The sequence below is a fragment of the Algoriphagus sp. genome (assembly GCF_030694375.1).
Lineage (GTDB): Bacteria > Bacteroidota > Bacteroidia > Cytophagales > Cyclobacteriaceae > Algoriphagus.
This window is the reverse complement of sequence record NZ_JAUXYL010000038.1, coordinates 461,374-517,940: the sequence shown is the minus strand read 5'-3', so window position 1 is coordinate 517,940 and position 56,567 is coordinate 461,374. Positions and strand designations below refer to the sequence as shown.

Here is a 56,567-nt window from a genome sequence, read left to right as displayed (position 1 = left end):
TTCTTCCCAAGGCCCGGAACATCCGTCCGGAGGCTCCGGGATTTTGTTTCATGTTTTCTCCTACCACCGCTATCGTTGCCAATCCATGAAGCAGCGATACTTCATCCATCTCTCCGGACTTGATTTCGTAGAAAAACTCTTTTTCAATTGCCTCTTTACCCTGATAGGCTTCATGGGTTTTGATCGCCAGACAAATGCTATGTTCGGAAGAGGCCTGAGAAATCAATAAAATATTCACCTTGGCTTCCGCAAGAGCCTTAAACACCCGGCTGACTGTAGCTCCACCCTCCATCAATCCTGCCCCTTGGACTGTCACGATTGAAATATTGGACATGGAACTGATTCCTTTGATCAAGGCACCATGACTGACTTCGCCATTGATGAGCGTACCTGCATTCTCCGGCTCAAACGTATTTTTGATATAGATTGGGATGCTTTTTCGCATCGCAGGCTGCATAGTCGCAGGGAAAATAACTTTCGCTCCAAAGTGGGAAAGCTCCATCGCCTCATTATAACTCAATTGTGGAATAGTGAAGGCGGTGTAAACCAACTTTGGGTCGGCAGTCAATACACCTGAGACATCCGTCCAGATCTCCAGATCCTGCGCTTCCAAAGCCGCAGCAAAAATCGCTGCCGTGTAATCCGAGCCCGATCTTCCAAGTGTGGTAGTCTCACCTTTGGCTGTAGACGCAATGAATCCTGTAATGACCTTTACCCCGTCATTTTTTGAAAAATAATCTTTGATCTGAGCATAGGTCACCTCATAGTCGACTCTGGCCTGACCAAAACGATCATTTGTCCGGATGACATCCCTCGCATCTACAAACTGCGTCTTGATGCCTTTACCAGCCATAGCTTCCGCCAAAATAAATGAAGAAAGCCGCTCTCCAAAGCTCGCTACGTAGTCCAGCGTGCGTGCGGAATTTTCCTTGATGAGATAAATTCCGTGAAAAAGATCCTCCAACTCCTTAAAGCGCACTTTGACATACGTCATTACAGTAGATTGATTTTGGACTGCGATCAACTGTCGTACAATGTCGAGATGCTTCTCCTCCAGGGTTTGTAAAAGATCTCTATAAGCCTGATCCCCCTCTCTGGACAATCTTGCAATGGTGAGAAGGCTTTCTGTAACTCCGCCAAAAGCAGAAAAAACGACTGCAATCTCATGTTGTTTGAGCTTGTCTTGAAGGATTGCAAATACCTTTCGGATGTTTTCAGGGTTCGCTACGGATGAACCTCCAAACTTGATGATTTTCATAAAGTATAATGAAATTAATGCTGGAAATTAAAATTTGGCCAAGGAGGCCTCTGAGGGCGAGTAATTAAAGATGACGACGGGTCACCCCGTAATCATGGTGGTCATTCCGGTGTTCATTGTGAAAAAAACAGCAGCATGCATTTCCAAGGTTGGAAGCGCATTTGAATGTGAAAAATATTTTGCTGCAAGTACCATGACTGGAAGATTGACTGGACAATCTTACAGCGAAAAAACGGTTTGACCAAACAAACTCATAGAGATCTGAGATTTTTTTAAAATTTTCTCAGGATTAAATTCGAAATATTAACCATTTGATAATTCACCAAAGGATATTTTTGAATTTAAACTAACAGATTTGAGCCTATTCAATGGATCTGTGATTTGTATTTCAGAGGCAAAATAGTCTATCCCGGTCCTGTCTTCCTCAGGCAGCCTCGATTTCAGCGAGATTTTAGTACCTTAAAGGCAACTCCTACTTTAAGGTTTCATGAAACAAGTACGCATCTTTTCACTCAGTATTTTGATCCTGCTCTTCATTGGCTGTAGCGGATCTTCCAACCTGGCAAATCCCAATCTGCTCATCGGGAAAACATGGATATTATCCAGTTTTAAAGGAGACCTTGACATTAGCAAGTTCAGCCTGGGATCACCTTTAATTTCATTTTTGGAAGAAGGGAGGCTGGCAGGATTTGCAGGCTGCAACAATTTTTCGGGCACGTTCTCCCTGGAAGGGATGGGACTACTACTCGATCCCGGTGCAATTACAAAAAAAGCGTGCCGCGGCACTTCTGATACTGCGTTTATTTCGGCTATGGACAATGTCAAGAATTTCTCGGTAGAAAAGAGCAGACTCATCCTAATGGACGGCACCATTGAACTGATGAGCTTCATCCCCAAAAAAGACTAAATCTGATCAGACCAATTCCTCGATCGACATCATTTTCCCTCGAAAGTTTACCTGTTCTTTCTTTTTCTTTCCAATTAAAAGCTCACCAAGTGGTGAGTTTTTACTCATCAAAAAAACCTTAGTGTCGTCCACATTTACCTGTCCTATACTGATGGCCAGCAAAAACCAATCAGCTCCGAGTTTGATTAATGCTCCTTCCTGTACAGAAACAGGTGTGTCTTTGATTGCCTGGAGTCTGTAGAGCTCATCCAGGTCCATTTTGCTCTGCTTTATCTGCTTCTCAATTGTATTCAGATCCTGGGTGATCGTCTCACGGCTAGTCTCGTATTTATCTCCAGCGCTGTTTTTTTCTTCTTCCAGAATGCTCTCTATAATGTTTTTTCGCTCCTGACTTAGCAATGCTTCTTTTTGTTTCAGTTGAGACAGGGCTGTCTGATAGACTTTTGATTTGAATTCGTTCATAAAATTTAGCCTTCGCAGGATTCTTTTCTTCGGGTGTCGATAATGTAAACAATTTTCCAGCCACTGGCCATTTTCACGAGCTGGAAGGAATTTACGCCGCAATGGCTAAAATTCCCATTAACGTAAAAGTGGTAGGGAGTCCAAGCAGCGGCCATCTCCCCGTCAATTTTGATCTGATAGTCAAGTATTCGTTCGTCCAGTTGGGTTTCTGCCGGAGTGGTAGCGATTCGTTTCACAAAATCAGCCACGGCATTACTGCCCACTTCAGTTCCTTCGGGTTTAGAAATGACGGTCTGCATCAGCGCATCTTTGGAAAAAGAGGCAGCCACCTGATCCGCATTTTTTGATCTCATTCCGTCAAAAAGACTTTTTATCACAGCTTCAACCTGCTCCTCCTCTGTCTGGGAGAAAGCTTGGATACAGAAAAACAGACCAAAAAGGCCTGCAAGAAGAATTTTTTTGGTCATGGCATGTATACTTTAAACGCCTCCGTAAAGTTTGAAAGTCATATTTCTCAACGCTGAATTATTAACCGCGTAGTGCATCGCCTCAGCAATTTCTTTGGCACTCACCCACAGCGAAAAATCTGCATCAGGCATGGACTCACGATTGGCTTCGGTATCAATGATACTTGGAACAAAGACATGGCTACGGATTTGAGTGTCTTTCACTTCCTCAGCAAGAATTTCGGCAAGTGTCAATACCAGTTTTTTACTCAACGAATAGGCAATGGTATCTTTGGCACTTTGCAATTCCAAGGCCGGTCTTGCCCCGACAAAAAGGAAGGTGCCTCTTTGCTGTTTTTTCATAAAGGGAAGAAAACCCCTCACCATATTGTAGGCGCTGAAAAAATTCAACTGAAGCATAGCCTGAATGTCTTTTTCAGAAGTCGAATCAATAGCTCCCATTGAGAATCCTCCTACGATCATTGCCATCGCATCCAGATCGTTATACTGCATCTGAAACTCTTTCACAAACTCTGAAACTGCAGCTTCGTCAGTGACGTCCACTTCATAATTATCATCCGCTTCCTCTACAAACTCATCATGATCCGGTCTCAACAGTGCAATGACATGATACCCTTCCCGCTTGAATTTATCTACAACAGCCCTACCAAGACCTCCCGCTGCACCGGTAATTAATATATTTCTGCTCATGTTTGGTCTGATTTCATTCTGATAATTGCTAAAATTAGGCTTTATTTTTCGATTGAAACATGAATCATCTCAAAAGCAGCATCCAAGTCAAAGAGAATATCCGGAAAAGAAACTTTGCCATAAAGCTTCTTTTGCTGATTATTTTGGAAATTTTTTATGAAGGGGAGACCTTTTTGAGCCCTTTTCTTGAAAAATATGAAATTATTAACCGGATCATCCGTGCTCTAATTTTCCTCCTCAGTGCTAATTTGATCATTTCCCTGGGTCGAATTATTACTCTGAGAATTTATTTACGACAGCGGGAGGACAACAAAGTGCAGCCCAATTTCATGTTGGGAATCGACCGGATTGCCGGAATACTCACAAGTTTTGCACTGTTGATCTGTTTGATGTTGGTTTTCGGAATCAGGCCTTTGGAGTTTTTGACCAGCATTACAATCGTCGCGGCAGCGATTGCATTATTAACCAAAGAATACATTACCAATATCGTCAATGGGCTGATCATGATGTTTTCCGATCAGCTGGAGATCGGAGATAAAATCCAAATTGGACGCCATATTGGTTTCATAAGAGACATCACGCTGATAAATTTGGTTTTGAAAAATGATTCAGGAGAAATTATCCTAATTCCAAACACCATGGCTTTGACTACTGATGTGGTCAATTTTTCCAAAAACAATACGCACCAGGTGATTTTTGATATCGAGATCTCCTCGAAAAATGAAATCCATTTAAATGCACTGGAGGAAAGTCTTTCCGAACTGCTAAAAAAATATCCGGATATCGTCTTTGCCGAAGGAGCTCAATTGAATGTGATTGAAAGAAAGGCCGAAACCTTCTTGGTAAGATTTCAATTCCCGATCAAAACAGGGGAAAAACCCACAGAAATTCTTGTGAAAAAAGAAATCAATCAAGCTTTGATACAATGGAACCATGGGCACAGACAAGGTTAACTATTTCGATTTGGTCTATCAGGTAGTTCGGGAAATTCCCCGCGGACGAGTCACGAGTTATGGAGCGATCGCGCATTATTTGGGGTTAAAAAGTGGGGCGAGAATGGTGGGGTATGCCATGAATGCCGCACATACGATGACTGATGTGCCAGCACAGCGCGTAGTCAACCGACAGGGCTTACTCACGGGAAAACACCATTTCGCAACCTCCACCAGAATGCAGGAATTACTCGAGGCTGATGGGGTCAGCGTTGAAAACGACCAAGTCAAAAACTTCGAAACTGTTTTTTGGGATCCTGAAAAGGAACTTGGCCTTTAATCCTTTTTGCGCAGCAAAAAAAGTCCCAAAAACATCAAAGCTCCATTTAAGATCAGCGCCTCAAAACCAAACTTGTAGCCCCAAAGCCATTTTTCGGAATTTTGACTGATGATAAAAGTAATAATTGGAGCGGCCACTGCGATGTAGGGAACAAAGCGGTCTTTGACTTTCAGCTTGGTGAAAAGTCCAAAAGAGTACAGCCCGAGTAATGGCCCGTAAGTATATCCCGCAATGATAAATACCGAATTGATCACACTTTGATCATTTAGCCAGTAAAAGCCCAAAATCATAAAAAACATCAGTGCGGTAAAAAGAATATGGACTTTTTTGCGGATACTGACTCTTTTTTCAGGTGCATATTTTCTGTCGATCTGAAGAAAATCAATACAAAATGAAGTCGTCAAGGCGGTCAGTGTCGAATCGGCACTGGAATAGGCCGCCGCAGTAATCCCAAGTACAAATACGATTCCCGTGAAAGCCGAGAAATGCTGTGTTGCCAATAAGGGAAAAAGTCCGTCTGACTTTGAAGGAAGTGGAATTCCTTTAGTCTCTGCATAAATGTAGAGCATGACCCCCAGCGAAAGGAAAAGCAGGTTGACAATCACCAAAATGACAGTAAACCAAAGCATGTTTTTCTGGGCATCTCCGATATTCTTGCAAGTCAGATTTTTCTGCATCATATCCTGATCGAGTCCCGTCATCACGATGGTGATGAATGCACCGGAAATAAATTGCTTGAAGAAATTGGTGCCAGCTTTCCAGTCCCAGTTGAATATCTCCGAACGGCTATCCTTCGCTACTGAAGAGACATAGTCCCCAAGGCTTTTTATCCCCAATTCATTCCCGATATAAAAAATGGTAATGATCACAGCCGCAAGCATAAAAAAAGTCTGTAGTGTGTCAGTCCACACCACAGTCTTAATTCCTCCACGGTACGTGTAAAGCCAGATCAGTCCCACTGTAATCAAAACAGAAACCCAAAAAGGAATTCCAAGTGAATCGAAAAGTATTAACTGCAAGACGCTTGCAACCAAATAAAGGCGCAAAGAAGATCCTAATGCTCTGGATAGGATAAAGAAAAAGGCACCAGTCTTGTAAGACCAAAATCCGAATCGCTCTTCCAAATAGGAATAGATTGAGACTAGATTGAGTCGATAGTAAAGCGGAAGTAAAACTTTGGCTATGGTGAAATAGCCCAAGGTATATCCCAAAACAACCTGGAAGTAAAAGAAGTTAGTATTACCTACCTCCCCGGGAACTGATATAAAAGTGACCCCGGAAAGGGAGGCCCCAATCATGCCAAATGCGACCAAAAACCACGGAGACTGTCTGTCACCTGTAAAGAATGAATCAGCCGTGACTTGCCTCGATGTGTACCAAGAAATTAAAAAAAGTAAAAGGAAATAGGCCGAAATGACTGACAGGACAATTTGGGGATTCATAAAGGAATTCAGGTATCGCGCTAAGTTGTCTATTATTCTTAATTTTGCAAAATGAATCATTTAAGCAGCACCCTTCCCTACATCCAAGAGTCGGAAATTCTATTGGAGGAATTGCTGGATCAGGAGGAATTGGATCTGGTAGTTTTCAATGATGATGTCAATACATTTGAGCATGTCATCAATATTCTGATGAAAGTATGTAAACATTCTCATGAGCAAGCTGAGCAATGTACCCTTGTGATCCATTATAAAGGAAAGTGCGCTGTCAAAAAAGGGTCGAAAGAAGAATTGAAGCCCATGTGTGAGGCTATTCTTGATGCAGGGATTCAAGCAGCTATCTTATAAACTGAAATTCCTTGAACTTCCCCTCCAAATTAATTGAAGACGCGGTAACAGAGATCTCTCGCTTGCCCGGTATTGGCAAAAAAACAGCGCTTCGGCTTGCCTTACATCTTCTCAAGCAAAACGAAGTGGTGACAGAAGCTTTGGCACTCTCCATCACCAAAATGAGGTCGGAAATCCAATATTGCAAAACCTGCCATAACATCTCGGATGATGTAGAATGCAGCTTATGCAAAAGCCATCGAAGAGACCGGGCCATCATCTGCGTTGTGGAAGATATCCGAGACGTGTTAGCCATCGAAAATACCAACCAATATCAGGGACTTTATCATGTATTGGGAGGAGTGATCTCCCCAATTCAAGGAATCGGTCCGGAAGAACTTAAAATTGAAACCCTCATCAAGCGAGTCACGCTTGGAGATGTTTCAGAAATTATTTTGGCACTTTCGGCCACGATGGAGGGAGATACCACCTCATTTTACTTAGGTAAGCGGCTAAAAGAAACCGGTGTGAAAGTCAGTACCATCGCAAGAGGAATACCTGTTGGCGGGGAATTGGAGTTTACCGATGAAGTTACGCTAGGAAGAAGCATCCTGACCCGGATAAATTACGGAAACGAGTAAAGATTTATTTGCGAGGAAGGATTACCGTTCTATATTTGCACTCCGTTAGGGGGATTAGCTCAGTTGGCTAGAGCACTACGCTGGCAGTGTAGGGGTCATCGGTTCGAATCCGATATTCTCCACTTTAAAAGCTTCAAAGAAATTTGAAGCTTTTTTTTATTTTAGCTCTGCGCTGGCTAGATCGTCCCTGAATGCCTTCGGAGAGGTTCCCGATATTCATCGGGACTGGCTATCGGCTCGAATCCGTTTTCCTCCACAAGAGGCTGTCTCATAAATACCAATTTAAAATTGAGCGTAGCCGAAATGTTGCCATATTCCATGGAAATGGCATTCAATTCCGCTCAGGCTGACACCGGAGTGCCTTTTGAGACAACCTCTTTTCAATTTAAACCGCTTTTACCAAATATTTTATCCACACCCTCACAAGGAATCTGTTTTTATTTTTTCGAACTAACAGGAACACTTCATATATAAAATTGTACGATTTATTTCAGTTGCAAAATCAAATTATTGATAAAAAATACGGAAACTGGATTTACACATTACTTTTTTGTAGTTTAATTTTAACTTTTGTTACTAATTTCAAAAACCATTGGTTTACAGTTAATTACATTTCAATCAAACAAGGAGTTCCTTTACTTATATTTGATTCTGTTCCTTTAAAAACACCTTTGGGCACACGTGAAATCAAATGGACTTACGGCCAAAAATGAAGATCATCCTTGGCATTGCTTTCTTTCTGCTAGCAATGATTGACACTGCTGAGCTTTTTGCACAATGCCCACAAAACAACATCACAGTCACTGGCTTCCAACTAAGGAATCAAAACGGGGATTTATTTAGCGTCACAGACGAATATGAATTGGGAGAGTCTGTGACAGGTGAGTTATGGGTCAATTTTGGAGGATCTACAACCAATGGCTATAATCTGCTGATGTTTTATGACGTGGTGGTCAATGGTGCACTAATAGCAAATGACCAGTACGATTGTATTTATTCAGGAAAACAAGTAATACTGAATGTCTGGGTGAAGGTTAGAAATTTCACATGGAATTGGGGTGACATTATCCAAATCAAAGATATATTCATGTATTGGGAGACAGGCACCGTAAAACCTGAAACCACTTGTATTGTCAGCACTAAAAGCAACATCAATTCACAGTGCTATAGTAACCCGGAAGGATTTACCGCCGCAGTTCCCTTATTTCCAAAATTTGATTTTGCCAGCAACGGGATTTGCAATACAACGATTCAGTTCACGAGCCAAACCATCGGCGGTACGCCTCCATTCAATTATGCTTTCAGCTGGGATTTTAACAATGATGGGGTTTTTGATTCTAACTCGGCAAATCCGGTTTACAATTTCCCTTCTTCCGGTACCTATCCCATTACTTTAAGAGTAAATGATGGAACTACTACTACAACTATAATAAAAGAAATATTTATAGACCCCAACTTCGGAATTCAAGTCACCATTTTCCCTACTAAAAAAAGCGAAGAATCCGGTGAAATATATGTAGAAAGTGTCACAGGAGGCACTCCCCCCTATACTTATTATTGGACAGGCCCGGATGGATTTACCAGCACGGATAAGGACATCTTCAATCTAAAAGACGGATTATATCAGCTCGTCGTCACGGATGCAAACGGCTGCCAACAAACCGAACAGTACTTAATGGATATTGCTTCAGTATTGAATCTGGAGTGGAAATACTTTGAAGTCGAATTCGAAGGAGAAGTAATAAACCTAAGCTGGGAAATGAATTCAGAGACTTTGGGAACTGAGTACTACATACACCGTAGCTTCGGCGGTACTTCAAATTTTGAAATCATTAAAACTATAGTAAGTCAAAATCAAAGTCAAAGCAGAATTAAATATGAATTCACGGACAAAAAATTCTCCCGATTCGAAAAACATATTTATTATCGAATTGAAAAAAAGCAAGGGGGAAATTCCCAATTCAGTCCAGTAAAAATGATCAAACTGGAAAACTTAACACCCCGCGAAACTTGGCTAGTCTATCCCAACCCCTCCTCGGGAGAATATTTCAATCTCAATTACATTGATTCCAATGCGTCACTGGAAGTAGAGGTAACCCTGGATCTTTTTGATGCAGGCAATTTTTTCAGAAAAGCATCTTTGCCGATTAGATCCGGACAAACGCTTAAATTGAACGAAATATTCGGCACCCTCCCCAAAGGAATATTGTTTTTGCGGATCCAAAATGCGGATCAGGTAAAAATGATCAAGCTTATGAATTAAGCTTGATCCAAATCCAACTATTCCGGATTCTAGGCCAAACTCATAAAAAAGAGTTATTTTTCTATCCTTAAGTCATTCTTTAACGCTATTTAATGATGTTTTCGCAAAAAATATTGATCGGCGTCCTGTTAGTTTTTTTTCTTTCTGCATGCGCTTGTAATCCTGAAGACCTCGCAAGACTGGCTTTTAGCGGAATGGAAAGTGTTCTTGGCGAGGGATTTATGCCTTCTGAGGGAATTCGATCTTTGGGAAGATTTCAGAGCACTAGCGTCAATCTCAGTCAATCAACTGTAGAAGATTCAACTGAATCTACTATTTTTCTAAAACTGGAAAACGGAGATCCGGTGATTTTGGGAAATCAACCTGAGATTTTAGCACGAAGATGTGCGGAGATTTATCTTCAGGGTTTTAAAAAATCGAAAGATTATCAAATCATTACAGTGCAATTTATACAAACTGACCCCTCAAATCCTGCAAATATTGCTATGCAGGAATATACATTTGAAGTGAAAGATTTCTGACTTTAAACCCTTCCCGCCATGAATTTCCCTCCTGAATACCAAAAACCTCCTCAATCACTTGGGGACTGGATTATCAATGTTCTGATTACAAAAATCCCCTTAATCGGATTTATCATGCTGATCGTGTGGGCGGTGGATAAAAACACTGAATTAAACAAAGCAAACTGGGCCAAAGCAGAATTAATCGTGACTTTGATCGGATTTCTAATTGGTATTTTGATCATTGCTATGGTAGGATTCGGATTTTTCATGAATTTCGCAGACAAAATCGACTGGAATTCCTTAGACTGATGCAATTCAAGGCCATTTGTTCCGATATCGATGGAACACTTCTTAATTCCGAACGGGACCTTTCTCCAAGGCTGAAATCGGTAATCAGCCAATTTCCAAAGGAATTTCCGCTGATTTTGGCAAGTTCCCGAATGCCGGATGCGATGCGTCATTTGCTTAGGGATTTGGGCAGACCTACTGAGCCGCTCATTGCCTACAATGGCGGATTTGTCTTGGACAAAGCAGGAAACGTAATGGATTCAGTCGAAATTCCGATAAATCTTGTCGCCAAGATTTTGGAAATGACCCGGAAAACTGAAATCCACATCAGCCTCTACCATGGCGAAAACTGGTACGAGTCAAAAGAAGATTACTGGGCAAAGCGTGAGGCACAAAACACCAAAGTAAACCCAACTTGGATGGCATCTGAAGCCGTTTTGGATTTATGGGCCAAGGGCAACAAAGGCGCACACAAAGTCATGGTCATGGGGGATTCCAATGAAATCAGCTGGCTTTTCGGAGAATTACATCTTGCACATTCTTCAGATTTGCATTTGTACCGATCCAAAGACACTTACATCGAGATCGCGCCGCGAAAAATTTCCAAAGCAACTGCATTAAAGTTGGTTCTGGAAAACCGCTATGATTTCAGTATGGATGAGGTGATCGCCTTTGGGGACAATTACAACGACATCGACCTAATTCAGAGCGTAGGCTGGGGAGTTGCTGTCCAAAATGCAAGACCAGAAGTCAAGGCAGTTGCAAAAGAAGTCACCCTCCACCACAAGGAAGACGGGGTAGCTGCCACACTGGAGCGAATTAGAGGATTGAGATTTGAGATTTGAAATCAAAAACCCGAAATCACAAAATCCCCGATCCGTCCTCAACCTCTTCGATTGCTTGTCTTAAAAAATCATTAAAGGGCTTCATTCGCTGAAATCCATCCAAGGCAAAGGTGATAAAGGCCCCGGATTCCACGGCTTTGTCCGAAATCTGATGAGATACTGTAAAGCTTTTTAATTTGAGATATTCGATAAATTGATGATCTGCATCGTAATCTCTCGGGCTTGTTTTTAGCTTTTCACCCTCAATCTGGCTGAACAATTTTTTGAAGTCAGGATCATTTTCAATCCGCTGAAGTTCTGCTCCACTGTAGTCAATTTCTTTTCTAATTTTCTTCAAAGTATCTGCTTCAGGCATCCAGATGCCTCCGGCAAGAAATGAATTTCCGGGTTGGATCTGCAGGTAATATCCCGGACCCGGAGATTTTTTCCCACCGGGAGAAAAATAGGCTCCGAAGTTGGTCTTGTAGGGGGCCTTATTTGCCGAAAAGCGAACATCTCTGTTTTGGCGAAAGACACAATCTTTTGGCTTGAAAGCAGAAAGCTCCGGCTCCAATTCAGTCATTTCCTTCAGCAAAACTGCCACATCTTCCAGAAATCGCTCTTTGGTCTCCAGATACCATTTTTTATTGGAATCCATCCATTCTTTATGGTTGTTTTGAGCTAAGGCTGTAAGGAAATCGAGGTAAGGGCGCATGAAGAAAGGTTTAAAGCTAAAGTTAGAAATCTAAAAGCAAAAATCTTGAGGATTAACCAATGGAACCTCCTGGGGGTTTAGAACTTAAGAAATTACTTCTCAGTATTTCAACAGTTTAGAACTTTTGTCTAACTTACACGTGTTAAATTTCAAAAAGACACACGTATCATGAATACGAAATTAACCTTGACACTCGAAAAAGAGGTAATTGAAAAAGCTAAAGAATTTGCAGCCCGTCAGGGACAGAGTCTTTCTTCATTGGTGGAAAATTACTTCAAGCTACTGACTTTTGAGAAAAAAGAAGACCCCAAGAAAAAAAACAGAAAGCCGCTTCCAGAAAGCTTCTTAAAATTGAAAGGATGCCTTAAGCATGAAGGAGAGTTTGATTATAAGGAAGAACTGACCAAGGCTTTGGAAGAAAAATATGGTCTCTAGTTTCTTTCTAGATTCAGATGTGATTCTTGATTTTCTACTAGATAGGAATCCATTTAATTTCTCTGCGGATGAGATTTTTGAAGAAGGTTATAATAGGAACATTCAGATTTTCTTTTCTTCCCTGACTGTTGCCAACATCCATTATCTCCTTCGGAAACAATATGGAAATGATGGTGCTCTAAATAAAATCGCAGAATTATTAAGTTTCTGTCAAATCCTCCCGGTAACGGAAAAGGAAATCTTCGACGCAATAAAAAGCGGATTTTCTGATTTTGAAGACGCAATACAATATTTTACAGCGATTCAAAATTCGGATATAAAAGGCATCATAACCCGAAATCTATCAGATTATAAGAAGTCCAAAATCCCTGTTTTTTCACCTGAAAGCTTCCTTTCTACTTTCAAATAAAATCCACCAGCCCCTCCAATTTCATCCCACGGCTTCCTTTGATCAAAATCAAATAATCCTCCAGCTTACTGTCTTCAAGCCAGTTTCGGAGAGAAAAAGGATCAGGAAAATACAAGGCTTTAGGTGCTTTTTCCAATGCTGACACGATCAGCTTACCAGTAAAGCAAACCTTGTCAATCGGGTATTCACTCACAATCTCTCCCAGCTTACGATGCTCCTCCACGGCATGATCCCCCAATTCAAACATGTCTCCCAGGATGATCATTTTATGTTTTTTCCCGGTCATCTGCCCAAAAGTTCGGATGGCCACTTCCATACTCGATGGATTCGCATTGTAGGCATCCAAAATGATGGTATTGGTCCGCTTTTCGATGAGCTGCGAGCGCATGTTTTCGGGTTTGTAGTTGACAATTCCTGCAACCGCTTTTTCCATCTCCACTCCAAAAAACTTTCCAATAGTTAGCGCATTGGCAATATTTCCAAAGTTATACGCGCCAATCATGGAAGTAAGATACTCGCCTTCTACTCCCTCTACCGAAAACTTCACAAATGGATCCGCACCAAGAAAATTCACTTCGCAGAAGTCACCTTTAGCCGGATAAAGAACCGGATTTTCAAAACGCTTGGCCATGTTAGACAAAATCGGATCCTGAGAATTGATGAAAACCGTGCCCTTGGTCTCTCTCAAATGCTGAAAAAGTTCGGTTTTGGTTTTAAGCACGCCTTCGGGACCACCCATTCCTTCGAGGTGGGCTTTGCCAATATTGGTAATGAAGCCATGAGTAGGCTCAGCAATATCACAGAGTTCTTTAATATCGCCCTGCTTGTTGGCCCCCATTTCAATGATGGCAATCTCGTGTTCGGGTTTGAGACGAAGCAAAGTCAGTGGTACTCCGATGTGGTTGTTCAAGTTTCCAATTGTAGCGAGCGTATTGAATTTCTGGTTCAAAACAGCATTCAAAAGTTCTTTGGATGTAGTCTTACCATTGGAGCCGGTCAATCCAATGACTGGAATATTGAACTTCCTTCGATGAAAGGTTGCCAAATTTTGCAAAGTAGTCAGCACATCTTCGCAGATAAAATACCGCTCATCATCCTCCACCCAGTACTTGGGATCATCGATCACTACGACCGAGGCACCCATTTCCAGTGCTTTCGGCGCAAACTCGTTCGCATTGAAGTTTGGCCCTTTCAGTGCAAAAAAAAGATTGCCCGGACCGATTCTTCGGGTGTCAGTACTGACTCCGGTACTTTTGAGATATAGCTCGTAGAGGATGGAAAGATTCATCTTTGGAAAGAATTAATTCCCAAAATAACGCAATCGTTCACATCTTTGGGGAAGCTCTTTCGTTTTATTTTAGAGTTTAGATTTTCCTCTTCATGCAAAAAACGATTCTTACACTTTTCTCCCTGATCAGCTTTCAAGTATTTCCTCAGACCGTTTTTGAATTTGATCAGGAAAAATCACTTCGAATAGATGGACAAAACGTGCCCATTCCCTTTTCACAGGGCATCAACTCAGCTCAGATTCAGACTATTGACCTCACAGGAGATGGCAAAGAAGAATGGGTGGTCTGGGACATCAACGCGAGGACGCTTCAAGTCTTTGCAAAAAACGGAGAAGCCTTCGCCCTCCTTCCCGAACTTGCCTACTTTTTCCCAACTGACATCAATGGTTTTTTTGTCTTGGCAGACTTTGACAAAGACGGAAAAAAAGACCTCTTTACATCCACTCCCCTTGGAATCAAAGCTTACCGAAATACTTCTCAAGGCACACAAATCTCTTGGACAGTCGCTCAAAATTTCCTCCGTCTCGATGGAGCCAATAATATTCCCGCCAACAATCTGGACATTCCACTACTTCAGGACCTGGATGGCGACGGGGATTTGGACCTGGTAATATTCAATTTTGCTCAGGGAGATTTCTTGGAATTTTTTCGAAATACCTCGGTTGAGCGAAAAGGCCAGCCTGACATCGATGGTTTCGCTTTTTCAGTGGACTTCTGGGGGAATTTCGTCTTTTGTGGATGCGATGAGATCACCTTTGGAAAACGATGCGATGGAAGACCGATTAATTTCCGTGTTGATGCTAATGAAAATAACCGCATTCAGCACGCCGGAGGCCACAGCATTCTTTACCGGGATTTCACGGGAGATGGCATCGCTGATTTGATCCTCGGCCGAGACGAATGCAGCACACTTTATTACCTGCAAAACTTCGGAACCAATGATGCTCCGCTGTTTACCGGTTTTTCCAAAACCCTTCCGGGATTTGGGGCGCTACCTGAATTTCCGATCTTTCATGCTGGACAGCTGATTGATGAGGAATTGGTGATCTCTCTGAATACCAACGAAACGGCTGCTCCATTTCAAATCGACTTTGCCAATTCGGTAGTGAAATTATCCAGAAATACGGGCGCAGTAAGCCCTGTACTGCAAAATCAACTTTTTGACCTGGGAGAAAATTCACGACCCTATTTCAAAGGAAATGTCTTTGCAGGCGAACTTTGGCTTACTGCCAATCCCAAATCGGGAGAAAACATCATCGGGCAGGCCTTCAGAATGAGTTATTCCGGCAATCAGTTTAATCTCCTAAACTCAGATTATCTTACTGCCTCCTCCCTTAATTTACTTGACCTCCAACTTTTGGAATATGGAAGTGTAAAAAACCAGTCCTATCTTTTTGCCTCCGGAGTCAGGACTTCCAACGGCATTCCCTCACAGGTATTGCTTCGAAATGAGGGTGGAAATTGGACGGAATTCTCCCTGTCTGGACTTTCACTTCGGGTTAGGGATCAGCTCACATTTTTCCCCTATCAAGGAAAAGATCTTCTTTTGGTCGCTTCGCAAAATGGAAGTTTGACCTTGTATGAAGTGGATTTAGAAGCTAAATCTGCTACACTCAAAACTGCCAATATCCTTGGGTACCAAGACAATCCTGCCAATCGAAATCTCAGTGTGGCTGTACGAATTCAGGAGAAACCGGATTTGTATGCAGTGGATCAGACAGGAAGAATTTTTCTGATCAAAGACATGATGAACTCAGACGTTCGGGAGGAAGTGTTGGTAAAAATCCGGGATCAAGATCTGCCTTTTCGGTTGGGAAGAAATACCTGGATTTCGGTCGTAAATTCCGGTTTTGGTGACCAAGTTGACTTGATTTTAGGAAGTCGTGGCGGAGGGATCATCTATCTGAAAGCAGTAAACTCTAACGAACCGAACGACGGCGAAATTCTAGTCAAAGTCTATCCAAATCCTACTTCGGGTCCGATTAAGCTTGTCTCCAACACCGCTGCCAAAGCGCGTCTGATTTCGCCCTTTGGACAAATTTTGCTTGATGAAATTACTGTACCTGCCAACAGGGAGCTCGTACTTCAGACCCAAGTCCTTCAGCCGGGCATGTACTTTTTGCAAGTGGAAACCGAAGATCGGAAAGTGGCGATGAAGAAGGTACTGGTGAGGTGATTCAATCTTCCCACAGATTGTCACGGATTTTTGCACAGATCTTCATAGAGACACACGAACTTTTAGGTTTTGCCAAAAATCATATTCAAAAATCTGTGTTTATCTGTGATTTTTACCGGTGACAATCTGTGAGAACTTTCCTTCCAGATAATCTCATTTGCTCACATCCCTTAAAACATCTAGCTTCGGTTTAGAATTATAAATCCATGAAGAACATCTACCACCTCCTTTTCCTGGCGATTTTTGCCTGGGCATGCAAATCCGGCCCTGAAAATCCCGCGGACAAAGTTTTCGTCAACGGCATCATCTACACCGTGGACGAAGCCAATCCCAAAGCCCAAGCCGTGGCCGTTAAAGACGGCCTGATCCTCGCAGTAGGCTCGACAGAAGAAATCCAAGCCTACGTGGGCGAATCCACCGAAGTGATCGACCTGCAGGGCAAGACTATGACTCCCGGGCTCATCGAATCACACGCCCATCTCATGGGAATCGGCTACAACAAGCTGGAAATCGACCTGATGTATGTCAAAACCTATGACGAATTGATCGAAAAAATAGCTGAAGCAGCTGCCAAAGCCCAGCCGGGGGACTGGATCACCGGTCGGGGATGGCATCAGGACAAGTGGCTGCAAATGCCGGATAAAACCGTCAAAGGCTTCCAAACTCACGATGCCCTAAGTGCTGTCACACCCAATAATCCTGTGTACTTGGCTCATGCTTCCGGACATGCTTCGTTTGTCAACAAAAAAGCGATGGAACTCGCCGGCATCACGCCTTTACGCAGCGAAAAACCTACTCAAGAAGTCGAAGGAGGGGAAGTGCTCCGCGACGAGCTGGGAAATCCCACTGGAGTTTTGGTGGAAAGAGCATCTTCCTTGGTAAGTAAATTGATCCCAAAAGAAACTCCAGAGCGGGCCGAGGAAGCTTTGACTTTGGCACTGAAAGAACTCGCAGAAAAAGGGATCACGTCATTCCATGATGCCGGTTCGGGTCAGGATCTGATTGATCTTTTGCAAAAATTCAAAACCGAAGGCAAACTCACTGCCAGACAATATGTGATGCTCACGGGCCGTCAGCCGGAACTTTTGGAAGCGTGGTACAAGAAAGGGCCAATGATCGATCCGGATCATTTTGTGACCGTACGATCCATAAAACTCAATTGCGATGGCGCCTTGGGGCCTTGGGGGGCTTGGTTGCTGGAGGATTACTCCGACAAACCGGGACACCGAGGTCATGAGACTTTGCCGATGTCTGTCGTAACGGAAGTTTCTGAGAAAGCACTCCCACTTGGCTTTCAGGTTTGCGCGCATGCGATCGGTGACCGTGCCAATCAGGAGATTTTGGACCGATTTGAGGCAGCTTTGGCCAAGAATCCCGAAGCGAAAGATCACCGTTTCCGTATCGAGCATGCACAGCATCTGCATCCGGATGACATTCCGAGATTTGGTCAATTGGGTGTGATTGCAGCGATGCAGGCGATTCACTTGAGTTCGGACCGACCTTGGGCAATTGATCGCCTAGGAGAAAAGCGCATCATCGACGGTGCTTATGTATGGCAGACGCTGATGCAAACGGGTGCTGTAGTCACCAACGGAACCGATGCCCCTGTCGAGCCAGTAGATCCGATTCCCTCTTTCTTTGCTTCCGTTGCCCGCAAAACCCTTCAGGGACTTCCCGAAGGCGGCTACGAGGCCGAGCAAAAAATGACCCGGCAACAAGCGCTTAAGTCCTATACCTTGGATGGGGCTTTTGCCGAATTTGAGGAAGATTTCAAGGGCTCGATCGAAGTGGGAAAAGCGGCAGACTTCACCGTCTTTGACAAAGACATCATGGAAATCCCTGAAAATGAGATCCTCAATGCGAAAGTGGAGATGACCGTGGTGGGGGGTAAGGTAGTGTTCAGTAGGCAGTAAACTCCGCTCGCAGTGGGCAGACACAGTAGGTAGTTGCGACACTGTGAGGCACGAAGCAGTCTTAATCTAAGGTTAGAGCGCTAAAGTCAGATAGTTTACCTTCAGTAATTAGGCTGAAAGTATCATAGACCTGTCAGGATTCGAAATCCTGCCAGGTCTTGTTTTTTATAATATCACCCACTAATTGTCGAGGGGCAAGATTCCCGGTCTTCCGTATTTTTTTAACCAAGCCAATCGGTAAAATCTTAGGCTGGATCAATTATTTTCTAACTAGCTAGAAACAGATGAATTAATCCTCCAAATTCATTCTTTTTCGCCAGGAATATGCAAGCATGGGAAGTTGCTGATAGGAATTGACTCCGGCTTTCACCCCCTGACTTTTCAGAAAAATATCATTTGACTTTTGGCTCAATTCAATGGAATAAGCCTTAATCGCCTGACTGGATTCCCGGAGTGCATTCAGGTCATTTCGGATTCCCACAGGAAGTCTACTTACCCACTCCTTGTATTCATTCGGTGCCATCCTATAGAGATCCCGCATCTGATATTGTAAGAGCCTAATGTGTCCGGAGTAGCGAAGAATTGGGTCTTCCGAATTGGTGCAGATCACCCAAGCTATAAAGTTGGCCTCCCCTTCATCAGTGACCCCATAGCTGTGGGCCATTTCATGTGCCACGGTAAAGGGCTGCTCCAAGGGATGAAGGGTTGGGTCGATGTAACTTTCCCCTGTGAAAGGAAAATAAATCCCTAAAATGCCCATTTTACGCATGAATCCTGGCGGAGGAAACAGCTTCGTCCTGGGTTTTCCTGTGAAATTCAGCCCTAATATTTCCAGATTTTCATACATATTAGCCCGCACCAATCGCTCCAAATCAGGATAATCCATAATTGAATTGATAGCCAAACTATCGCTGGAAATTCTGGCCCGATACTGAATCGTTAGCCTTCGGGTAATTTCGATCTCCGACTTTAATTGCTCGAGATTGAGCGCTTTTGGATTCAGCGAAAGCTGTTTGAATATTGGTGTTCGATGATAATTGAAACCCCAAAGTACCAGGAAGAAAAACACCAAAGCACCCAGTCCATTTGTCAGGGCTTGCAAGGTGTACATTGATTTTGCTTTCCAGCCTGCTCTCTTTAAAAATCTGAAGATGAATAATCCGATTACAAAAAATACTGTTGCAATAAAAAGGTAAACACTGGGAAAAGGCAAATTCCCCAGAGTCAGGTCAATGACATTTCTGATTCCGGGAAAAAATATCCTGGAATAAATCTCATCTGTTGCCTCCGGATTTTGAATCGCGAAATAGCGGATGACCAGAGCAACAACACCTAGTATAGCCCAGGACCAATCCCTTTTCCCCATGAATTGTTAGAATTAAATACCTTCTGCCTGCACTTCCTTAACCTCAGGAAGCATTCGGGTCAACAGGTTTTGAATACCGGCTTTGAGTGTTACGGTACTGCTTGGGCATCCTGAACAGGAGCCTTGAAGCTGCACTTTGACGATACCGTCCTCAAAAGAATGGAATACTATGGCACCACCGTCCTGCTCTACCGCGGGCCGGATGTACTCGTCGAGAATTCCTTTGATTTTTTTAACCACTTCAGAATCATTCTCATCAAAAAGTGGGTCCTTTTCAAAACTCGCAGTTACAGCCTTTTGGCCTGACTCTAAATACTGCTTAATATGATCCCGGATGATAGTTTGGATTTCCATCCACTCCACCGCCTCAGTTTTTGTAACCGTAACAAAGTTAGAAGCGATGAACACCCGCTGTACGGCAGCAAAGTTGAAAAGTTCACGGGCAAGCTGACTGTTTTGGGCGCTTTCGGCATCTGGGTAATCAAAACTTACACCATCCTCCACCAACATGAAGTTGGCGACAAACTTGAGTGAATTTGGATTGGGATTGGCCTCCATGTAGAGGTGTACGGGTCGGGCTTGAGCTTTCAGCATGGGAATGAAGTTATAATAAGGTACAAACCAAAAAAGGCCTCGGAAGTTCCGAAGCCTCTAAATTTTGGAAAAATCACTTCGGCAGATGTCCTTTAGCGGCATACCAAATTCCACCATATAAATGCTTAAGGAAATCTGCATCCAAAAATGCGGACTCCACATGTCCAAGTGCTGTGTAAAATACTCTACCTCCATCATACTCATGATACCAAGCCATCGGGTGATTGGCCCCCATCGCCTTTGCTGGTTCGTAGGTTGTTTCGTCAGCGTTGATTAAGACTTTGATGTTTGGATTAACATTTCTGAATTCATACAATTCGTCTGTCCAAAGCCAGTTTTTTGGAAGATGCCAAGTAGATGGGTGATTTTGATCTACAACTTGAAGTCGAAGAGTCTGCTGTCTTGGATGCGCCAAGAAATAAGCGCCGATCATCTGATTATACCAAGGCCATTCGTATTCGGTATCCGTGGCGGAGTGAATTCCGACTACACCTTTGCCGCTTTGGACAAATTTCTGAAAAGCAGCCTTTTGAGCATCATTGAAGATAGTACCAGTGGTACTCATCAGAATGATAACATCATACTTGGCCAGATTCTCATCGGTGAAATGGTTGGCATCTTCAGTCGTATAGACATTGAAGACATGGGTTTGACCCAATTTTTTCAAAGCAGCCACACCTTCAGGAATGGATTGATGACGAAAGCCTGCCGTCTTGGAGAAAACCAGGGCTCTGATGTTTGGATTTTGCTGCGCAAAAGCTCCTAAAGCGAAAGTGAATACCAGCGCAAGGGTAAGAAATATGGGTTTGAGATTCATAGGTTTTGGGTTAATGGTTATTGGTTATTGAGTTAATGGTAATTAATCATTGGTAATTGATTATTGGTCATTGATCATTGATCATTGGTAATTGATCATTGAACATTGTTTCGGTCTTGAAAATTAAATCTTGATACTAGATACTTATTTAATCAGCTCAAACTTCTCTCCGGCTTCTTTCCGTGAAAATGCATTGAAATGCCACCATTCGCTACCGATTCCTGTAAAGCCTGCCCCGATCATCACTTTTCTGAGGATTTCCCGGTTGGAAACATGGGTTTTGGTGATTTTTCCCTCTGCAAGCATCTGTTTTTCCCGATCAGGATAGGCAGGATAGCCAAAATAATCATAGGCCGTACCCATATCCAAAGGCTTTCCCGATTCATTGTCATAAATGGTCAAATCAACAGCCACGCCATAATTGTGCAAACCGCCGATTTTGGGATCCGCCACATAAAGTGGCTTGATGCTATCCGGCTTATCCAAATCATCCCAGAGAATCTGCTGCACGCTCAAAGGACGCACACCATCATAAACCAATAAGGTCAAATTGGGATAATCCTGCTGCAAACTCTCCTGTGCCTTTCTGAGCATCTCAGCTACAACAGGCTGTAAATAAGCCCGCACATGATCTCCGTAGACATCCTTTCCGAAGAAATTATCTTCCGTGGAATATTTCAATTCGACTCGAATTCCAGGAATGACACTTGCGATATCCACCAATCCCTGAACGATAAGCGTCTTTTCTAATTCTGGAAGTTCTTCGGTTTTTGCGATTTCAGCTGGAGCTGCTATAAGTTCACGTTGTTGCTCGGAGAACAACTCCTGTTCACTCTTTTGTGGAGAAGCGCAGGCAAAACTTAAACCCAGAAATAAGGCAATGGAATTTCGCATCAGACCGGATTTTTCTTGACCAAAGTAGCCGAAGCCTGTGCAGTAGGAAGCACCACGATATCAGCCAAAACCACGTGTGCAGGCCGATTCACCACAAACTCAACAATGTCTGCAATGTCTTGAGCATAGAGAGGCTCAAAGCCTTTGTAAATGGATTCGGCCCGAGTCTCATCTCCCTTGAAGCGAACCAAAGAAAACTCCGTCTCCACCAGACCCGGATGAATTCCGATTACTTTGATCCCGAAAGGATTCAAATCGATCCGCATGCCTTTGGTGATCGCATCGACGGCAAACTTTGATCCACAGTACACATTTCCATTAGGGTAAACTTCTTTACCTGCGATCGAACCGATGTTGATAATCATTCCTGAATTCCGCTCGGTCATGCCGGGAATGATTGCCTTGGACACGTACAGTAAACCCTTCACATTGATGTCCATCATCGCATCCCAATCGTCCAGGCTGCCAGTTTGAATTGGATCCATACCGTGGGCATTTCCGGCATTGTTGATCAGAATATCGACCGCTGACCAGTCTGAGGGGAGATTTCCGAGGATTTCACCGACTTTTTCACGCTCACGCACATCAAAAACTAGGGGCAAAAAGCGAACTCCAGATTCCAATTCCTTTCCCAACTCCTCCAATCTTTCTTCTCGGCGCCCGGTTGCGATGATATCAAAACCCATTTTGGCAAGAGTCAAAGCACAAGCTTTTCCAATCCCGGATGTAGCTCCGGTGATCAGGGCAATTTTGTTTTTCATAGCCTAAATATAAAATTGAAAGATTGGAAAATTGAAAAATTGGAAAATTACTGTCACTCTGAGCGGAGTCGAAGAGTTGAAAAATAGGAAGATTGGAAAATTACTGTCACTCTGAGCGCCTGCCTCGCGAAGGGAGGGAGTCGAAGAGTTGAAAAATTAGGTTTGGAAAGTTGGAAAGTGGAAAGGTTGCAAAGTTGTAAGGTGGGAAGGAGGTAAAGTTGCAAAATGCACACCGCTCAGATCAAAGGTTTTTTTCCACTATCATCAACTTCACTCTATTCATATTTACCACTGAAACTAAAATAAATCCGTTTAAACCATATATTGGGGGGGGTGTAATTTTTCTTTAAACTTGAGATTCAGTTTATACTTTTCAACTATGTTCAATGTTTAACTTTTAAAAACAAATTTTATGAAAAACAACCGATTAAAATTATCTCTTGCTGCTTTTGGGCTAGTAGTAGCATTTATGGGCTCTACAGAGAAATTGAGTGCGCAACAGTCACCATTGTGTAAATGGAGTAAGAGGGTTGAGGCCTGTTTAGCCTCTGCACCAGACGGATATTGTGCCTATGGAGGACCTGATTGCACTACTACTGGCCCTGTAGTGGAGGGTTAAATTCAAATTTTATTCGGGACTTCCTTTAGCAGGAAGTCCTAATTTTAAACGTATGCGTCATGAAAATGAAAACCTTTCTAGTTTTAATAATTTTTGCTTCTTTTTTTTCCTGCTCTGAAAAAAAGCCTTCATCCTCTAATCCTCTTGACTACATTACGGATACTACTGCTATTTCGATTGATCGAAAAACCGAGACTTATACTCGATCCATTCAATATTTGGATGGTGATTTATACTGGTGGAACCCAAATCGTGAGACGATAAGTGTATTTGATCTTTCCAGTAAAAGGCTTAAAAATATCATCAAAATGGAAACGGATGGGCCAAATGGAATAGGTAGATCCTTAGGTTTCTATATTGTTAATCCCGATAGCATTTATGTACCAAATACAGGCTATAAACTTAACTTAATAAACGCTCAAGGGAATAAGTTGGAAGATTATGATTACGGTAGCTATCCAAAACTTGGGGGCGTGATATCATCCATGACAAGGTACTCCACCACTTTCCAAACCAACAATTTAGGGGTGATTTATCTCGGTTTGGAAGACCTTAGAAACATTGAGTCTTCTGATTTAGATAAGCAAACTCTTAAAAATTACCCTCCAATCCTTTCATTTAACAAATTAAGAGGAACTTTTGAATACTTAAATTTTAGAATTCCCGAATCAATTTTGAAATTTAAAGACGCAATTGAATTTAGTTTTACTTCTGCTTCAAGTTCATTATTTCTTCTTCATAATCGAAGCAATACGCTATATGGGGTTCATTTCAGTGGTGATAATTTTAAAGAATATCAGCTTCAATCTGATTTACTGAAAAACTTTTCAAACGAATATTACAATTCGCCTCGAATGTCCAATTCCATAGAAGAGAACATGAATGTGGCATTTAAAAGCGCCGAAAATCTAGGGCTTGTTTTTGATCATCATAAAAAATTATTATATCGATTTGGGTGGCCGGGAGAAGAAATCTCTAATGATAAAGATGCAATGAAGTTCGGATATACTCCTCGCTATTTTACCATCAGCATCTACGATGGATCAGACTTTTCTTTGATCAAGGAATTCACCCTTCCCCGAAATACCTACCTCGCTCATCATTATTTCGTGGATGAAAAAGGGTTGAATCTCTTCCCCATGCATCCGGACAATCCTGAATTCAATGAGGATGAAATGGTGATACATACCTTTGATTTTAGCGAGTTGAAGTGAGAATTGTAAGATTTGAAGATTGAAAAATTGGAAAATTACTGTCACTCTGAGGGCCTGCCTCACAAAGGGAGGGAGTTGAAGGATAGAAAAGTTGAAAAGTTGGAAGATTGCAAAGTCGCCAAATGGGATACTTCAAGCTTGAAACTTCTTTGCACCTCGTACTTCGTATTTCAAACCTCGTACTTCCCTATCAGCTTTTCCACAAATAAGGAAACAAAATATACGCTGTCACACCCACAATCGCATTGATCGCTAAAAGGCTAAGGAGCTTATCTGCACTTACGCTGAAGTCTAGTCCGTCCAGCGCATTTTTGGAAATCCGAATCGCCATCAGCAGAATCGGGATAATCACCGGGAAACTCAAAATCGCCATCAGCGTGGCGTTATTTCCGGCTTTGGATGCAATCCCACTCACCATGGTCAAACTGGCAGAAAAGCCCACTGATCCCAAAACCAAATTCAACAGGAATAAACCCTGATCCTGAACAGGATTTCCCAATATCACTGAAAACACTCCGTAGCCAAGCAAGGCCAAAATCAAGGTCAATCCGGTGTTATAGATGATTTTTGAAAGAATAATCGACTCAGGCGAAGCGATCATGTAGTAATACAATTGTCGTCCCTGATGCTCTTGAACAAAACTCTTGGCAACGGCATTCACTGCCGAGAAAAGGATGATGATCCAATACAAGGCATTCCAAGTTGGGATGGAAAGGTTGCCCATCTTAGCTCCTACGCTGAGGTAGGTGATAAAAACCGCCGAAACCACATACAATAAAATCCCATTCAAGGCATATTTCTGACGCCATTCCAGTGTGATTTCCTTATGGATCAGGACGGAGATTTCTTTCCACATGGCCCAAAGGTAAAAATTGGCCTTCAAAGATTTGCCACAAAGCTCAAAGGGTTTTTACCGAAGAATTTTTTTTACCGCAGAGCGCACTGAGAAAAAAGAGATTGAGGGATTGAGATTGAATTGAACTTCAAAGATTAATGGCTGGGGATGCTTTTTTCAAGGTCGCGGAGGTATTCGCTTCGCTCTTTGATGAGGGTTTTTAACACGGAGTATTTTTTAGCCACAAAGTCACTAAGGCGCTAAAAAGTTTAAGAATTTACAAAGCTTGGAACCCCTTTTCAATAAGGCAACCAGTTTTTGGGACAAAGAACTTCTTTTCCTAAATTGAGAGGCTTTATACACCAAAACTATGATTTGGGAAGACTTCTTCTTTAGATGGACAAGAATCGCAGGGAATGTAACCTTCCGTTACTTCCTGATAGCAGGTACTGTCTTTTTCCTTTTCTACTTTATCCTCAATGGGATTTTGGCCAGTCGTAAAATGCAGGCTAAGTTTCCAAAACTGAAGGATTACTCCCGAGATATTACCTATTCGCTCATTACGATTTTAATCTTTGCCACGATGGCAGCGGTCGTTTTTGTATTGTTATCCCCATACACGCTGTACTACCGCGACGTTGAAAAATTCGGTTGGGGGTATTTCTACCTCAGTTTTCCCCTGATGTTTTTGATTCATGATGCCTATTTCTATTGGGCACATCGGCTGATGCATCACCCAAGGCTTTTCAAAGCCATTCATAAAGTCCACCATTATTCCACCAATCCCTCTCCTTGGACGGCGTATGCATTTCACCCTTTTGAGGCAGTGATTGAAGCGGGAATCATTTTGGTTTTGGGTTTTGTTTTGCCAGTTCATCAGGCTGCATTCGGATTATTTATGCTTTTCCAGTTCTCCTACAATGTGTACGGGCATTTGGGTTATGAGCTTTATCCCAAAAACTTTCAGCGCACTTGGATCGGCCGATGGATCAATACCGGCACGGCACACAATCAGCACCATCAGTATTTCCATGGCAACTACGGATTGTACACGCTGATTTGGGATCGGATTTTCGGAACACTGCGAGAGGATTATGAGAAAAAATTTGACCAGGTGACCAAACCCCGAGACTATACCCCCAAAGAGGAATCGATTAAACACTTGGCTTGATTTATTGATACGAACTACTGACACGGCATTGAAGTCTGACAGGCAAATAAAACTACATCCCCCATTTATAAGGGAATTACGTCGGTTCAAATGTGAGCGATAGGGATAAAATATTTACTATCAAGGCAATGCAGGCATCATATTTTGAATTTGAGAAAAAAACAACCTCAAATAATACCTATATACGATAGGCTATCGTATATTTAAAAAAATTGATCATGAAGATAACAGCCTTACTACCAGAAGAAATGATCAAAGAAGCAATGGAGCTATCTCGTGCTGCAACCATCACCGATGCGTTGAAAACTGCCCTTGTGCACTACATCTCCATTGAAAAAATCAAGCAAGCATCTGAGTCTATTGTCTCCGAGCCCTTGGAGTTTTATTATTCCGCAGAGGAGCTTCGATCCAAGAATCAGTCATGAAGGAGGTCATATTTGACACGTCTATTTGGATTGAATATTTTAAAGGAAACTCTGAGTATTTTAAGCCTTGTCAACAGCTTTTAGACTCCGGGTCTGTCTCTACGCTGGAGGTGATTTTTGCGGAACTAATGCAGGGAGCCAAAGGAAAAAGGGAGTTGGAGACTATTGAACTTTTTTACAAAAACTTACCAAAGTTGGATGCGCCTAATCAGATTTTTGAAGCTGGGATTTTTTCTCAGAAAAACCAATTGCTAAGTAGAGGAATTGGCTTGATCGACTCCATAATCATTTTCGCAGCCATCCAAAACCAAAAAAAGATCTGGACACTGGACAAGAAAATTAATGCGTTTTTGGCTTCAACATCATTCTAAAATCCGGCATTTTGCTCTCTCGCCAAGACGCTAAGCTTTTTTACGAGATTCATTAAAAACATTGTCAAAAGGGTCAAGTTTCAAATTTTTAATCCCCCTTTGCGGCTTCCCGACTTTGCGAGATATAAATTCGCCAAAGAGGTAAAAAACTTCCTTTGGGTGACCCAGGTCCTTACGAGGAATATAAATTTTGTAAGGATTCAAAAATCATCCGATATTATCATTCCGAAACCCACCCCCCAAATGACCTTGAAAAATTGGCTAATCCTCCTTACTCCAGCTTTCATATTTTTCTCCTGCGGAAAACCCTCCACTGAAATCGACTACACCGACTGGTCACACTACGGCGGACCGGAGGATGGATCGAGGTATTCCGCCTTAACTCAGATCACCAAAGATAACGTCGCCCAACTCCAAGTTGCATGGACATACAACACAGGCGACGCCACCGAACGAAGTCAGATTCAATGCCAACCCATCGTGGTCAATGGATTGATATATGGTTCCACGCCGAAACTGAATGTTTTTGCACTGGATGCTGCCACTGGAGAAGAAGTTTGGAGATTTGATCCTTTTCAGGTTTTGGGCGGAGAAAATTCCTGGGCAGGAACCAACCGGGGAGTCACATATTGGGAATCTGGGGAAGACAAGCGAATCCTTTTTTCAGCAGGAAATTGGTTGATGGCTGTCAATGCACTGACCGGAGAGCCAATTTTAAGTTTTGGTGATCAGGGAAAAGTGGACATGCGAAAGGATTTGGATACTGATTTGGAGGATTTTCTGATCGTCAGCAATACGCCTGGAGTAGTATATCAAGACCTACTGATCATGGGAATGCGCCTCTCAGAAGGTTTGGATGCTGCACCGGGACATGTTCGAGCTTACCATATTAAAACGGGGAAGCGGGAATGGATTTTTCATACCATCCCTCATGAAGGTGAACCCGGATATGAAACTTGGGATCCCAAATACATCAAGCAGATCGGCGCCGCAAATAACTGGGCCGGAATGGTCGTCGACCAAGATCGAGGAATCGTCTTTGTGCCAACCGGTTCGGCAACCTATGATTTCTGGGGAGGCTATCGGCATGGGGACAATCTCTATGCAAATTCACTTTTAGCTCTGAATGCCAAAACTGGCGAGCGAATCTGGCATTTTCAGGCCGTTCATCATGATGTTTGGGATCGGGATTTTCCAGCTCCACCAAATCTAATTCGCATCCAAAAAGACGGAAAATGGATCGATGCAGTAGCCCAGATCTCCAAACAAGGGATGACCTATGTGTTCGACCGTGAAAGCGGCAAACCAATTTGGCCTATAGTGGAAACACCGGTCACACAATCTGTATTGGGTGGGGAAAAAACTTCTCCAACCCAGCCCATTCCAAGTTTACCTGAGCCATTTATGAAGATGGTATTTGAGGAAAAAGACATCCTCAATCTCAAGCCGGAGTGGGAGTCGGACATCCGCTCTCAGCTCGCAAATGCAATTTTCGGGGATACATGGGCACCTCCACATCCTGAGAAACCCATCGTACTTTTCCCCGGCATGGACGGTGGTGCAGAATGGGGTGGAGCATCTTTTGATCCCGGGACTCAGACGATGTACATCAATGCCAATCAGATTCCTTGGCTCATCGAAATGACTCCGAATGCCAGTTTTGGAAACGTGGGCCAGTCGATCTACACCAATTATTGCGGCAATTGTCACGGTTTGGACCGAAAAGGAAACTTACCTGCAATGCCGAGCTTGATCAGGTTAAAAGAAAAGTATACGCCTGATTCCTTGGATCAACTTCTCAGAATGGGACGTGGTGCCATGCCGGCTTTTGGACATATTACCAAAGAAGAGCGATTGATTCTCATCGATTACTTAATGGGAAAAGCGGATTCAGGTGACAAGCAGGAACTGGAAGCCGAAAGCTCCAAACTCTATCCTCAGTACTACATGAATGGGTATAAAAAGCTGGTCACAAAGGAAGGACTTTACGGGTCAAATCCACCATGGGGACTACTTACCGCTATTGACATGAATACCGGCAAGAAAAAATGGCAAGTAACCTTGGGTGAAATTGATTCACTCAGTGCGCAGGGATTTGAGCCGACAGGCACCGAAAACTATGGCGGACCGGTAGCTACAGCTGGAGGAGTGCTATTCATCGCTGCGACAAAGGATGAAAAAATCAGAGCTTTTGATAAAGAAACCGGAAAGATCCTTTGGGAGGCCAAACTCCCTGCAGCAGGACATGCCACTCCGGCAGTTTATGAGAAAAACGGAAAGCAGTACTTGGTCATCGCTTGCGGAGGTGGAAAAGGCACCAAAAGCGGAGACAGCTATGTGGCCTTTGCTTTGCCTGACTGATTTCCTTATCCCAATTTACCCAATAGCCCATGAGAATACTGTTGATTTCAATGTTCGTATTCAGCTTCTTACTTAATTCTGATTCACAAGAGCTAGATTTTCATGACGCGTTTCTAGAGAATTTTCAGAACAGCAAACCGGAATTTTTCCGATATGGGTCCACCGGGAGAAAAGCCAATTTCAAATGGAAATCAGGGAAGAAAGCCAAGGAAACAGACGATTCAAAAATCCTTTCTTTTAAAATCGATCCCAGAGAAGTGGCTGGACCAGGCAAAGGTCCTGAGATTATTTCCAATAAATTCACTCATTTTGGAAGCTATGCTACAAGATTAAAAGTCCCGGATCCGAGAGGGGTCCAACCCAATGTCGGTGCGGTGGTTGGGTATTTCACCTATCACATGGACAAAGAAAAGGGACTGAGCGAAATAGACTTTGAGTGGCTTCTGGCAGATCCCGAGGTAATTTACATGGGCACTTGGACCGGGGAGTCCGGCAAATTGAAACGGGTAGGAAGGACAATCAATCTGGCAAAAGGAATCATCTACACAACTGAGTATCGGGAAGACCATACCAAAACCAGAGAAAAGCTTACCGGTAGTAGCCAAAACCTTCCCGAAAAAATAGAAGCCATCGAAGGATTTAACGCTTCGGCCCAGTTTCACACGTATGGATTTGACTGGTATCCGGACAGGATTCGCTGGTGGTTGCTTCATCCGACCACAGCCGATACCGTAGTGCTTTGGGATTATAAAGGAGAACGGGGAATCCCCCAACATCCCTCCAAATACCGGATGAACTTCTGGCATACCAATAACTGGTCTGTGGAAACCAACCCCAAATCTTTGGAAAAGCCTAAAAACCGCTTTGAGCTGGAAGTGGATTGGATGGGATATCGGCCATATTAAGTCTTCAACATTCGAAATTGGAGATTTGATGTTCGAGATTTGATATTCGAAATTCGATGTTCGCTATTCGAAATTTGAGATTTCCTTATTTTAATAAATCAGTGGAGATCTACAATTTTTTTAGCCTAGCACTTGCCTGATGGCAGGCAGGCAGGCAGGTGTCGAAGATCTAACCCCGTAAATCGTAAATCTGAATTCGTAAGTCCATTTCACCTACCTTTGCCCCATGTCTACCCCGCAAAAAAGCCAAGCAGAAATCCTATCCAAACTAGGTATTGAGCAATTGAACCCGATGCAGCTCGCCGCTCAAAAAGCCATTGAATCCTCAAATGAAATTATTTTGCTTTCTCCTACCGGCACAGGAAAAACGCTCGCTTTTTTGCTCCCGCTCATTCAGCAGTTGGATGTGACTTGTGAAGAAATTCAACTGGTGATTATTGTACCTTCTCGGGAACTTGCCATCCAGATCGAACAGGTCATGCGGGAAATGGGCACTGGGTTCAAGGTAAACGCAGTTTATGGTGGTCGGGCAGGATCTAAGGATCGAATCGAAATCAAACACCGCCCAGCCGTTTTGGTTGGTACGCCAGGCAGAGTATCAGACCACTTGAGAAGGGATGCATTTGACACTTCTTTTATCCGGACGCTTGTCTTGGATGAATTCGATAAATCGCTTGAAATCGGCTTTGAAAGTGAAATGAAAGATATTCTTCACTTGTTGCCAAAAGTAAAAAAGATGCTCTTGACCTCAGCTACACAAGGCGTGGAAATCCCACGGTTTGTCGGCTTGAAATCGCCTGTGACCGTTGACTTTTTAGAGGATAAAATCACACAGCTTCAGATCAAAAAAGTCTTGTCTCCAACAAAGGACAAACTGGAGACTCTCGTAGAACTGATCAGTCACTTGGGAAAACAAAACGGGATCATCTTCTGCAATTTTAAAGATTCAATCCAACGGGTAGGCGAGTGCTTAGAAGAGCATGGTATTTCTCATGGGATTTTCTCCGGAGGAATGGAACAGACTGATCGGGAAAGGTCATTGATCAAATTCCGAAATGGGACTCATCAGATTCTCTTGGCAACCGATCTTGCAGCAAGAGGAATTGACGTACCGGAAATCAAATTTATCATACACTATCATCTTCCCCTGCGAAGCGAGGAGTTTATCCATCGAAATGGACGAACAGCACGGATGAACAGTGACGGAACAGCCTATGTCCTTCATTACGAACGGGATCCTCTGCCGGATTTTATCGGAAATCTTCCCATCGAAAAACTCACCAAGTCAAAACTTCCTTCACCTTCGGAGTGGAGCACCTTGTTCGTGTCGGGTGGTCGAAAAGACAAAATCTCCAAAGGCGATGTAGCTGGACTGTTTTTCAAGCAGGGAAATCTCGAAAAAGATCAGTTGGGCGTGATTGAATTGAAAACCGATTGTGCCTTTGTGGGAGTAAAAACGGCGACATTGGAGAAACTTCTCCCCAAAGTCAACAACATGAAATTGAAGGAAAAGAAGGTACGGGTGACGGTGATTTAGAAAACCGGCAATTTTAACTAGCCAGCGTTCTAATACCTGGATTTGGATTGCCTCGAAGGCTGAAGGATTCCGATCAGAACTTGTAAATCCAATCCATAGGCCATGTTCTTAGAATTGAAGTTGACATACGGGCTGACACCAAAGCCTATCACTTTCCCAACTGTGGGGCCAAAACCAAGATAAAGGCTATTGTTTTCGGCGAATTGAGCACTTGCAGAAAATCCGGTGTAGAGGGTAATAAAAATGATAAGCAGGAATTGCTTCATGGAATGGGGAAATTGAAAATGGTATGATAACTGAATGGCAAAAAGACAGCCAAGATCGCAGAACCATTCTTGTTGAATTCTGGGCATCGAAACAATAACATGCTGTTAGCAATTCAACCCCGGATAGGAATTAAATTAAGTAGTTGAACCTTATTTCGGATCTTGGCTTCCCTGTGAATATTTTGGAGCCAAACTGTCAATGGCCTCGACCTGAAGTTTAATCATTTCCAGCTTTTCGTCGGTTTTTTCTTTCATCTCTTGCAGTTTGGTTACTGAGTTAGAAAGCGATTGAGATCGGTTGATCTCCAGGTTCACCAGTTTTTCAAAGTCTTTGAGTCGTTGGATCTGCATTTTTTCCTGCCGGGCATATTCTTTGAAAAGTAAATAGTGGAGCAAAATCAGGCTTCCGACAACCAAAATGGCTAATAACCCAAAAACTCCATTTTCAACAAATAATGCCAGCATAGTATGACCCTAATTAGATCAAAACTACTGTTGACATATTTCAAAAGAAATACGACAAACGGCCTACTTTTTTAGAGACAATTTGGCTAAAGCCTGATTATCATTTCTATTCTCGATGGAATGGGCTAAAGTCACATTCCTATTCATAGGAGCGATTTTCCTCACCAATTTTCTCAGAGAAGAAGCTTTAGCCAAAAAGTATCTTTTTGAAAGTTCTTGATTCTAACCTGCTGGCCAAATCAGTAAAACCGAGGTTCCATTTCCGGTTTCAGAATGGATTTCCACGCTTCCTCCGAGTTCTTCGGCTCGCTTTCGCATATTGTAAAGCCCATTACCGGGATTTATTTCAGACGCTGTGAACCCTTTACCATTGTCATGAATATTCACCAAAAGCTCCTTCCCGGTGGAGTCAATTCTGACCTCTACCCGATCGGCTTCCGAATATTTGATGGCATTTTGGATGGCTTCCTGGACGATTCTGAGAATCTGGATGCTTTCGGCCGAAGTCATCGTAGTTTCAGGATTTATACGATCATGGATTTCATAATCAAAAGTGATAGCAGAAGCCGATTGTCCTGCTTTTTGCACATATTCCTTAATTCGGATTGAAAGCTCTTCCCAAGTGACTGAACCTCGATTCATCGCCCAAATCGTATCCCGCAATTCAGTGATCGTCTGCCTGGTAAAATTTGCAATGGTATCGTAGCGCTGTGTGAGTTGATCCTTGATGGGCTCAAAATATTTCAGATTTTCGATGGCGGAAATAATGAAAGTCAATTGCGCACCGATATTGTCGTGAAGGTCTCTCGAGATCAGCAGGCGTTGCTCCTGAAGTTTGTTTTGAGTTTCGATTTGCGCCAAAGCCGACTTCAATTCACCTTCTTGCCGGAGTTGGCGATTTTTCAGTTTTTGTTGATTGTAGATCAAATACCCTACAATTCCCAAGGCAAGAGCAATCACTAAGGAGCCAAAAAGTAAGATGTTTTTGCTTCGTATGGCGAGTTGTTGCTCAGCGATCTGCAGGTCTTTCAATTCAGTTTGGTATTTGGTCTCCAGTTCGGCTACTATTTCCTTGGACTCTTTTTCTACTTTGTTTCGGAGGGTTTGTTGATAGAGATTGGAATAAAAGCGGGAGCTGTCCCCCATTCCTATAGCAGCATATACCGAAATCAATTCAAAATAGGGGAATAAAACATCCTCCTCAGAACCTTGACTTTGAAAGTTTTTTGCAGCTGAGAGAAGATAAGGCTTTGCCTGCCGGAACTTCCCTTGAGCGTTAAGAGAAGTCCCCAATGCTGTTTCTAACGAAGCTATTTCATATTGCGTGTTCACCCGATTTGCCACCTCCAAACCTTTTCTAGCCACATCTTCCAATTGCTCCATTTCGCCTTTTTCCATGAGAAACATAGAATAAATTCGGTAGGAAATCGCCTGATTCATCGGGTCATCGAGTTCTATAGATTTAGAAATAGCCTTCTTAAAATAAGGTTCTGCTTTATCGAAATCACCCAGATACTTATATATCGTCCCTAAATTATTGTAAGACCCGATTGCTGATCGAAAATCTCCAAGCTGTTCCCGAATAGCAATAGCTTCTTTGTAGGCTTTTTCTGCTTTTTCGTAATCGGGCAGGTTTTGGTAGATCACTCCAAGATTATTCAGCACTGCCGCGGCATTGAGCTGAGCATCGAATTTTTGAAAAATCGGAAGCGCCTTTAAGAAATAATCCAAGGCAGTGTCGGTCTCATATTTCCGCTGATAAATAAACCCCAAAGCATTGTAGGACTTAGCCATCCCAAGAGAATCACCGATTTCCCGGCGAATCTCAAGGGATTTTTGATACAATATTTTAGATTCATTCAAGTCGCCTTTTTGCAAAATCCCACTGCCTAAATCAGAATAGGCTTGAGCCAAAATCTTAGGATCTGAGGCCTCTTCAGCTTTTTTTACCGCTATTTGTCCATAATAAATAGCCGAATCAATATTGATCGCGGCGAATTGCCAACTCAATTCCCCGTACATATTTGCAAGTTGGTCCGATGGAAGTGACTCCTGAACGCGAAGTTTCAGGCTGTCTATAATAAAGCGGGGACTTTGTGCAAAAGTATTGGTAAATGCGAAAAAGAGGAATACGATTAAAATCGGAAAAAGACGGGTTTTCATGAGCTGGTAATCATTCTGGGGAAATAAGTTAAAAATCAGTCTATTGGCAATAAAATTAGGAATTATCGGCAATTTGGCTTTATAGGCTTGACTTGGGAAAGTCTTTTTAGAAACTCAAAACTTCACCTCACAATTTACTCAAAATTCAAAATAAAAGATCGTTTTGGCTGATTTGGAGAAGTAAAACTTATTATAAACCTTAGAGTATTAATAGTGAATATAAACCCAAGAATACCCTATGTTTGATTTTAACCTGAATGAAAATCAGCAACTAATTGCTGAAATGGTCCGGAATTTCGGTGCCAAAGAGATTACACCTTTCCGCAAGGAATGGGATGACAATTCACATTTTCCAATCGAAGTCTTTAAAAAACTGGGTGAGCTTGGCCTCATGGGCGTCTTGGTGCCTACTGAATACGGCGGATCCGGTTTTGGATACAATGAATATGTGACTGCGATTTTGGAATTGACCAAAATGGATCCTTCGATCGGTCTTTCCATGGCGGCACACAATTCACTTTGTACCGGGCACATCATGATGTTTGGTACTGAGGATCAAAAGCGCAAATACCTTCCAAAACTTGCTACCTGCGAATGGCTTGGCGCTTGGGGCCTGACAGAACCCAATACTGGTTCTGATGCCGGAAATATGCGCACAGTTGCTGTAAAAGAAGGTGAATATTACATTTTGAACGGAGCAAAAAACTTCATCACTCACGGAATATCCGGAGATGTGGCAGTAGTGATCGCCCGAACCGGTGAAGTTGGCGACAGTCACGGCATGACCGCTTTCATCATCGAGCGAGGCACTCCGGGATTCAAGGGTGGCAGAAAAGAGGATAAACTTGGAATGCGTGCTTCCGAGACCGCCGAAATGATTTTTGAGGACTGCAAAGTCCATGAAAGTCAGGTTTTGGGGAAAGTCGGAGATGGATTTATCCAGTCCATGAAGATCTTGGACGGGGGCAGAATCTCTATTGCGGCGCTTTCTTTGGGGATTGCCGAAGGAGCCCTCGAAGCATCCATCCAATACTCCAAAGAACGTCATCAGTTCAACAAGCCAATTTCAAGTTTTCAGGGCATCTCTTTCAAACTAGCCGACATGGCTACTCAATTGGAAGCGGCAAAACTGTTGACTTTTAAGGCTGCTGATTTGAAAAACAGAGGAGAAAAGGTAACCCTTGCCGGTGCTCAGGCTAAATTGTTCGCTTCAGAAGTCTGCGTTTCGATTTCCAATGAGGCGGTACAGATTTTTGGTGGCTATGGCTTTACCAAAGACTACCCGGTAGAGAAATTCTACCGTGATTCCAAGCTTTGCACCATCGGAGAGGGAACTTCGGAAATCCAGAAATTGGTGATTTCGAGGGAGATTTTAAAATAGAGTTTTCAATACCCTTCGACTCCACTCAGCCTGACACCACTGTCAGGCTGAGCGGAGTCGAAGCCATTTTTATAACTTCTCCAAAATCCCCAAGACCAAACGTGCGGAATTGACCGATGCAGGTCCGACAAATTGATTGAAATTCACCCGGGCATTGTTGTTGGCATTATCGCTGCAGCTTCGGATGATGACAAATGGAATTCCCAATGTACGGCAAATATGTGCGACTGCGGCACCTTCCATTTCCGTAGCTAAGGCACCGAATTCGGCATAAAGCATCGCTGCTTTTTCGTCATTGCTTACGAATACATCACCGGTGGCAATTACGCCTGAAAACACCCTTGGCTTTCTGCCTGAAATCGGTTCAAAATCAATTTCAGAAGAAGATGCCAGACTTTTTGCAACCAGATTTTGATCCGAATAAACGAAGAGCTCCTCATGCCTCCCTCCATTTAATTTTCTGAAGGGAGAGACCTTAAACCCTGTGGTGTCTATCTGTCCAAAATCAAACTGTACAAGCTTTTCCCCTATGACAATATCTCCCGGCAAGGCTTCAGGATCCAATCCTCCTGCCACTCCGGTAAAGATCAATGCAATGGGTTTGAAATTTTCAGTCAATACTGCTGTACTGTAAGAAGAATTGACTTTTCCCACTCCTGCTTTTAAAACGACTACTTTTTTCCCTTTAAGCTTCCCGGTATAAAAATCAATGCCTCCCCGGTTTACTTTTTTGGAAGATTTCATGGAATCCAACAAAATCGCGATTTCCTGATCCAGAGCTCCCATGATGGCAATACGCTGGGCTATAACAGAATGAGACCCAATGAAAATAATGAAACCAATAATTAGTTTTTTCATGTGTTTATAATTTTTCTTTAAGGCCACATGCCTGCCTGTATTCGGACAGGGAATCTTCGCATGCATTCCCCGATAGCTCGGGGCATACCTCAGTGTGTCGCTTAGGGTCATGCCTGTCTGCCTCAGGCAGGCTTGATTTCAAAGCCATAGAAAGAAAAGTGAAAGAACACTGATGATTGCTAAAATGGGGTTGATCTCTTTGGTTTTCCCGGTGATCAACTTCAAAACTGTCCAACTGATAAACCCAAAAGAGATCCCAACCGATAGGCTATAGGTAAATGGTATAAGCACGATGGTCAAAAAAGAAGGAATCGATTCATCTGGTTTTGTCCAGTTTATATTAGTCAGTGGAATCACCATAAATGAGCCTACCAAAACAAGGGCAATGGAACTGGCAATGGAAGGAATCACCGAAAGCAAAGGTGAAAAGAACATGAAAGGCAAAAAGAGTAATCCTGCTGTGACGGCTGTCAGCCCGGTTCTTCCGCCCTCTTCGATTCCCACGGCAGATTCAATGTAAGCCGTGCCCGAACTGCTGCCCACCAATCCTGCGAAAAGCGTTGCAAAAGAGTCTGTAAGCAGTGATTTCCGCATATTTCGTGGATTTCCGTCTGGATCTTTCAAACCGGAGGCTTCCGCCAATCCTACAAAAGTGGAGATACCATCAAATAAAATAGTGAACGTAAACACAAAAATAACCGGGATGTACGCATAGCGAAGCGAGCCCAAAATGTCTGCTTTGCCTACTAAACTGAAATCAGGCCAAGCAAAAAGACCGGTATAATTGACCAAGGTTGACAATCCAAAATTTACTGCAGACGCATCTCCCCAAATACGACCTATCGGCCAAGCCAAGGCCGTGGTGAAGAGAATGCCAAAAATAATCGCTCCGGATACCTTACGAACCAGCAATCCTCCGGTAAAAAGTAATCCAGCCAAAAAGGTTAGGGTAATTGGGTCTTTAAAAATCGCCATGCCTACCAGCGTGGCAGGATTGTCCACGATAAAATGCGCGTTCTGAAAGCCGATAAAGCAGATGAATAAACCGATGCCGGCAGAAACTGCATGACGCAAAGCCGGCGGAATTGCCTGAATGATCTTCTCCCGGGTCTTAAAAACAGAGAGTAAAAGGAAAATAACCCCCGACCAAAATACCGCCCCAAGCGCTTCCTCAAAGCTCAGCCCAAAGCCTTTGACAGCAGTGTAGGTAAAAAAGGCATTAATCCCCATTCCAGGCGCTACGACAATCGGATTTTTGGCATAAATCCCCATCATCAAACTGCCAAAAGCCGACACCAAAACTGTTGCTGTGAGCACTGCCGAAAAAGGCATTCCCGCTTCGGCAAGGATCGCAGGATTGACGATGATGATGTAGAAGCAGGCAAGAAAGGTGGAAATTCCGGCGAGGATTTCGGTTTTTATTTGTGGCTTCATGAGGTCCAAAATACAGAAATGAAAACCAAAATCCCTGATAGGCTCAAAACAGTAGTCACAGCCTCCCCACCATCATACCCCCCTCAATCCTAAGAATTTGCCCTGTCGCGTAAGACAAGTCTCCCCGCAGCAAAGCAGCAACTACTTTACCGATATCTTCAGGTTGACCCATTCTTTTCTCCAGAGTCAGACCATTTTCGATCCGCTCCTGATAGACGGATTTCACTTTTTCGGTCATGTCCGTCTCGATCACTCCCGGCTGGATTTCATAGACTGGAATATTGAATTCAGCCAGTCTTACTGCCAAAACTTTCGACATCATCGAAAGCCCCGCCTTGGCCATGCAATAAACCGCACGGTTGGTAGAGGCGAGTACTGCTGAGACTGAAGTGATATTGACGATGGAAAGCGGCGAATCGGCATTGGACCTCCGGATTTCTGCCATCCAATTCGCAAAAGCCTGAGTCAGAAAAAAAGTCCCTTTCAGATTGATATCCATCAGGTGATCAAAATCGGCCTCTGCAACTTCCAAGACATCTGCCCGGACCCTCGGTGCTACTCCGGCATTATTGACCAAAAAATTGATCGTTCCAAATTTCTCTTTTACTCCATTTACAACGTTTTCTCTGTCGGCTTTTTCAGCAATATTTCCTTGAAAATATTCCACCCGAACTCCACTCTTGCGGAGCTCTTCTAAAACATCTGTGACATCAGATTCTGGACGCACACCATTCAAAGCCAAGTCAATTCCTTCATGGGCCAGCTTTTTGGCAATTCCAAGCCCGATTCCTCGGGTTCCTCCTGTGATCAAAGCTACTTTCTTCATTCTCCTTTCAAGGATTTAAGTTGATCGTATTCCGGCATTTTCTTGTAGAGCGGGTCCAGTGGAAAGCAACCTGAAATCATCCCGTTTCTCGGTGCTGTGGTGCAGTCGGAGAAGGTACGGCAGATTTTTGCCCTTTTAAGCCCTTCACCAGAAAGAATATCTGCAGGCATATCCGGATAGCTTAGCACCATTCGACCAAAACCGATCGAGTCAGCCTTTTTACTTTTCAGGACATTTTGCCCCACATTTGGCAGCCACTCCTGCAGGTAGGAATAGGCTGATCCTATGACATACAATCCCGGAAAAGCCTTTTTGATTTCGGCTGTAGCTTGAATCTGTCTCGCTACCCCATGAAGTGGATCTTCAGGGGGCTGATACCCATCAGAAGGCGGGAATAATGCCGGGCGCTGAATGTGTGGATTGTAATAAGGACTTCCGGCGGTGGTACAGAGGAGCTCGATATCGAGTTTTTCCAGTTTCTGAAGAAAAAGAAAAGGCTCACTCAAATCCGTGATTGTACCACTTTCATCTCCTCCAAAAGCATACCGATAGGAATCCTTTTGCGCAGGAATTCCGGTTTCCTCGGGACCTTTTTGGAAGGGTACCCAGTCGAAAATGCTCATCCTCACCCCAATTTCCAGACCCGGTGCAGCTTCCCTGATGCCCGCTACAATGTCCCGAAGAAAGCGGGTACGGTTTTCAAAATTTCCTCCATATTTCCCCTCTCTGTCGTATGCACTTAAAAATTCATGCCCCAGATAGCCGTGACAATGTTTAATATCCACGAAATGGAACCCTGCATTTTGAGCCAAAACAGCGGCATTCACATAATCTTTGATAATTGAGTCAATTTCCTCATCGGACATAATCGGATAATCTTCCGCCAAACCAAATTTCCTGTTCAAAACAGGATGTGGGTAAAGGATCTTTGGCTCCATCCGCTTCTTATCATTGGGCTTGCAGAAGCGACCGGAGTGAGTGAGCTGCAATCCAATCAGCAAATCGGAAGTGTCCCCAAAATGCTCCTGATGGGTCGTTTGTAAGAGTTGGAAAAGATCGACGAAATCCTGAAAAGTCTGTTGATTCAGCATCAATTGGTTTGGATTCGCTCGGCCTTCAGGTCGGACAGCGACCGCTTCACACCCCCAAAGTAGTTTGGCTCCGCTGAGGGCAAAGTTTTTCCAACGCCTTTTGGTCAGTTCGGTAGGACGGCCGTCTTCCGTTCCATCCCAGCCCTCCATAGGCAAAATACACATCGCATTCCCGATTTTCCGGTTGGAGCGAAGCGTATGAGACACTGCAAAGGGTGAATCAGATCCCGAAATCAACTCCTGATCAAAATCCAGTTCGATTCTTTCTTTTTCCAGATGAGCACTGAAAAGCTCAGTAGTTTTTAGCTGGGCAACCCGAGGAAACTGTGGTTTGTATTTTCCGCTCATGCTGGCACGCAGTTTAGATAAGAGTAATACGGCTCATTTTTCATCATCCGCTGCACCAGTAATGCCAACTCACGCGCATGATAATCTCCCCACATGCTGGATTCTCCATGAGCGACTTTTCCTGCTTGAGGCACATAATCCCAACCATTTGGCTGATGATAGATCGAGTGCAAAATCAGACCCTGATGCTTTGAGTCAGTAGAAAGGTAAGGCTCGGAGAAAAGAGCTCCAGCAATCTGAATTCCGGCTTTATGATATTTTTCTGCACGATTAGGGTCACTATTTTTAAGCCAATTCCCGATGCGAATCAGGCCTTGCGCTGTGATACATGCGGCGGAGCTGTCCACCGGTTCAAAGGCATTGAAAGGCTCAGAGGGTCTGTTGAGGTAATCCCCCATTTTATGCAAACTTGGCGCTCCGGTATCCCAATAGGGAATGCCATCGGTTGGCGTGTTTGCGAGATAAAATTCCGATGTCGCAATAGCCGCTTCGCTAAGCTCGGCGATCAGATCTTTTTTAGAAATAACTTCAGCGTAATCCGATTCAGAAATCTGGTCAAGGATTTCCAAAGTCTCACCCAAGCCGCAAATGGCCCAAGCCAATCCTCTCGTCCAGGTGCTGAATCCAGTATAACCTTGCTGGGAATTGGGGCAGCGATAATTCCCGTCATTGGTATTGAAGATGATTTCATGAGCAGTCCTTCCTGCCACATCGTAGCTGTCCCTTCCTTTACCGTAGAAAATCGAAAATCGAACCGTGCTCAAAATGTGCTGAATCGCCCGTTGAATCAGGGAAATCCGCTTGTCATTTTCGGTTTGAAGCACATGCCCCAATTGATGCGAGACAACCAATGCCCGGCAGCTGCGGATGGTGTCCACAAAAAGCGAATGGGGGCCATTGAATGAATAGATAAATCCTCCGTTTGGAATAGATGTCCACCGGGTGGCTTGTACTGCACCGGTTACTTTCAGTGCCAGTTTATAGAATTCTTTTTCCCATTCTGAGCCCTGAATTTTGCCTTCATTGATTAGGCGAAGGAGATTGCCGTAAGTACTGACATTGTTGAATCCATGATCATGCACCCCGATATGGGTGAGGTGCGGGGCCATTTTACTGACCGTGTTTTTGCGACCGATCTCCAAAAATTCAGTTTCTCCCGTTGCATCAAACTGCAATAAGGCAGAACCAAACTGGAAACCTTGCGTCCATTCGGTCCAGCCCCGGGTGACATATTTACCTTTTTCGGTAAACACAGGGGCTCCATTTTTGGTGTCAAATGAATTTTCAATGGAGCGGATTTTCTGTCCGGAAAGGTTCCAAAATCGCTCCAAAGGAGATTTTAAATCAGAAATTGAAAAGTGCAAATCAATCTTCATGTGTAGTTTTTTGGGTAAAATTATGAGCGATCATAAGTATGGCCGTCACCGGAATTAAAATACAATACATCGCTGCGTCGGTAGGCAAACCGGCAAATCCCGCCGGAACCACCTCAAGCAAAGACAAAACGAAATAACTCAAGGCAATTGCAGAGATAACAAGCAAAGACTTAGGGGGATTTTTGAAAATCACAGCTCCCAATACCACCGGAGCGATCATAGATGTACCTGCAAAACTCACTCTTGCCAGAAGCACCAATTCATCACTCATGTAGGTGGAAAACACCAAAACAATCAGCGAGAACACTAAAATCGCAATTTGAGTAATTCGCATATTTTGCTTGTCAGAGCCTGTCAATAAGGAGCGTAACTCCGTGCCTAAGGCAAAAATCTGCGCATTGGTAGTAGAAAGGCAAGCAGCAAAAAGTCCGACCACAGCCAATGCTGCAACCGGATTCGCCTGGTCAAACAGCAATGCTGCAGATAGAAAATCTGCTGTAGTGCTGTCCGGGTATTTTACTGCTCCGTAAAGCCCGATAAATGCAGTCGGGAGAATCACCAAAATGGCAAATATCCCTACGGCATAGGCCATTTTATGGACGGATTTCAGGTTTTTCATGACCACCAATCTGGTGGTAAACTGCGGTTGAGAAACAGGAATCATCACAATGGCGATGGCAGAAGCAATCAAGAACGGACTGCTGAATAATCCTTTGGGCCCAGGAAGTGACAGTAAGCCTGCATTACTTTCAGCTACTCTTTCCAAAGCTGAATCCAAGCCTCCTGCCATCTTCAGGCAGGTCACACCGATAATCCAAATCACAACCAGCAAAATCACTCCCTGTATTGCATCGCTGTACATGATAGCCTTCAAGCCTCCGATCTCAGAGTAAATCAGCATAATCACAACCAAAATTGCCGACCAACCCCAATAGGGAATCAGGTCTGGAAATGCTGCGTTGAGGAATATGGAAATGCCCCGGATTTGAATGGCCACATAAGGAATAAGGAAAAGGAAAGAGCTTATGAAAATCAGGTACCCTGCCCATTTGTTTCGAAAGCAACTTTGGATAAAACCAGCCACGCCTTTATACCCAACCTCTGATGCCCTTTTGCGAAGCTTGTATCCAAACCAAATCAGAAAAAATACCATCAAGGCATCCGAAAAGGCCAAAAATACCCAGGCTCCCACTCCATGCGTCCGAAAGAAATCCGGCATGCCCATAAAGGTGAACGCGCTGAATAATGCTGCCGAAAAAGTAAGAAAGCCAAGAATGGTTCCGATGTTGGATCCGGCCAACATAAACTCATCCGAGCTTCTGTTTTTGTTGTACGATTTATAAGAGGCATAGCCAAGCGAGGCCAAAAAGAGTGCGAAAAAGAAAATCAGCCAGCCTGTCATTGTTTTTTAGATTCTTGGTGTGGGAAAAACCGGGAAGCTAAAAAGGTCAAAACCACAATCACAACAGTCACCAAAAACCCTGTCCAAAAGACATAAGGAACATTGGCGAGGGTTGGATCAACTTTATTTTCTCTGAAAAGAATAAGAAATGATCCACCTGTGAGGATCAGAACAGTAAAAACCAGAATATTCCAGATTTTGTACTTCATGAGATTAGCTTGGGGTTATTTGGGCAGAAATCAAAAAACCATGAAGAAAACTTCATGGCTGGGTTAAAATAGGAATAAACTTCTGCTTTGCTACCAAGCTTGACACAAAGGGCACTGATTCAGCCCAAGAATTTACGGAAACAATTTCGGGTGGGATTTCCGACCGGGATTATTGAAAATTAAAGTAAATGGTGATTCCTTTACGTTTGACAGAAGAAATTACATCACGGATTTCCGCAGGCGTTTTTTCAGCATAATAAATATTGTTCAAGCCGTGCGAAAACCTGATTTCGGGTGCAAACTTGAAATACTTAAAATAAATCTCAAAGCCCATGCCCATCTCAAGGGTGAAGTCCTGCCCTCTGGTAACGATCGGATCCAAGTTGGCCTCATCCTGACCTTTGGTTCTAAACTGATAGCTTCCTCCTCCGATAAAATACATCCGTGTATTGTTGAAGCGCTGGGAACGATACTTGAACAAGAGCGGAAGCTCAACCATTGTCACCTCATTGACCAACTCTTCAGTCCGGTAACCAAGATTATTTCCTGAATTATTGTCATTCCCGGGCACATTCTGCGTGGGAGGCACAAAATAATTTACATCTGTCCGATACTCGTAAAATGAAATTTTAGGCATGAAAAGCAGGTTTACCTGATCATGAAATTTCAAAATACCAATAAAGCCGAGCGAAAATCCCGGAGTGTACTTGGGAAAAATGGAGTACACTTGGTTATTCGCAGTATTGGTCGGGTCAAAAAATGCCTCCGAATATTTGATCTGGTAAGTGGCAGTATGCCCCGCAAGGAAAAAGCCGTAAGACAACACTTTGTCATCTGAACCGGAGGTACTGGTCAAGCCAAACAAGCCTTGCGCCTGGCCTGAAGAACTAAATCCTAAAAATAGCAGAATCAGGAATCCTATTTTTGACCTATATAGATGGAACTGATTCCGAATGTGAGTGGCTTGCATACTGTGCTGTGAAATCCTACTTTTTTCAATACTGCCAGAAAATCCTCTCCATCCGGAAAGGCCTGAACTGATTCGGGAAGATAAGTATAGGCAGAATTGTCTTTGGATACTAGTTTACCGACCTGCGGAAGGATCTTATTGGAATAAAACGAATAGGCCTGCTTCATCGGAAAGCCCTTGGGTTTACTGAATTCCAAAATTACTGTTTTCCCTCCCGGTCTAAGAACCCGGTACATGTCTGCCAATCCTTTCTCCAGATTCTCAAAGTTTCTGACACCAAAAGAAACGATGACCGCATCAAACTTATTATCCTCAAACAATAATCCTTCCGAATCTCCAAGATGCATCTCGATTTTATCCTGAAGCCCTCGCTTGATCATTTTTTTTCTCCCTTCAGCGAGCATCCCTTCAGAAATATCCACTCCGATAATTTTTTCAGGATTCAGGACAAGAGCCTCAATAGCAAAATCACCGGTACCTGTGGCAATATCTAAAATCAACTTAGGCTGATCCTTTTTGAGGTATTTGATCGCTTTCTTTCTCCAGATGATATCAATCCCCAAACTTAGCACATGATTGAGCAAATCATATTTCGGGCTGATGTTGTTGAACATTTCAGCTACCTGATCTTTTTTGGAGTCTTGTTTATCTTTATATGGAACTACGGACATCAGAAATCTTCGTTGAGGGTACAATAATACTACACAAACCCGAGGAATCGAAAATTGTTGACAGGTATGACTCCAAAGTGCTTTTGAAATAAAAACGTATTTTTGCAGCGAACAGAAAAGTCATGATCAAAAAAGCAGAATTTGTTGTCAGCAACACCGACCCTACCAAGTGCCCAAAACCAGATCGGGCAGAGATTGCATTCATCGGCAGATCCAATGTAGGCAAAAGCTCCTTGATCAATATGCTGACCGGAGTCAAAGAACTTGCAAAAACCTCCCAAAAACCCGGAAAAACCCAATTGGTCAATCATTTCATGATCAATGACCGTTGGTATCTGGTCGATTTACCGGGCTATGGATTTGCCAAAGTCAGCAAAGACAGGAAGGTAAAGTGGGAGAAAATGATCAGCACTTACCTGACGACCCGTTCAAATCTTTGTGGCGTATTTGTCTTAATCGACAGCCGATTGGAACCTCAGACCATCGACTTGGAATTTGTGAATTGGTGCGGAGAGCAAAATGTCCCTTTTGTATTGGCTTTTACCAAAGCCGACAAACAATCCAAATCTCAGACCGACAAAAACGTGAAGGCTTTTCTGAATAAGATGGAAGAAATCTTCGGCGAATACCCGGACTACTTCGTCACCTCGGCCGAGAAAAGCGGCGGAAAAGAAGAAGTTTTGAAGTTTCTCGAGGAATTAGTTGCTGAATACGAAGCCGAGCGAACAAATTGATCGATAGTTCTATATTTGCAGCCTGAAAACTAGAAACCAATGAAATCGAGCATGAACTTAGCCTCAAACACCGGGATAGTTATCTGCTTTGCGAGATTCCATATGGCCTTTTAAAAACATTATAATCATATGAATTTCAAAGACATCGCAACAGTTTCCGGTAAGCCGGGTTTGTATAAAATATTGAAGCCTACCCGATCAGGGGTTGTGCTCGAATCAATGGACGAGAAAAAAGCTAAGCTTGTCGCCGGTATGGCACAGCGGGTTTCTGTCCTCAGCGACATTTCGATATACACCTTAACTGAAGAAGGTGCTGAGCCTCTGGAATCAGTCATGAAAAAAATCGAAGCAGAATATCAGGGTGACCTAGGGCTCGATTCCAATGCGGACGACAGCGAACTGCGGGCATTTCTGAAGTCAGTCCTACCGGAATTTGATACGGCAAGAGTGTATACTTCAGACATCAAGAAGTTGGTTTCTTGGTACAAACTCATCCGATCTGTCGCTCCTGATGTGTTGCAGGAAAGCACCGCAGAAGAAAAGGAAAGCACATCTGAAGAATCCGAAGGAAAAGAAGCATAATTCATTGGCCCCAAACGGGGCTTTTTCATTTTAAACCAATGAGCCAAACCCTTCCGGAAGAAACCTTCAGTCTAATCACCAAAGACTTTCAGCTCCCTGAAATCAAGGAAGATTTTTCTGAGGAAAAGGCCTTGGCTGTCCTAACTAAAGCAATTAGCCAACTGATGGACAGAAATCTGGAACGACTGCTTCAAGTCTGCTATCGGATCGACTTGGCTGAAAATAAGCTAAAACAAATCCTCCATGAATCTGAGCCTGACTCTGTGGCTGCCGATTTGGCAAAAGCGCTTTGGGAGCGACAAAAGCAAAAAGTAGAGATCAGGAGAAGGTATTCTGAGGGGTAGGTTGTCAACCTAGACACTTTTCTTACACTAATGGATGCTATTTTTTAAAATCGAAATTAATCCAAAGCAAGTTAGAGCTCCACTCTTCTATTTGATATAAATGATTTGGCTAAAGCCGGAAGTAGGAAAAGTGATCTTTATAGTCCTCCAACTGAAGTTGGAGGGAATTGATGTCGGGAAAATATTTAGATATTTCATTAACCCGGAATACGTTTACGGGAAGTACGAATAGCCAAAATAGTTTTTTTATGAATAGGAATGCGGCTTTAGCCCATTCCTCCAAACATTAAAATCTCGTTGGGGCTTTAGCCAAATTGTAAAAAATGGTAACGAGACTATGAAGGACTCAAAATATTATACTCCTCTTCATTATCCTGAATTCGGTAGCCGAGCGGAGTTTAGTTCATTTTTAATGAATAAAAGGAAGAAAAAAAGAGCAGAGAACAATCTTTAGATTCTACCAACTTTCAGATTCTTTTTCTAAATCATCTTGGTTCTGATATTTTCCGGAAACAATATTTTCGGATGCCAAATCAGCTCTATTTAAAAGCTCACTTTTCGTTAGCCGATACGGTTTGGCTTTCAAATAAGCTTCTAAAAAATCAATAGATCCCTCATCTTCAATCGAAATAAGGCTTTTAATAAGTTCAAGTTTCCGGTTTTGAATATTCATTTTTCAAAATATTAGCTTCCTAAATATAATGGAATTAAACCCATTCGAAAAGTTAACCACTAATCCCAATCTCATTTTTTCAATCCTCACCTTTCCCTATTTTTAACCCAAACCCAATAAACCATGGCAAACCCAATTTGGATCATGACTTCGGCATTTGACCAATTGAATTTGGATCAAACTGTCGAAAAAGCAACAGAAATCGGCGTGCAGGGGCTGGATCTTTGTGTCTTCAGAAAGGATGGAACGCGGGATGATTTTGTGGCGACTCACCTGGATTATGAAAACTTTGGTGCTGATCAGGCCAAAGCCTTGATTGAGAAATTCAATGGCGCGCAGCTTCGGCTTTCTATCGGGGCTTTCGAAAACCTGATCGGTGGAGACCCAATGCACCGACTCAAAAACCAAAATCACCTGCTCCGCTTGATCCGGATGGCCCACCTGCTTGGTGGAGACGAAAATGATGTCAAAGTCGGAACCTTCGTGGGATACAATCACGAACTGGGAAATGAAGAAGGTGGCTTTGAGAAAAACCTGCTGGAATACCAGCGGATTTTCGGTCCGATCATCCGCTACGCCGATAGCTTGGGAGTCACCGTTTTGTATGAAAACTGCCCCATGGAAGGCTGGAGAAGTTCGGGATTCAGCGGTACTTATAACAACCTGACAGGAGTGCTCGCCGCCCGAAAACTGATGTACGAACTCGTTCCCGAGAAAAATCACGGCGAAATCTACGACCCCTCTCATGATGTCTGGCAACATACAGACCCTGTAGAAGTCATTAAAAACACGGACATGAATCGCCTCAAGCGCATTCACGTCAAATCGACCCGAAACAACCCCGATCCTTTCTGGGGAAATATGTATCCCATGCAGCAAATCCCGACGGAATGGGCCGAAAAACTTGGCATTCACTCCAGCACCAATTCTTGGGATCGGCATCAGTACGAGGCGACTTTGCCCGGTTTTGGTTTGGGAGACTCGATGGATTGGAGAGCATTTTGCTCAATTTTGAAGGAAAAAGGTTTCAGTTGCCCATTCGAGATCGAGAATGAGGCTAAACTATCCAAGCAAACAGGAAAAATGGGTGCAATCGTCCAGGGTTGCAAAGCTGCCGTACAAAACTTAGCTCCATTGCTTTGGGAATTGACTGATGAGGGCTGGACTTATCCTACTTCAGAATACCACCCACTGCGGGATTTTAATCGAAAAGACATTCCTTTGGTCACGATGGATGAAATTTTATAAAAATTCATTCAAATCCGATCTATCATTCGAAAAAATGGCAAATTTTAGGCTTTAATGTAAGATTCTGGTTACCCTGAGTCTTAAATATTCTGCGAACATACAAAATGGAAATGACAGGGAGCAGTTCTCTAGAAATATTAAATCAGAATAAAATACCGAAATATCAATATTTTCAAAACAAATCATACTCTGTCATTGGTAGCGGAGTCGAAGGGTCCTCGACTCCGCTCGGACTGACACAAAATGGCTAAGTCAAATTATGTTACCGGGAACCTACTTCTTCCCTTTAGGTCTCAACGGTCTGCATTCCACATCTGCCACAAAATAATTTGGATGCGTCTCCAATGTCTGAACGATTGTCTGAGCGACATCTTCTGGACGCATCATGTTTTCATTCGTCGTCGTTCCTTCTATTTTGTCAAAAAAGTTGGTTTGGATAGAGCCGGGATAGATGGTCGAAACCTTGATTCCGAAGTCGCGCAACTCCATGTACATCGAATGTGAGATTCCTCTGACCGCATGTTTGGTACCCACATACCCTGCAAAATTGGCGACTCCATTCAGTCCTGCGATGGAGGCTACATTGAGAATATGGCCCTCATCAGCCGCTTTCATGGCAGGAACCAATCGCTTACTGACATAGAAAATCCCGTGGACATTGGTATCAAACATCGATTTCCAGTCTTCTGAGGACATTTCTTCAAATTTTCCAGCGATTCCGAACCCGGCATTATTAACCAGAATGCGAATATCGGATCCCAGCTTCTCAACAGTTGCCAAGAATGCTTTTTCAACTTGTTCTTCCACAGCGACATCGCAAACGAAAAAGTGGAAATTGGCATGCTTCAAATCAGGTGCAGTTCTACCCCAGCCTGCTACAACAGTCCCTTTTTCCAATAATTGTTTTACAACTTCAAGTCCTACACCTTTACTGACTCCGGTGACGACTGCAATTTTATCTTTCAATTCCATATCCTGTTCTGTTCTTTTGTAGAGTAAAGAATTAATTGAATGAAAAGTTCTCCAATCAGAGATTTAATCCCAATAGGGAAAGCTTTGTAAAACTTCTATCTTTATTTTCAGCCAATCAAATAGCCACGATCCATACCATCAACCTTATTAAATTATGAAAAAACTTACGCTAGCCCTGATTTTAATCAGCGGAACGGCATTTGGCCAAACGAAGCTTAGACCAGAAATAGATAAAAAAGCTACCGCAATCGAAGATAAAGTCATCGAATGGCGACGCGACATTCACCAAAATCCTGAGCTCGGAAACAACGAAGTAAGAACAGCTAAAAAAATAGCGGATCACCTTCGTGCTTTGGGAATCGAAGTTCAAGAGGGCGTCGCCGTGACCGGAGTTGTCGGGATTCTGAAAGGTGGAAAACCGGGTCCAACAGTCGCACTTCGTGCAGATATGGATGCACTTCCTGTTACTGAGCGAGCAGATTTACCCTTCAAATCTACAGTCACCACCATTTACAACGGTCAAGAAACCGGTGTGATGCATGCTTGTGGGCACGATACGCATGTGGCGATTTTGATGGGTGTGGCCGAAGTTTTGGCTGGGATGAAAAATGAACTTCAAGGCACTGTAAAGTTTCTTTTTCAACCTGCCGAAGAAGGAATCTATCAGGAAGGTGTCACCTCTTGGGGTGCCAAGCAAATGGTTGAAGAAGGTGTGATGAAGGACGTGGATGCGGTTTTTGGTCTTCATATTGGTTCGCAGATGGAAGTGGGAAAAATCGGCTACCGTTCGGGTCCGGCCATGGCAGGGGTAGATAACCTTGAAATTATTGTTCATGGCACTCAAGCTCATGGAGCTTCCCCTTGGTCAGGCGTGGATCCTATCGTGACTTCAGCACAGATAATTACCGGACTTCAGACCATCATATCAAGAAATGTCAATATCACTCAAGCCCCTGCTGTGGTGACTGTTGGTGCGATTCATGGTGGAATACGCCATAACATCATTCCTGAAAAAGTCGAAATGATCGGTACGATCCGAACATTCGGAGATGACCAACAAAATCTCGTACATAAAAGAATCACAGAGATAGCTACCAATATCGCCGAAAGCGCAGGCGGCAAGGCCGATGTCAACATCACCAAGCTTTACCCCTCCACAATCAATGATCCCACGCTATCCAAGCAAATGGAGCCTACTATTTTGGCAGCTGCGGGAGAAGGAAATGTCATCATCAATGAACTGATTACTGGTGCAGAGGATTTCAGCTTTTTCCAGCGGGAAAAGCCGGGATTGTTTATTTCCCTTGGTGGAATGAAAAAAGGTGGTGACCCGACCAAAACTCCATCTCACCATACGCCTGACTTCTATATCGACGAAGGTGGATTTGTGTTGGGAGTTCGTGTGATGAGCTACTTTGTGGTGGATTATATGGGGATGAAAAAGTAAATAAGACCCTAGCGGATAGACCATAGTTTACAAATCACCCCTCCTGAAGCCATTCCGGAGGGGTGTTTTTGAATAAAATAAAATCAGGAAGCAGATTTAGCTAAGGAGCCTGAATTTTTCAATTTTCAAATCTTCAAATCTTACAATTTCTCACTCATCAAACCACCACTCGGGATACTCCATTTGACTGTTTGGAAATGCGTTGCAGCTTAAACAGGTAGGCAGATATTGGTCTAGCCGCTTGCTTGGAATATATTCGCAGCTTTTTTCCAAAAAGAAAGGGACATCCTTAAATGTGGTATAGATTCTCGAAACCTTGGCCCTTGCCACTTCAAAATACCCTAGAACTACTTCATCGGGATTGGTTACATTATATAGATTTCCCTGAATCGAAGCCGGTGGCGAGTCAAATACAGAACCTGTATTATTAACCAATTCTCTCACCCTTCTCCAATATTCGTAGGCATTTTTTGAAATACTCAATTGTCGGACTGTAAAATAATGTCTGCTGAGAAAGGACTGATCAACCAGTCGCTTGGCGACGATTTGCGTGCTTTTCCCTCCCGGTTTATTGAGAAGGTCCCCATTGATCAGTGTGATTCGCTCAGGGTCGGGAAAACCAAATACGATACAGGGAGGCGGAGGCGTATTAAACGGATTTGGAAAAAAGGTCAAATCCCAAAAATATGCCTCATCCACTGCCCAACGCAAGTAATAATCCCCAACTTGATCCGGCAAGGTCACCGCTGTCTTGATCAATACCTGAGCCGCATCAGGATTATCCTTCAACCGGGTCCGCTCAAAGGAAAAACTCAATTCATCCGATCCGATTGCTTCAGGAATTTTTTGAGGTCTAGAGCGATATACCCGATCTCCTACTCGTATCTCCAGATATAATTCTGAATTTGACCCAGTCCCCAAGTAGTCAAATAGCTCATACTTGCCGGGCTCGGTTTCTTGATAGACCCATGGTCTCCCCTGGCTGGCATCCACTAAGGTTACCCTTGCTCCCTGCAAAGGCCTTGGCAAATCATTTAATGTAAAAATCCTGTTTTCTTCGTCTGCAAGTAGCGGTTTTCTGGCTTTGGAAATCGTCTCTGATAGAAAAACAACCTGTGGTTCATTCAGATTGGTCAATGTGCCCGATACGATCAAGCGTTCCCGTTCTAACTTTTCCAACTCAAATTCAATCTGCTCCACACAGGAATTAAGGCCAAGGAAAACAATCAATACACCTAAAATTTTCAACTTTTTCATTGTTTCCCTCCCCATTTAATACTGTAAGTAATCGAAGGAAAAATTGATCCCAATATTGCCAGACGATAAGGTCTCAACTGCTTCGAATCTTCATCTTTTTGCCAAAAAACCGAATACGCATTTTTCCTTCCAAAAAGATTGTAAATACTGAAATTCAAACTGTCTCCTTTCTTGGAGAATACCTTTTCGATCGTGTAAGAAACGTCCACCCGGAAGTAATCTGGAATTCGATATTGATTTCTATTGGAATAATCCGGCACTACAAGCCCACCATTCAGGATGTAAGATGCACTCACTGCACTGACGGGACGGCCAGTGGCATAATTGACCGAGAAGTTGAAAAGCCCTCTCGGGTACATCCTACGGCTAAGGATAAAATTGACCTCGTGCGGTTTGTCATAGTTCGAAGGGAAACGCTCATTCTTATTGATTTGCTCTTCGCTAAACCCACTTTGGGAAGTAAAAAAAGAACGGGAATACGTATAAGCCAACCATCCTGTCGCCACGCCAAGGTTTTTCTTGATCAGAAACTCAGCGCCATAGGCCTCCCCCTTTCCAAAAACCAATTCAGTCTCCATGTGCGGATTTAGAAATATCTGCGCAAAATCCCGGTATTCCACCTGGTTGACACTTGTCCTGTAAAAGGCGTCAATGGAATATTCCCAGCTGTTGTCTTTCGCATTTTTAAAGATCCCAAGGGAGAAATTATCCGAGCGCTGTGGTGGGATGTAGCTTGTGCTCAATTGCCAAAGGTCTATCGGAGTTGGTCCAAACGTATTGGACACAGACTGAATGTACTGAAAGAGTCTCGCATAACTCGCCTTCACAGACAGTGTAGCATTCAGATTTTGTCTGAGTGAAAATCTGGGTTCAAAACCAGAATACGACTTAATTTTCCCGGAAGGAAATGGAGTTTCGCCTGTGATATTACTTTCACTGATCGGCCCGTTCGGATTGTATTGATACACTGTATCCGCACCCAATTGGGAATAACCTGAATACCTCAAGCCTCCGACAAATCCGGTATTTTCTCCCAGCTCATATTCCAAAGACAAAAATCCGGAGAGTTCCATTCCCCGCTCTTTACCAACTTGCTCTTCCTGAATGGCGGAGAATTCGTCAAATGGAGAAATTCGCTCTGGTTTTCCCTGATAATAAATCCCTTCCAAACCACCTGTTAACGCAAGTTTATCATTAGCCCAAGTGGCAGACACTTTTCCTTGCTGGTAGCGCATCCCATTCTTCACTTTGGCAGCATCGACTCCTTCAGGGTCAAAAAAAGCATTATCAAAGTTGCCGTCAGCCAATAAACCGGTGATGGAAATATTTTCTCCTAAAATCCCTTTATATCGCAGCGAACTGATCCGGTTTGCCCATTCGTATCCAAATTGATCCGAAAACTGAAAGTCATCGCCTGTCACTAGCGTGTTGGCTTCAAGCAGATGCCCCTTGCCCAGATCCCAGTTCAATCCGAGGTAGCCGTCATAAAAATTCAGCCTACTATTCTGAATATCCAAGTCCAGCGCCTGTCCAAGGAGCCAGTTCACGTTCGAAACTCTACCACCAAAAATCACCGAAATCTTGTCTTTTACAACCGGCCCTTCGATTAATACTTTGCCATTGGATGTTCCAAACCCGACTTGGCCTTGCCAGCTTTCACTGCTTCCGGGCCTCATCAGGATATTCAGTGCAGAACCTGCTCTTCCTCCAAAGTTAGCCGGTAGATTTCCTTTGTAAAGTGTGAAATTCTCTGTCACATCAGTATTGAAGCCTGATAGAAATCCAAGAGCATGATTAGAACTTAAGACCAATACTTCATTCATCAGAAGGAGATTTTGATCTGCCTTAGCCCCACGGACATTAATTCCGGAGGTCCCTTCACCTACAGAACTCACGCCAGGTAGAAGCTGGAGCCCCTTGAAAATATCTGCTTCACCCAGAAATGCAGGAATAGCTCTCAGTTCAGTGGTCGTCAATTTGGTGACTCCCGTGATTGGATTTCTCACATTTCGATCAGGCTCATCGGACAGGACTACCACACCATCAAGTTCGAATGCTTTTTCCACCATTTGCACACTAACAACGGCGTTTTCATAAAGCAAAATCCGGGTAAATACCGGAACGTTGGAAATATGCCGAAAGGCTACACGATGATCTCCGGGAGTAATAGTCAAGTAATACGTCCCAAAACGATCTGTACTTACGCCGGTAAAAACTCCGTCAACATGCACACCTACCCCTTCAATTGGCTTAGCACCATCTTTTGAAGTGACTTTACCTGTTAAAATATAGGTACCGGGATGGGGGCCTTCTATTTTTCCAAAAGAAAAACGAAGCGAATCTGTCTGTCCGAAAGTCGGAAAACAAAAAATCAAAATGAGAAAAAGTGAACTAACGTAAAATCTTATCATAACAAGTTCAAGAAACCAAATTTACCGAAAAGCACAGGTCCTTTTATTGTAAACGGGCCAAAAATCCTTTCGCTACAAGACTAAAAAAGAATAGAGGCTCTGGAAGTGTGAAAGTACCACTGCGTAAAAATGGATAAAAGCTAAAAATCCGGTTACTTCAAAATCACATCGTCATCAATAGAAACTAAGAATCCAATCTCTTTTGAAGCAGGATTCTTAGTTTTAATTTTCGCAAACGAATTAAATGACGGCGACCAATTCTTTCAAAATCATCCCCATGACTGGTTCGGCCTTGGCTGCGGCAGCGAGTACATAGGCGATATCTACTTTATGGATTCTACCCTCAATACCCATATCGGTAATCGCTGATATCCCGAATACTTCCATTCCGGAATGCCGTGCAACCAACACCTCGGGAACAGTACTCATGCCCACCGCATCGCCTCCAATAATTCGTAAATATTTGTATTCAGCAGGGGTTTCCAGGTTGGGTCCTTCCACTCCTGCATAAACGCCACGATGAAGTTTGACCCCCTTTTTTTCAGCAATTTTGAGCGCTTTTTCGATCAATTCATGTGAATAGGCATCGCTCATATCAGGAAATCTCGGGCCTAATTCGTCGTAATTTTTGCCGCGTAGTGGATTATCCGAAAACAGGTTGATGTGATCGGTGATGAGCATCACGTCTCCAACTTCCTGCGCAGGATTTAGCCCACCGCAGGCATTGGAGACCAACAAGGTGCCTACTCCCAGTTTTTTCATTACCCGCACCGGAAAAGTCACTTCTTTCATCGAATAGCCCTCGTAGTAATGAAACCTCCCTTTCATTGCCATTACTTTTTTACCTGAAAGGGTACCAAAAATTAATTTCCCAGAATGGCTTTCCACTGTGGAAACGGGGAAATGAGGAATGTCTTTGTAATCTATTTCAAGTTCGACTTCAATCTGATTTCCGAGACTTCCCAGACCAGTACCTAAAATAATTCCTATCGGAACCTCCGACGGGTGTAGCTTTTGGATAAATGAAACAGCGTCTTGAATTTGATCGAGGTAGTCCATGTTTTTTTTGGAAGATTTACGGGCAAAGATAGGATTTTGGTTTAGGCTTAGAACTTTTCACCCTACTTGCTTGTATAGGAAACATAAAAATCTCCTTATGGTTAAAATTATCGTTGGCACAAACCGTAAAAATTCAGTTTCCAAGGTCATAGCTGAAATTTACCAATCAATTCTACTTGAAAAAGGTACAGCATCCGAAATCTTGGAACTGGAGCATTTGCCGGCAGACTTT

Annotated in this window: 58 protein-coding genes and 1 tRNA gene (2 of these 59 only partly in view); 29 read left to right on the top strand and 30 right to left on the bottom strand. The window is 43.3% G+C overall.

From position 1 onward, the window contains the following. Positions 1-1,258 carry the 5' portion of a bifunctional aspartate kinase/homoserine dehydrogenase I gene (gene thrA / locus Q8M62_RS14140; protein ID WP_304899940.1) on the bottom strand. It extends 1,193 nt beyond the left edge of the window, so only the first 1,258 of its 2,451 coding nucleotides appear in the window; the start codon lies at positions 1,256-1,258; its stop codon lies off the left edge, out of view. A 487-nt stretch (positions 1,259-1,745) separates the two neighbouring features. Here thrA and Q8M62_RS14135 point away from each other — a divergent pair, with 487 nt between their 5' ends. Continuing rightward, a complete protein-coding gene (locus Q8M62_RS14135; RefSeq protein ID WP_304899941.1) occupies positions 1,746-2,165 on the top strand; it encodes an META domain-containing protein in 420 nt (139 codons plus the stop codon). A 6-nt stretch (positions 2,166-2,171) separates the two neighbouring features. On the opposite strand, the gene Q8M62_RS14130 is transcribed toward Q8M62_RS14135, so the two are convergent. The 3 genes from Q8M62_RS14130 to Q8M62_RS14120 are packed head-to-tail and all read right to left on the bottom strand — an operon-like array spanning position 2,172 to position 3,784. Then, on the bottom strand, positions 2,172-2,627 hold the full coding sequence (locus Q8M62_RS14130) for a hypothetical protein (protein WP_304899942.1): 456 nt from the start codon (positions 2,625-2,627) through the stop codon (positions 2,172-2,174). A 5-nt stretch (positions 2,628-2,632) separates the two neighbouring features. Then, complete coding sequence (locus Q8M62_RS14125; RefSeq protein WP_304899943.1) at positions 2,633-3,094, bottom strand: nuclear transport factor 2 family protein; 462 nt, start codon at positions 3,092-3,094, stop codon at positions 2,633-2,635. Between the two features lie 12 nt (positions 3,095-3,106). Next, a complete protein-coding gene (locus tag Q8M62_RS14120) occupies positions 3,107-3,784 on the bottom strand; it encodes an SDR family NAD(P)-dependent oxidoreductase (protein WP_304899944.1) in 678 nt (225 codons plus the stop codon). Positions 3,785-3,843: 59 nt separating this feature from the next. On the opposite strand from Q8M62_RS14120, the gene Q8M62_RS14115 reads away from it, so the two are divergent. Together Q8M62_RS14115 and Q8M62_RS14110 are read left to right on the top strand one after the other, a co-directional pair. Beyond that, the gene (locus Q8M62_RS14115) at positions 3,844-4,737 is read left to right on the top strand and encodes a mechanosensitive ion channel family protein (protein ID WP_304899945.1); all 894 of its coding nucleotides are present in this window, start codon (positions 3,844-3,846) and stop codon (positions 4,735-4,737) included. Next, a complete protein-coding gene (locus Q8M62_RS14110) occupies positions 4,718-5,056 on the top strand; it encodes an MGMT family protein (protein WP_304899946.1) in 339 nt (112 codons plus the stop codon). The genes Q8M62_RS14115 and Q8M62_RS14110 overlap by 20 nt, the downstream gene beginning before the upstream one ends. Here the strand turns inward: Q8M62_RS14110 and Q8M62_RS14105 are convergent. Next, complete coding sequence (locus Q8M62_RS14105) at positions 5,053-6,498, bottom strand: sodium:solute symporter (protein ID WP_304899947.1); 1,446 nt, start codon at positions 6,496-6,498, stop codon at positions 5,053-5,055. The two genes, Q8M62_RS14110 and Q8M62_RS14105, sit on opposite strands and share 4 nt — an antisense overlap. Before the next feature lie 51 nt (positions 6,499-6,549). Between Q8M62_RS14105 and Q8M62_RS14100 the strand changes: the two genes are divergently transcribed. From Q8M62_RS14100 to Q8M62_RS14070, 7 genes are all read left to right on the top strand, one after another. Continuing rightward, the gene (locus Q8M62_RS14100) at positions 6,550-6,843 is read left to right on the top strand and encodes an ATP-dependent Clp protease adaptor ClpS (RefSeq protein ID WP_304899948.1); all 294 of its coding nucleotides are present in this window, start codon (positions 6,550-6,552) and stop codon (positions 6,841-6,843) included. A gap of 11 nt (positions 6,844-6,854) precedes the next feature. Continuing rightward, complete coding sequence (recR, locus tag Q8M62_RS14095; protein WP_304899949.1) at positions 6,855-7,463, top strand: recombination mediator RecR; 609 nt, start codon at positions 6,855-6,857, stop codon at positions 7,461-7,463. Positions 7,464-7,511: 48 nt separating this feature from the next. After that, positions 7,512-7,585, top strand: a tRNA-Ala gene (locus Q8M62_RS14090). Positions 7,586-8,172: 587 nt separating this feature from the next. Beyond that, complete coding sequence (locus Q8M62_RS14085; RefSeq protein WP_304899950.1) at positions 8,173-9,726, top strand: PKD domain-containing protein; 1,554 nt, start codon at positions 8,173-8,175, stop codon at positions 9,724-9,726. Between the two features lie 92 nt (positions 9,727-9,818). Beyond that, the gene (locus Q8M62_RS14080) at positions 9,819-10,247 is read left to right on the top strand and encodes a hypothetical protein (protein ID WP_305668183.1); all 429 of its coding nucleotides are present in this window, start codon (positions 9,819-9,821) and stop codon (positions 10,245-10,247) included. An 18-nt stretch (positions 10,248-10,265) separates the two neighbouring features. After that, positions 10,266-10,538 carry a hypothetical protein gene (locus Q8M62_RS14075; RefSeq protein ID WP_304899952.1) on the top strand — a complete coding sequence of 91 codons (273 nt, stop codon included), beginning with the start codon at positions 10,266-10,268 and terminating at the stop codon, positions 10,536-10,538. Further along, a complete protein-coding gene (locus tag Q8M62_RS14070) occupies positions 10,538-11,362 on the top strand; it encodes a Cof-type HAD-IIB family hydrolase (protein ID WP_304899953.1) in 825 nt (274 codons plus the stop codon). Before Q8M62_RS14075 ends, Q8M62_RS14070 begins: the two co-directional genes overlap by 1 nt. A 16-nt stretch (positions 11,363-11,378) precedes the next feature. Here the strand turns inward: Q8M62_RS14070 and Q8M62_RS14065 are convergent, their stop codons facing one another. Beyond that, positions 11,379-12,056, bottom strand: coding sequence for a DUF2461 domain-containing protein (locus Q8M62_RS14065; RefSeq protein ID WP_304899954.1), 678 nt, complete (start codon positions 12,054-12,056; stop codon positions 11,379-11,381). A 168-nt stretch (positions 12,057-12,224) separates the two neighbouring features. Here Q8M62_RS14065 and Q8M62_RS14060 point away from each other — a divergent pair, with 168 nt between their 5' ends. Then, positions 12,225-12,491, top strand: coding sequence for a DUF6364 family protein (locus Q8M62_RS14060; protein WP_092729679.1), 267 nt, complete (start codon positions 12,225-12,227; stop codon positions 12,489-12,491). Then, complete coding sequence (locus Q8M62_RS14055; protein WP_304899955.1) at positions 12,481-12,900, top strand: PIN domain-containing protein; 420 nt, start codon at positions 12,481-12,483, stop codon at positions 12,898-12,900. Before Q8M62_RS14060 ends, Q8M62_RS14055 begins: the two co-directional genes overlap by 11 nt. Here the strand turns inward: Q8M62_RS14055 and murF are convergent. Further along, positions 12,893-14,188, bottom strand: coding sequence for a UDP-N-acetylmuramoyl-tripeptide--D-alanyl-D-alanine ligase (murF, locus tag Q8M62_RS14050; RefSeq protein ID WP_304899956.1), 1,296 nt, complete (start codon positions 14,186-14,188; stop codon positions 12,893-12,895). The genes Q8M62_RS14055 and murF overlap by 8 nt on opposite strands. Before the next feature lie 92 nt (positions 14,189-14,280). Between murF and Q8M62_RS14045 the strand changes: the two genes are divergently transcribed. After that, positions 14,281-16,365 carry a T9SS type A sorting domain-containing protein gene (locus tag Q8M62_RS14045; RefSeq protein WP_304899957.1) on the top strand — a complete coding sequence of 695 codons (2,085 nt, stop codon included), beginning with the start codon at positions 14,281-14,283 and terminating at the stop codon, positions 16,363-16,365. Between the two features lie 206 nt (positions 16,366-16,571). After that, entirely contained in the window at positions 16,572-18,278 is a 1,707-nt protein-coding gene (locus tag Q8M62_RS14040) for an amidohydrolase (protein ID WP_304899958.1), read from the top strand. A gap of 289 nt (positions 18,279-18,567) precedes the next feature. On the opposite strand, the gene Q8M62_RS14035 is transcribed toward Q8M62_RS14040, so the two are convergent. The 5 genes from Q8M62_RS14035 to Q8M62_RS14015 form a co-directional block, all read right to left on the bottom strand. After that, entirely contained in the window at positions 18,568-19,644 is a 1,077-nt protein-coding gene (locus tag Q8M62_RS14035) for a DUF3810 domain-containing protein (RefSeq protein WP_304899959.1), read from the bottom strand. A 12-nt stretch (positions 19,645-19,656) separates the two neighbouring features. Beyond that, complete coding sequence (locus tag Q8M62_RS14030; RefSeq protein WP_304899960.1) at positions 19,657-20,238, bottom strand: NifU family protein; 582 nt, start codon at positions 20,236-20,238, stop codon at positions 19,657-19,659. 73 nt (positions 20,239-20,311) lie between these two features. Then, positions 20,312-21,055, bottom strand: coding sequence for a ThuA domain-containing protein (locus Q8M62_RS14025; RefSeq protein WP_304899961.1), 744 nt, complete (start codon positions 21,053-21,055; stop codon positions 20,312-20,314). Positions 21,056-21,199: 144 nt separating this feature from the next. Further along, positions 21,200-21,949 (bottom strand): M15 family metallopeptidase, encoded by a 750-nt coding sequence (locus Q8M62_RS14020; protein ID WP_304899962.1) that lies wholly within the window; start codon positions 21,947-21,949, stop codon positions 21,200-21,202. After that, positions 21,949-22,710: an SDR family NAD(P)-dependent oxidoreductase gene (locus tag Q8M62_RS14015; RefSeq protein ID WP_304899963.1), complete on the bottom strand. Its 762-nt coding sequence runs from the start codon at positions 22,708-22,710 to the stop codon at positions 21,949-21,951. Before Q8M62_RS14015 ends, Q8M62_RS14020 begins: the two co-directional genes overlap by 1 nt. Before the next feature lie 684 nt (positions 22,711-23,394). On the opposite strand from Q8M62_RS14015, the gene Q8M62_RS14010 reads away from it, so the two are divergent. Then, positions 23,395-24,543 (top strand): DUF4221 family protein, encoded by a 1,149-nt coding sequence (locus Q8M62_RS14010; protein ID WP_304899964.1) that lies wholly within the window; start codon positions 23,395-23,397, stop codon positions 24,541-24,543. 190 nt (positions 24,544-24,733) lie between these two features. Here the strand turns inward: Q8M62_RS14010 and Q8M62_RS14005 are convergent, their stop codons facing one another. Further along, a complete protein-coding gene (locus Q8M62_RS14005; RefSeq protein WP_304900003.1) occupies positions 24,734-25,399 on the bottom strand; it encodes a heme exporter protein CcmB in 666 nt (221 codons plus the stop codon). A 349-nt stretch (positions 25,400-25,748) separates the two neighbouring features. Here Q8M62_RS14005 and Q8M62_RS14000 point away from each other — a divergent pair, with 349 nt between their 5' ends. From Q8M62_RS14000 to Q8M62_RS13975, 6 genes are all read left to right on the top strand, one after another. Beyond that, a complete protein-coding gene (locus Q8M62_RS14000; RefSeq protein ID WP_304899965.1) occupies positions 25,749-26,549 on the top strand; it encodes a sterol desaturase family protein in 801 nt (266 codons plus the stop codon). A 218-nt stretch (positions 26,550-26,767) separates the two neighbouring features. After that, positions 26,768-26,974, top strand: coding sequence for a DUF2191 domain-containing protein (locus tag Q8M62_RS13995; RefSeq protein ID WP_304899966.1), 207 nt, complete (start codon positions 26,768-26,770; stop codon positions 26,972-26,974). Continuing rightward, positions 26,971-27,345: a PIN domain-containing protein gene (locus tag Q8M62_RS13990; RefSeq protein WP_304899967.1), complete on the top strand. Its 375-nt coding sequence runs from the start codon at positions 26,971-26,973 to the stop codon at positions 27,343-27,345. The genes Q8M62_RS13995 and Q8M62_RS13990 overlap by 4 nt, the downstream gene beginning before the upstream one ends. Before the next feature lie 243 nt (positions 27,346-27,588). Then, positions 27,589-29,706 carry a PQQ-binding-like beta-propeller repeat protein gene (locus Q8M62_RS13985; protein WP_304899968.1) on the top strand — a complete coding sequence of 706 codons (2,118 nt, stop codon included), beginning with the start codon at positions 27,589-27,591 and terminating at the stop codon, positions 29,704-29,706. A 29-nt stretch (positions 29,707-29,735) separates the two neighbouring features. After that, positions 29,736-30,611 (top strand): glycoside hydrolase family 16 protein, encoded by an 876-nt coding sequence (locus tag Q8M62_RS13980; protein ID WP_304899969.1) that lies wholly within the window; start codon positions 29,736-29,738, stop codon positions 30,609-30,611. A gap of 226 nt (positions 30,612-30,837) precedes the next feature. Continuing rightward, on the top strand, positions 30,838-32,148 hold the full coding sequence (locus Q8M62_RS13975; protein WP_304899970.1) for a DEAD/DEAH box helicase: 1,311 nt from the start codon (positions 30,838-30,840) through the stop codon (positions 32,146-32,148). A 29-nt stretch (positions 32,149-32,177) separates the two neighbouring features. Here Q8M62_RS13975 and Q8M62_RS13970 read toward each other — a convergent pair whose 3' ends face one another. From Q8M62_RS13970 to Q8M62_RS13960, 3 genes are all read right to left on the bottom strand, one after another. Then, the gene (locus Q8M62_RS13970; protein WP_304899971.1) at positions 32,178-32,414 is read right to left on the bottom strand and encodes a hypothetical protein; all 237 of its coding nucleotides are present in this window, start codon (positions 32,412-32,414) and stop codon (positions 32,178-32,180) included. Positions 32,415-32,564: 150 nt separating this feature from the next. Continuing rightward, positions 32,565-32,879 (bottom strand): hypothetical protein, encoded by a 315-nt coding sequence (locus Q8M62_RS13965; protein WP_304899972.1) that lies wholly within the window; start codon positions 32,877-32,879, stop codon positions 32,565-32,567. Positions 32,880-33,101: 222 nt separating this feature from the next. Further along, positions 33,102-35,042, bottom strand: a complete 1,941-nt coding sequence (locus tag Q8M62_RS13960; RefSeq protein WP_304899973.1) for a tetratricopeptide repeat protein — start codon at positions 35,040-35,042, stop codon at positions 33,102-33,104. Positions 35,043-35,280: 238 nt separating this feature from the next. On the opposite strand from Q8M62_RS13960, the gene Q8M62_RS13955 reads away from it, so the two are divergent. Further along, complete coding sequence (locus Q8M62_RS13955) at positions 35,281-36,423, top strand: acyl-CoA dehydrogenase family protein (protein WP_304899974.1); 1,143 nt, start codon at positions 35,281-35,283, stop codon at positions 36,421-36,423. Positions 36,424-36,492: 69 nt separating this feature from the next. Here Q8M62_RS13955 and Q8M62_RS13950 read toward each other — a convergent pair whose 3' ends face one another. From Q8M62_RS13950 to ubiE, 9 genes are all read right to left on the bottom strand, one after another. Next, the gene (locus Q8M62_RS13950) at positions 36,493-37,281 is read right to left on the bottom strand and encodes a 5'-methylthioadenosine/adenosylhomocysteine nucleosidase (RefSeq protein WP_304899975.1); all 789 of its coding nucleotides are present in this window, start codon (positions 37,279-37,281) and stop codon (positions 36,493-36,495) included. 138 nt (positions 37,282-37,419) lie between these two features. After that, positions 37,420-38,715: an NCS2 family permease gene (locus Q8M62_RS13945; RefSeq protein WP_304899976.1), complete on the bottom strand. Its 1,296-nt coding sequence runs from the start codon at positions 38,713-38,715 to the stop codon at positions 37,420-37,422. A 55-nt stretch (positions 38,716-38,770) separates the two neighbouring features. After that, on the bottom strand, positions 38,771-39,541 hold the full coding sequence (locus Q8M62_RS13940; protein WP_304899977.1) for a 3-ketoacyl-ACP reductase: 771 nt from the start codon (positions 39,539-39,541) through the stop codon (positions 38,771-38,773). Continuing rightward, entirely contained in the window at positions 39,538-40,980 is a 1,443-nt protein-coding gene (locus Q8M62_RS13935; RefSeq protein WP_304899978.1) for an NADH:flavin oxidoreductase, read from the bottom strand. Before Q8M62_RS13935 ends, Q8M62_RS13940 begins: the two co-directional genes overlap by 4 nt. Continuing rightward, entirely contained in the window at positions 40,977-42,356 is a 1,380-nt protein-coding gene (locus Q8M62_RS13930) for a glycoside hydrolase family 88 protein (RefSeq protein WP_304899979.1), read from the bottom strand. The genes Q8M62_RS13935 and Q8M62_RS13930 overlap by 4 nt, the downstream gene beginning before the upstream one ends. Then, entirely contained in the window at positions 42,346-43,758 is a 1,413-nt protein-coding gene (locus Q8M62_RS13925) for a sodium:solute symporter (RefSeq protein WP_304899980.1), read from the bottom strand. Before Q8M62_RS13925 ends, Q8M62_RS13930 begins: the two co-directional genes overlap by 11 nt. Further along, on the bottom strand, positions 43,755-43,967 hold the full coding sequence (locus Q8M62_RS13920; RefSeq protein ID WP_304899981.1) for a hypothetical protein: 213 nt from the start codon (positions 43,965-43,967) through the stop codon (positions 43,755-43,757). The genes Q8M62_RS13925 and Q8M62_RS13920 overlap by 4 nt, the downstream gene beginning before the upstream one ends. Before the next feature lie 169 nt (positions 43,968-44,136). Continuing rightward, entirely contained in the window at positions 44,137-44,823 is a 687-nt protein-coding gene (locus tag Q8M62_RS13915; protein WP_304899982.1) for an outer membrane beta-barrel protein, read from the bottom strand. 62 nt (positions 44,824-44,885) lie between these two features. Further along, positions 44,886-45,608: a bifunctional demethylmenaquinone methyltransferase/2-methoxy-6-polyprenyl-1,4-benzoquinol methylase UbiE gene (gene ubiE, locus Q8M62_RS13910; protein WP_304899983.1), complete on the bottom strand. Its 723-nt coding sequence runs from the start codon at positions 45,606-45,608 to the stop codon at positions 44,886-44,888. A gap of 122 nt (positions 45,609-45,730) precedes the next feature. On the opposite strand from ubiE, the gene yihA reads away from it, so the two are divergent. The 4 genes from yihA (at position 45,731) to Q8M62_RS13890 (ending at position 47,500) form a co-directional block, all read left to right on the top strand. Beyond that, positions 45,731-46,342 (top strand): ribosome biogenesis GTP-binding protein YihA/YsxC, encoded by a 612-nt coding sequence (gene yihA / locus Q8M62_RS13905; protein WP_304899984.1) that lies wholly within the window; start codon positions 45,731-45,733, stop codon positions 46,340-46,342. A gap of 129 nt (positions 46,343-46,471) precedes the next feature. Next, entirely contained in the window at positions 46,472-46,924 is a 453-nt protein-coding gene (locus Q8M62_RS13900) for a DUF5606 domain-containing protein (RefSeq protein WP_304899985.1), read from the top strand. A 38-nt stretch (positions 46,925-46,962) separates the two neighbouring features. Then, a complete protein-coding gene (locus Q8M62_RS13895; RefSeq protein WP_304899986.1) occupies positions 46,963-47,268 on the top strand; it encodes a hypothetical protein in 306 nt (101 codons plus the stop codon). Positions 47,269-47,368: 100 nt separating this feature from the next. Beyond that, positions 47,369-47,500, top strand: a complete 132-nt coding sequence (locus tag Q8M62_RS13890; RefSeq protein WP_304899987.1) for a hypothetical protein — start codon at positions 47,369-47,371, stop codon at positions 47,498-47,500. A gap of 225 nt (positions 47,501-47,725) precedes the next feature. On the opposite strand, the gene Q8M62_RS13885 is transcribed toward Q8M62_RS13890, so the two are convergent. Next, positions 47,726-47,941: a hypothetical protein gene (locus Q8M62_RS13885; protein ID WP_304899988.1), complete on the bottom strand. Its 216-nt coding sequence runs from the start codon at positions 47,939-47,941 to the stop codon at positions 47,726-47,728. Positions 47,942-48,064: 123 nt separating this feature from the next. Here Q8M62_RS13885 and Q8M62_RS13880 point away from each other — a divergent pair, with 123 nt between their 5' ends. Continuing rightward, complete coding sequence (locus Q8M62_RS13880) at positions 48,065-49,189, top strand: sugar phosphate isomerase/epimerase (RefSeq protein ID WP_304899989.1); 1,125 nt, start codon at positions 48,065-48,067, stop codon at positions 49,187-49,189. A gap of 273 nt (positions 49,190-49,462) precedes the next feature. Here Q8M62_RS13880 and Q8M62_RS13875 read toward each other — a convergent pair whose 3' ends face one another. Beyond that, positions 49,463-50,161, bottom strand: a complete 699-nt coding sequence (locus Q8M62_RS13875) for an SDR family oxidoreductase (protein WP_304899990.1) — start codon at positions 50,159-50,161, stop codon at positions 49,463-49,465. Positions 50,162-50,315: 154 nt separating this feature from the next. On the opposite strand from Q8M62_RS13875, the gene Q8M62_RS13870 reads away from it, so the two are divergent. Then, on the top strand, positions 50,316-51,608 hold the full coding sequence (locus Q8M62_RS13870) for an amidohydrolase (RefSeq protein ID WP_304899991.1): 1,293 nt from the start codon (positions 50,316-50,318) through the stop codon (positions 51,606-51,608). 150 nt (positions 51,609-51,758) lie between these two features. Here Q8M62_RS13870 and Q8M62_RS13865 read toward each other — a convergent pair whose 3' ends face one another. The 3 genes from Q8M62_RS13865 to Q8M62_RS13855 form a co-directional block, all read right to left on the bottom strand. Next, the gene (locus tag Q8M62_RS13865; RefSeq protein WP_304899992.1) at positions 51,759-52,865 is read right to left on the bottom strand and encodes a DUF4249 family protein; all 1,107 of its coding nucleotides are present in this window, start codon (positions 52,863-52,865) and stop codon (positions 51,759-51,761) included. Continuing rightward, positions 52,862-55,276 carry a carboxypeptidase-like regulatory domain-containing protein gene (locus Q8M62_RS13860; protein WP_304899993.1) on the bottom strand — a complete coding sequence of 805 codons (2,415 nt, stop codon included), beginning with the start codon at positions 55,274-55,276 and terminating at the stop codon, positions 52,862-52,864. Before Q8M62_RS13860 ends, Q8M62_RS13865 begins: the two co-directional genes overlap by 4 nt. A gap of 240 nt (positions 55,277-55,516) precedes the next feature. Beyond that, positions 55,517-56,335, bottom strand: coding sequence for a purine-nucleoside phosphorylase (locus tag Q8M62_RS13855; protein WP_304899994.1), 819 nt, complete (start codon positions 56,333-56,335; stop codon positions 55,517-55,519). A 97-nt stretch (positions 56,336-56,432) separates the two neighbouring features. Here Q8M62_RS13855 and Q8M62_RS13850 point away from each other — a divergent pair, with 97 nt between their 5' ends. Further along, positions 56,433-56,567, top strand: the start of a protein-coding gene (locus tag Q8M62_RS13850; protein WP_304899995.1) for an NADPH-dependent FMN reductase. Its footprint extends 390 nt past the window's final position; only the first 135 of its 525 coding nucleotides appear in the window; its start codon is at positions 56,433-56,435; its stop codon lies off the right edge, out of view.

Bases quoted from the DNA above. Each gene is read 5' to 3' on its own strand.
- Q8M62_RS13865 (WP_304899992.1), bottom strand. From the start codon at position 52,865: ATGAAAAAGTTGAAAATTTTAGGTGTATTGATTGTTTTCCTTGGCCTT.
- Q8M62_RS13985 (WP_304899968.1), top strand. From the start codon at position 27,589: ATGACCTTGAAAAATTGGCTAATCCTCCTTACTCCAGCTTTCATATTT.
- yihA (WP_304899984.1), top strand. From the start codon at position 45,731: ATGATCAAAAAAGCAGAATTTGTTGTCAGCAACACCGACCCTACCAAG.
- murF (WP_304899956.1), bottom strand. From the start codon at position 14,188: ATGAATCTTTCCATCCTCTACGAGCTATATCTCAAAAGTACCGGAGTC.
- Q8M62_RS14000 (WP_304899965.1), top strand. From the start codon at position 25,749: ATGATTTGGGAAGACTTCTTCTTTAGATGGACAAGAATCGCAGGGAAT.
- Q8M62_RS13920 (WP_304899981.1), bottom strand. From the start codon at position 43,967: ATGAAGTACAAAATCTGGAATATTCTGGTTTTTACTGTTCTGATCCTC.
- Q8M62_RS14070 (WP_304899953.1), top strand. From the start codon at position 10,538: ATGCAATTCAAGGCCATTTGTTCCGATATCGATGGAACACTTCTTAAT.
- Q8M62_RS13870 (WP_304899991.1), top strand. From the start codon at position 50,316: ATGAAAAAACTTACGCTAGCCCTGATTTTAATCAGCGGAACGGCATTT.
- Q8M62_RS14025 (WP_304899961.1), bottom strand. From the start codon at position 21,055: ATGAATCTCAAACCCATATTTCTTACCCTTGCGCTGGTATTCACTTTC.
- Q8M62_RS14085 (WP_304899950.1), top strand. From the start codon at position 8,173: ATGAAGATCATCCTTGGCATTGCTTTCTTTCTGCTAGCAATGATTGAC.
- Q8M62_RS13930 (WP_304899979.1), bottom strand. From the start codon at position 42,356: ATGAAGATTGATTTGCACTTTTCAATTTCTGATTTAAAATCTCCTTTG.
- Q8M62_RS13990 (WP_304899967.1), top strand. From the start codon at position 26,971: ATGAAGGAGGTCATATTTGACACGTCTATTTGGATTGAATATTTTAAA.
- Q8M62_RS13925 (WP_304899980.1), bottom strand. From the start codon at position 43,758: ATGACAGGCTGGCTGATTTTCTTTTTCGCACTCTTTTTGGCCTCGCTT.
- Q8M62_RS13890 (WP_304899987.1), top strand. From the start codon at position 47,369: ATGATTTGGCTAAAGCCGGAAGTAGGAAAAGTGATCTTTATAGTCCTC.
- Q8M62_RS13860 (WP_304899993.1), bottom strand. From the start codon at position 55,276: ATGATAAGATTTTACGTTAGTTCACTTTTTCTCATTTTGATTTTTTGT.
- Q8M62_RS13880 (WP_304899989.1), top strand. From the start codon at position 48,065: ATGGCAAACCCAATTTGGATCATGACTTCGGCATTTGACCAATTGAAT.
- Q8M62_RS13980 (WP_304899969.1), top strand. From the start codon at position 29,736: ATGAGAATACTGTTGATTTCAATGTTCGTATTCAGCTTCTTACTTAAT.
- Q8M62_RS13900 (WP_304899985.1), top strand. From the start codon at position 46,472: ATGAATTTCAAAGACATCGCAACAGTTTCCGGTAAGCCGGGTTTGTAT.
- Q8M62_RS14020 (WP_304899962.1), bottom strand. From the start codon at position 21,949: ATGCGAAATTCCATTGCCTTATTTCTGGGTTTAAGTTTTGCCTGCGCT.
- Q8M62_RS14055 (WP_304899955.1), top strand. From the start codon at position 12,481: ATGGTCTCTAGTTTCTTTCTAGATTCAGATGTGATTCTTGATTTTCTA.
- Q8M62_RS13855 (WP_304899994.1), bottom strand. From the start codon at position 56,335: ATGGACTACCTCGATCAAATTCAAGACGCTGTTTCATTTATCCAAAAG.
- ubiE (WP_304899983.1), bottom strand. From the start codon at position 45,608: ATGTCCGTAGTTCCATATAAAGATAAACAAGACTCCAAAAAAGATCAG.
- Q8M62_RS14075 (WP_304899952.1), top strand. From the start codon at position 10,266: ATGAATTTCCCTCCTGAATACCAAAAACCTCCTCAATCACTTGGGGAC.
- Q8M62_RS13960 (WP_304899973.1), bottom strand. From the start codon at position 35,042: ATGAAAACCCGTCTTTTTCCGATTTTAATCGTATTCCTCTTTTTCGCA.
- Q8M62_RS14130 (WP_304899942.1), bottom strand. From the start codon at position 2,627: ATGAACGAATTCAAATCAAAAGTCTATCAGACAGCCCTGTCTCAACTG.
- Q8M62_RS14065 (WP_304899954.1), bottom strand. From the start codon at position 12,056: ATGCGCCCTTACCTCGATTTCCTTACAGCCTTAGCTCAAAACAACCAT.
- Q8M62_RS14040 (WP_304899958.1), top strand. From the start codon at position 16,572: ATGAAGAACATCTACCACCTCCTTTTCCTGGCGATTTTTGCCTGGGCA.
- Q8M62_RS13940 (WP_304899977.1), bottom strand. From the start codon at position 39,541: ATGAAGAAAGTAGCTTTGATCACAGGAGGAACCCGAGGAATCGGGCTT.
- Q8M62_RS14105 (WP_304899947.1), bottom strand. From the start codon at position 6,498: ATGAATCCCCAAATTGTCCTGTCAGTCATTTCGGCCTATTTCCTTTTA.
- Q8M62_RS13975 (WP_304899970.1), top strand. From the start codon at position 30,838: ATGTCTACCCCGCAAAAAAGCCAAGCAGAAATCCTATCCAAACTAGGT.
- Q8M62_RS13950 (WP_304899975.1), bottom strand. From the start codon at position 37,281: ATGAAAAAACTAATTATTGGTTTCATTATTTTCATTGGGTCTCATTCT.
- Q8M62_RS13895 (WP_304899986.1), top strand. From the start codon at position 46,963: ATGAGCCAAACCCTTCCGGAAGAAACCTTCAGTCTAATCACCAAAGAC.
- Q8M62_RS14080 (WP_305668183.1), top strand. From the start codon at position 9,819: ATGATGTTTTCGCAAAAAATATTGATCGGCGTCCTGTTAGTTTTTTTT.
- Q8M62_RS14005 (WP_304900003.1), bottom strand. From the start codon at position 25,399: ATGTGGAAAGAAATCTCCGTCCTGATCCATAAGGAAATCACACTGGAA.
- Q8M62_RS14030 (WP_304899960.1), bottom strand. From the start codon at position 20,238: ATGCTGAAAGCTCAAGCCCGACCCGTACACCTCTACATGGAGGCCAAT.
- Q8M62_RS14120 (WP_304899944.1), bottom strand. From the start codon at position 3,784: ATGAGCAGAAATATATTAATTACCGGTGCAGCGGGAGGTCTTGGTAGG.
- Q8M62_RS14015 (WP_304899963.1), bottom strand. From the start codon at position 22,710: ATGAAAAACAAAATTGCCCTGATCACCGGAGCTACATCCGGGATTGGA.
- Q8M62_RS14125 (WP_304899943.1), bottom strand. From the start codon at position 3,094: ATGACCAAAAAAATTCTTCTTGCAGGCCTTTTTGGTCTGTTTTTCTGT.
- Q8M62_RS13965 (WP_304899972.1), bottom strand. From the start codon at position 32,879: ATGCTGGCATTATTTGTTGAAAATGGAGTTTTTGGGTTATTAGCCATT.
- Q8M62_RS13970 (WP_304899971.1), bottom strand. From the start codon at position 32,414: ATGAAGCAATTCCTGCTTATCATTTTTATTACCCTCTACACCGGATTT.
- Q8M62_RS13885 (WP_304899988.1), bottom strand. From the start codon at position 47,941: ATGAATATTCAAAACCGGAAACTTGAACTTATTAAAAGCCTTATTTCG.
- Q8M62_RS14135 (WP_304899941.1), top strand. From the start codon at position 1,746: ATGAAACAAGTACGCATCTTTTCACTCAGTATTTTGATCCTGCTCTTC.
- Q8M62_RS13935 (WP_304899978.1), bottom strand. From the start codon at position 40,980: ATGAGCGGAAAATACAAACCACAGTTTCCTCGGGTTGCCCAGCTAAAA.
- Q8M62_RS13945 (WP_304899976.1), bottom strand. From the start codon at position 38,715: ATGAAGCCACAAATAAAAACCGAAATCCTCGCCGGAATTTCCACCTTT.
- Q8M62_RS14035 (WP_304899959.1), bottom strand. From the start codon at position 19,644: ATGGGGAAAAGGGATTGGTCCTGGGCTATACTAGGTGTTGTTGCTCTG.
- Q8M62_RS13955 (WP_304899974.1), top strand. From the start codon at position 35,281: ATGTTTGATTTTAACCTGAATGAAAATCAGCAACTAATTGCTGAAATG.
- Q8M62_RS14045 (WP_304899957.1), top strand. From the start codon at position 14,281: ATGCAAAAAACGATTCTTACACTTTTCTCCCTGATCAGCTTTCAAGTA.
- Q8M62_RS14110 (WP_304899946.1), top strand. From the start codon at position 4,718: ATGGGCACAGACAAGGTTAACTATTTCGATTTGGTCTATCAGGTAGTT.
- Q8M62_RS14060 (WP_092729679.1), top strand. From the start codon at position 12,225: ATGAATACGAAATTAACCTTGACACTCGAAAAAGAGGTAATTGAAAAA.
- Q8M62_RS14100 (WP_304899948.1), top strand. From the start codon at position 6,550: ATGAATCATTTAAGCAGCACCCTTCCCTACATCCAAGAGTCGGAAATT.
- Q8M62_RS13875 (WP_304899990.1), bottom strand. From the start codon at position 50,161: ATGGAATTGAAAGATAAAATTGCAGTCGTCACCGGAGTCAGTAAAGGT.
- Q8M62_RS14010 (WP_304899964.1), top strand. From the start codon at position 23,395: ATGAAAACCTTTCTAGTTTTAATAATTTTTGCTTCTTTTTTTTCCTGC.
- Q8M62_RS13995 (WP_304899966.1), top strand. From the start codon at position 26,768: ATGAAGATAACAGCCTTACTACCAGAAGAAATGATCAAAGAAGCAATG.
- Q8M62_RS14115 (WP_304899945.1), top strand. From the start codon at position 3,844: ATGAATCATCTCAAAAGCAGCATCCAAGTCAAAGAGAATATCCGGAAA.